Source organism: Oceanospirillum sediminis, from assembly GCF_014164585.1.
GTDB lineage: Bacteria > Pseudomonadota > Gammaproteobacteria > Pseudomonadales > Halomonadaceae > Oceanospirillum > Oceanospirillum sediminis.
Map to the genome: position 1 here is coordinate 1 of NZ_JACJFM010000009.1, position 57,671 is coordinate 57,671.

General features: G+C 45.9%; 44 protein-coding genes and 2 pseudogenes. 24 read left to right on the plus strand and 22 right to left on the minus strand.

The window, feature by feature from the left end; all coding sequences use genetic code 11:
* Positions 1-481 (minus strand): transposase (locus tag H4O21_RS08920; RefSeq protein WP_182808516.1); only part of this gene is annotated, 481 nt, incomplete at its 3' end.
* Positions 482-768: 287 nt separating this feature from the next.
* On the opposite strand from H4O21_RS08920, the gene H4O21_RS08925 reads away from it, so the two are divergent.
* Positions 769-1,515: a hypothetical protein gene (locus tag H4O21_RS08925; protein ID WP_220495586.1), complete on the plus strand. Its 747-nt coding sequence runs from the start codon at positions 769-771 to the stop codon at positions 1,513-1,515.
* A 39-nt stretch (positions 1,516-1,554) separates the two neighbouring features.
* Here H4O21_RS08925 and H4O21_RS08930 read toward each other — a convergent pair whose 3' ends face one another.
* The 6 genes from H4O21_RS08930 to H4O21_RS08955 form a co-directional block, all read right to left on the minus strand.
* Entirely contained in the window at positions 1,555-2,457 is a 903-nt protein-coding gene (locus tag H4O21_RS08930; RefSeq protein ID WP_182808517.1) for a diguanylate cyclase domain-containing protein, read from the minus strand.
* A 1-nt stretch (position 2,458) separates the two neighbouring features.
* Positions 2,459-7,324 carry a cache domain-containing protein gene (locus H4O21_RS08935; protein ID WP_182808518.1) on the minus strand — a complete coding sequence of 1,622 codons (4,866 nt, stop codon included), beginning with the start codon at positions 7,322-7,324 and terminating at the stop codon, positions 2,459-2,461.
* A 91-nt stretch (positions 7,325-7,415) separates the two neighbouring features.
* Positions 7,416-10,394 carry an EAL domain-containing protein gene (locus H4O21_RS08940; RefSeq protein ID WP_182808519.1) on the minus strand — a complete coding sequence of 993 codons (2,979 nt, stop codon included), beginning with the start codon at positions 10,392-10,394 and terminating at the stop codon, positions 7,416-7,418.
* A 289-nt stretch (positions 10,395-10,683) separates the two neighbouring features.
* Positions 10,684-12,240: a methyl-accepting chemotaxis protein gene (locus H4O21_RS08945; protein ID WP_182808520.1), complete on the minus strand. Its 1,557-nt coding sequence runs from the start codon at positions 12,238-12,240 to the stop codon at positions 10,684-10,686.
* Positions 12,241-12,633: 393 nt separating this feature from the next.
* Positions 12,634-12,837 carry a hypothetical protein gene (locus tag H4O21_RS08950; RefSeq protein WP_182808521.1) on the minus strand — a complete coding sequence of 68 codons (204 nt, stop codon included), beginning with the start codon at positions 12,835-12,837 and terminating at the stop codon, positions 12,634-12,636.
* A gap of 130 nt (positions 12,838-12,967) precedes the next feature.
* On the minus strand, positions 12,968-14,323 hold the full coding sequence (locus H4O21_RS08955) for a class II 3-deoxy-7-phosphoheptulonate synthase (protein WP_182808522.1): 1,356 nt from the start codon (positions 14,321-14,323) through the stop codon (positions 12,968-12,970).
* Positions 14,324-14,710: 387 nt separating this feature from the next.
* Between H4O21_RS08955 and H4O21_RS08960 the strand changes: the two genes are divergently transcribed.
* A complete protein-coding gene (locus H4O21_RS08960) occupies positions 14,711-15,322 on the plus strand; it encodes a Yip1 family protein (protein WP_182808523.1) in 612 nt (203 codons plus the stop codon).
* A gap of 117 nt (positions 15,323-15,439) precedes the next feature.
* Here the strand turns inward: H4O21_RS08960 and H4O21_RS08965 are convergent, their stop codons facing one another.
* Together H4O21_RS08965 and H4O21_RS08970 are read right to left on the minus strand one after the other, a co-directional pair.
* Positions 15,440-16,540 (minus strand): CobW family GTP-binding protein, encoded by a 1,101-nt coding sequence (locus tag H4O21_RS08965; protein WP_182808524.1) that lies wholly within the window; start codon positions 16,538-16,540, stop codon positions 15,440-15,442.
* 78 nt (positions 16,541-16,618) lie between these two features.
* Positions 16,619-17,884, minus strand: a complete 1,266-nt coding sequence (locus H4O21_RS08970) for a 5-oxoprolinase subunit C family protein (RefSeq protein WP_182808525.1) — start codon at positions 17,882-17,884, stop codon at positions 16,619-16,621.
* A gap of 274 nt (positions 17,885-18,158) precedes the next feature.
* On the opposite strand from H4O21_RS08970, the gene H4O21_RS08975 reads away from it, so the two are divergent.
* Positions 18,159-19,307 (plus strand): asparaginase, encoded by a 1,149-nt coding sequence (locus H4O21_RS08975; protein WP_182808526.1) that lies wholly within the window; start codon positions 18,159-18,161, stop codon positions 19,305-19,307.
* 141 nt (positions 19,308-19,448) lie between these two features.
* Positions 19,449-20,219, plus strand: coding sequence for a nitroreductase family protein (locus tag H4O21_RS08980; RefSeq protein WP_255487229.1), 771 nt, complete (start codon positions 19,449-19,451; stop codon positions 20,217-20,219).
* 51 nt (positions 20,220-20,270) lie between these two features.
* On the opposite strand, the gene H4O21_RS08985 is transcribed toward H4O21_RS08980, so the two are convergent.
* Together H4O21_RS08985 and H4O21_RS08990 are read right to left on the minus strand one after the other, a co-directional pair.
* Positions 20,271-20,828 carry a MarR family winged helix-turn-helix transcriptional regulator gene (locus H4O21_RS08985; protein WP_220495587.1) on the minus strand — a complete coding sequence of 186 codons (558 nt, stop codon included), beginning with the start codon at positions 20,826-20,828 and terminating at the stop codon, positions 20,271-20,273.
* Positions 20,829-21,006: 178 nt separating this feature from the next.
* The gene (locus tag H4O21_RS08990; RefSeq protein WP_182808528.1) at positions 21,007-21,747 is read right to left on the minus strand and encodes a glutamine amidotransferase-related protein; all 741 of its coding nucleotides are present in this window, start codon (positions 21,745-21,747) and stop codon (positions 21,007-21,009) included.
* Between the two features lie 582 nt (positions 21,748-22,329).
* On the opposite strand from H4O21_RS08990, the gene H4O21_RS08995 reads away from it, so the two are divergent.
* Positions 22,330-23,847 (plus strand): M10 family metallopeptidase, encoded by a 1,518-nt coding sequence (locus H4O21_RS08995; RefSeq protein ID WP_182808529.1) that lies wholly within the window; start codon positions 22,330-22,332, stop codon positions 23,845-23,847.
* Positions 23,848-23,921: 74 nt separating this feature from the next.
* Here H4O21_RS08995 and H4O21_RS09000 read toward each other — a convergent pair whose 3' ends face one another.
* The 3 genes from H4O21_RS09000 to H4O21_RS09010 all read right to left on the minus strand — a co-directional run bounded on the left by H4O21_RS09000 (position 23,922) and on the right by H4O21_RS09010 (position 27,302).
* Positions 23,922-24,596 (minus strand): 7-cyano-7-deazaguanine/7-aminomethyl-7-deazaguanine transporter, encoded by a 675-nt coding sequence (locus tag H4O21_RS09000; protein ID WP_182808530.1) that lies wholly within the window; start codon positions 24,594-24,596, stop codon positions 23,922-23,924.
* A 140-nt stretch (positions 24,597-24,736) separates the two neighbouring features.
* Positions 24,737-25,996, minus strand: coding sequence for a cyclic di-GMP phosphodiesterase (locus tag H4O21_RS09005; RefSeq protein ID WP_182808531.1), 1,260 nt, complete (start codon positions 25,994-25,996; stop codon positions 24,737-24,739).
* 34 nt (positions 25,997-26,030) lie between these two features.
* Positions 26,031-27,302 carry an EAL and HDOD domain-containing protein gene (locus H4O21_RS09010; protein WP_182808532.1) on the minus strand — a complete coding sequence of 424 codons (1,272 nt, stop codon included), beginning with the start codon at positions 27,300-27,302 and terminating at the stop codon, positions 26,031-26,033.
* 365 nt (positions 27,303-27,667) lie between these two features.
* Here H4O21_RS09010 and H4O21_RS27080 point away from each other — a divergent pair.
* The 3 genes and pseudogenes from H4O21_RS27080 to H4O21_RS27090 all read left to right on the plus strand — a co-directional run.
* A pseudogene (locus H4O21_RS27080) lies at positions 27,668-27,934 on the plus strand (PAS domain S-box protein); the annotation flags it as partial.
* Between the two features lie 900 nt (positions 27,935-28,834).
* A pseudogene (locus H4O21_RS27085) lies at positions 28,835-29,164 on the plus strand (methyl-accepting chemotaxis protein); the annotation flags it as partial.
* A 132-nt stretch (positions 29,165-29,296) separates the two neighbouring features.
* On the plus strand, positions 29,297-29,650 hold the full coding sequence (locus H4O21_RS27090) for a CZB domain-containing protein (RefSeq protein ID WP_370463921.1): 354 nt from the start codon (positions 29,297-29,299) through the stop codon (positions 29,648-29,650).
* Between the two features lie 102 nt (positions 29,651-29,752).
* On the opposite strand, the gene H4O21_RS09020 is transcribed toward H4O21_RS27090, so the two are convergent.
* From H4O21_RS09020 to nosP, 4 genes are all read right to left on the minus strand, one after another.
* On the minus strand, positions 29,753-30,244 hold the full coding sequence (locus H4O21_RS09020) for a GNAT family N-acetyltransferase (protein WP_182808534.1): 492 nt from the start codon (positions 30,242-30,244) through the stop codon (positions 29,753-29,755).
* Between the two features lie 267 nt (positions 30,245-30,511).
* A complete protein-coding gene (locus tag H4O21_RS09025) occupies positions 30,512-31,153 on the minus strand; it encodes a transglutaminase-like domain-containing protein (protein ID WP_182808535.1) in 642 nt (213 codons plus the stop codon).
* A 109-nt stretch (positions 31,154-31,262) separates the two neighbouring features.
* Positions 31,263-33,890 (minus strand): hybrid sensor histidine kinase/response regulator, encoded by a 2,628-nt coding sequence (locus tag H4O21_RS09030; RefSeq protein WP_182808536.1) that lies wholly within the window; start codon positions 33,888-33,890, stop codon positions 31,263-31,265.
* A gap of 31 nt (positions 33,891-33,921) precedes the next feature.
* Entirely contained in the window at positions 33,922-35,268 is a 1,347-nt protein-coding gene (gene nosP, locus H4O21_RS09035) for a nitric oxide-sensing protein NosP (protein WP_220495588.1), read from the minus strand.
* Between the two features lie 232 nt (positions 35,269-35,500).
* Here nosP and pqqA point away from each other — a divergent pair, with 232 nt between their 5' ends.
* The 7 genes from pqqA to H4O21_RS09070 all read left to right on the plus strand — a co-directional run bounded on the left by pqqA (position 35,501) and on the right by H4O21_RS09070 (position 43,170).
* Positions 35,501-35,572 (plus strand): pyrroloquinoline quinone precursor peptide PqqA, encoded by a 72-nt coding sequence (gene pqqA, locus H4O21_RS26280; protein ID WP_084623842.1) that lies wholly within the window; start codon positions 35,501-35,503, stop codon positions 35,570-35,572.
* A gap of 200 nt (positions 35,573-35,772) precedes the next feature.
* Complete coding sequence (gene pqqB, locus H4O21_RS09045; RefSeq protein WP_182808537.1) at positions 35,773-36,702, plus strand: pyrroloquinoline quinone biosynthesis protein PqqB; 930 nt, start codon at positions 35,773-35,775, stop codon at positions 36,700-36,702.
* 51 nt (positions 36,703-36,753) lie between these two features.
* Positions 36,754-37,521 (plus strand): pyrroloquinoline-quinone synthase PqqC, encoded by a 768-nt coding sequence (gene pqqC / locus H4O21_RS09050; protein WP_182808538.1) that lies wholly within the window; start codon positions 36,754-36,756, stop codon positions 37,519-37,521.
* Between the two features lie 131 nt (positions 37,522-37,652).
* Positions 37,653-37,955 (plus strand): pyrroloquinoline quinone biosynthesis peptide chaperone PqqD, encoded by a 303-nt coding sequence (gene pqqD / locus H4O21_RS09055; protein ID WP_182808539.1) that lies wholly within the window; start codon positions 37,653-37,655, stop codon positions 37,953-37,955.
* The gene (gene pqqE, locus H4O21_RS09060; RefSeq protein WP_182808540.1) at positions 37,927-39,078 is read left to right on the plus strand and encodes a pyrroloquinoline quinone biosynthesis protein PqqE; all 1,152 of its coding nucleotides are present in this window, start codon (positions 37,927-37,929) and stop codon (positions 39,076-39,078) included. Before pqqD ends, pqqE begins: the two co-directional genes overlap by 29 nt.
* A 128-nt stretch (positions 39,079-39,206) precedes the next feature.
* A complete protein-coding gene (locus tag H4O21_RS09065) occupies positions 39,207-41,294 on the plus strand; it encodes a S9 family peptidase (RefSeq protein ID WP_182808541.1) in 2,088 nt (695 codons plus the stop codon).
* A 31-nt stretch (positions 41,295-41,325) separates the two neighbouring features.
* Complete coding sequence (locus H4O21_RS09070) at positions 41,326-43,170, plus strand: insulinase family protein (protein WP_182808542.1); 1,845 nt, start codon at positions 41,326-41,328, stop codon at positions 43,168-43,170.
* Positions 43,171-43,235: 65 nt separating this feature from the next.
* On the opposite strand, the gene H4O21_RS09075 is transcribed toward H4O21_RS09070, so the two are convergent.
* Both H4O21_RS09075 and tusA read right to left on the minus strand, forming a co-directional pair.
* Positions 43,236-43,574, minus strand: coding sequence for a DOPA 4,5-dioxygenase family protein (locus H4O21_RS09075; protein WP_182808543.1), 339 nt, complete (start codon positions 43,572-43,574; stop codon positions 43,236-43,238).
* Positions 43,575-43,665: 91 nt separating this feature from the next.
* Entirely contained in the window at positions 43,666-43,908 is a 243-nt protein-coding gene (gene tusA, locus H4O21_RS09080) for a sulfurtransferase TusA (protein WP_182808544.1), read from the minus strand.
* Between the two features lie 285 nt (positions 43,909-44,193).
* On the opposite strand from tusA, the gene H4O21_RS09085 reads away from it, so the two are divergent.
* The gene (locus H4O21_RS09085) at positions 44,194-44,478 is read left to right on the plus strand and encodes an antibiotic biosynthesis monooxygenase family protein (protein ID WP_182808545.1); all 285 of its coding nucleotides are present in this window, start codon (positions 44,194-44,196) and stop codon (positions 44,476-44,478) included.
* Positions 44,479-44,577: 99 nt separating this feature from the next.
* On the opposite strand, the gene H4O21_RS09090 is transcribed toward H4O21_RS09085, so the two are convergent.
* On the minus strand, positions 44,578-45,039 hold the full coding sequence (locus H4O21_RS09090) for a MarR family winged helix-turn-helix transcriptional regulator (protein ID WP_182808546.1): 462 nt from the start codon (positions 45,037-45,039) through the stop codon (positions 44,578-44,580).
* A 480-nt stretch (positions 45,040-45,519) separates the two neighbouring features.
* Here H4O21_RS09090 and H4O21_RS09095 point away from each other — a divergent pair, with 480 nt between their 5' ends.
* From H4O21_RS09095 to H4O21_RS09135, 8 genes are all read left to right on the plus strand, one after another.
* On the plus strand, positions 45,520-46,536 hold the full coding sequence (locus H4O21_RS09095) for a fumarylacetoacetate hydrolase family protein (protein WP_182808547.1): 1,017 nt from the start codon (positions 45,520-45,522) through the stop codon (positions 46,534-46,536).
* Positions 46,537-46,553: 17 nt separating this feature from the next.
* Complete coding sequence (gene maiA, locus H4O21_RS09100) at positions 46,554-47,192, plus strand: maleylacetoacetate isomerase (RefSeq protein WP_182808548.1); 639 nt, start codon at positions 46,554-46,556, stop codon at positions 47,190-47,192.
* A 188-nt stretch (positions 47,193-47,380) separates the two neighbouring features.
* Complete coding sequence (locus H4O21_RS09105) at positions 47,381-49,321, plus strand: acetoacetate--CoA ligase (protein WP_182808549.1); 1,941 nt, start codon at positions 47,381-47,383, stop codon at positions 49,319-49,321.
* Between the two features lie 85 nt (positions 49,322-49,406).
* Entirely contained in the window at positions 49,407-49,724 is a 318-nt protein-coding gene (locus H4O21_RS09110; RefSeq protein ID WP_182808550.1) for a hypothetical protein, read from the plus strand.
* A 740-nt stretch (positions 49,725-50,464) separates the two neighbouring features.
* Positions 50,465-53,719, plus strand: a complete 3,255-nt coding sequence (locus H4O21_RS25445; protein WP_220495589.1) for an FAD-binding and (Fe-S)-binding domain-containing protein — start codon at positions 50,465-50,467, stop codon at positions 53,717-53,719.
* Between the two features lie 135 nt (positions 53,720-53,854).
* Positions 53,855-54,592, plus strand: a complete 738-nt coding sequence (locus tag H4O21_RS09125) for a substrate-binding periplasmic protein (protein ID WP_182808551.1) — start codon at positions 53,855-53,857, stop codon at positions 54,590-54,592.
* 15 nt (positions 54,593-54,607) lie between these two features.
* A complete protein-coding gene (locus H4O21_RS09130) occupies positions 54,608-55,366 on the plus strand; it encodes a substrate-binding periplasmic protein (RefSeq protein WP_182808552.1) in 759 nt (252 codons plus the stop codon).
* 5 nt (positions 55,367-55,371) lie between these two features.
* Positions 55,372-56,712, plus strand: coding sequence for a diguanylate cyclase (locus H4O21_RS09135; RefSeq protein ID WP_182808553.1), 1,341 nt, complete (start codon positions 55,372-55,374; stop codon positions 56,710-56,712).
* A gap of 69 nt (positions 56,713-56,781) precedes the next feature.
* Here H4O21_RS09135 and H4O21_RS09140 read toward each other — a convergent pair whose 3' ends face one another.
* Complete coding sequence (locus tag H4O21_RS09140; protein WP_182808554.1) at positions 56,782-57,585, minus strand: ABC transporter substrate-binding protein; 804 nt, start codon at positions 57,583-57,585, stop codon at positions 56,782-56,784.
* Between the last annotated feature and the right edge of the window lie 86 nt (positions 57,586-57,671).

A 57,671-nucleotide genomic window follows, 5' to 3' on the forward strand; every position in this document is an offset into this window, starting at 1 on the left:
TTATGGCCAGTTTACTGTCCGTAGGATATGTGATGGCTTTTTCCTGAACCGTTGTATCCACTAAAACAACAGGCTCTTCTGCAGCTTCACCATGTAAGGCGACCGAAAGAGCAAACAGTCGGTTAACCCCTTCTTTTCCCAATCGCTGACGAAACTTGACCAGCTCCGTACTGTGACAGGGAGGTGTTGTTTGAAAGTGGGTTTCACCACAAAACGCCTGGTAGTAAGGATTCATTTGCCACTGTTCAACAATGGCTTCATCACTCAGGTCATACAGCTGCTTGAGCATCAGAAGGCCAGTCATCAAACGAATCGGTTTAGCTTTACGTCCGATGGCGCTGTAAAGAGGTGAGAATTCCAGTTCCAGCGCCTGCCAGTCAATAGCACGACTTAAGGCGAGTAAAGGGTGAGTATCATCAAGCTGATTGATGATATCGAAAAAGCTGAATTGGGCAGAATCAGAAGGGCTTTTAGTCAGCATATCGGAGCCATTTTCGACCAGAAACTGAAGACACAGCTTACCGCTCCTGGTCGAAATGATCCATGCCTGAATAGCTAATTTGTTTTAAAAACAGTCTATTAAGGGCTTTTCAGGGCTGACTATGTACTATTTTTCTCTGGTTAACTTTTATCCGGATAGCGGGTGCCGAAGATGCTTCACCTTCTGAACCGGCTACCAGCAGCTGGCGTGTCGCCGTTATCGACCGATTTTATGAGCCTGTTATCGATGATCAGCAGGAGCAGGAAAGGCAACGCGTACTGTATGGCTTGCTTGATCTTGATAATGATGAGTTACCCGAACCCTATTATCACGGGGATCTGGTACAGATGATTGCCAGCCACCCCAGCTTTATTTTTCTGCGTTACCCGATAAGAGATTCATCTCAGCCCCTGAAGGCGATCCTCACTCAGTTAGCACGTATTAAGACGGGGTTTGCCCGTTTTCCTGTCGATGCTCTTATTCTGTCCTGGGAATCATCGACCTTAATCAGTGCATTTGAAAAGCCCCTGAAGCGAGAGAATGTTAAACATTATAAAGCGCTGATCCGGGAATGGGGGCACTCACATTCTGTCTGGTATTACAGCCGTCAGATTATCCATAACATTGAGTGGCTGACAGAGAGAGGCGTCAGGGTATTTACCATTGCAGGTAATGGCGGTTCAGGCATGGTGAATACGTTTTCATTTGCCAGCGGGGTGATCACTGTTGGCGCTTCGGAACCAGAGTTATCTCACTTTATTGCCAATAATGTATTTGTAGATCACTTTGCCAATGCAGTATACGAACCCATAAGAGTGGATAACAATCAAGGGCAACCCAGAGGCTATGATCTTAATAACGATGCCTGTATAGATATACCCGTTAACAGACTAAGCAGTTACTACTCTTCAGATGTGCAATTAAGCAGGAAACCCTGGCCTATTCTGAAAGGATCCTCTTTTGCTGCTCCGGCAGCAATGAAGGCCAGCTTTATTAAGCACAGTCAGATTTGCCAGTCTGATGACTCTGCCTGAGTTAAATGTCTGATTGAAAAACAGAGAGCCACGACTCTGTTAGCTGATCAGTACAGATTTGTTTCTACCGCCGTGTTTAGCTCTGTACAGGGCTTTATCGGCTCTTTCTACCAGGGTTTCTGTCGTATCTCCGGGGTGATAGCCTGCAATGCCCAGACTGACAGAAACTCGTCCAGATACAGCAGAGGCTTTATGGGGAATATTCAGATCGTAGATAAACTGTCTGTGCTTTTCTGCAATATTAATAGCCTGTTCACTGGTCGTCCCCGGAAGGACCAGTGCAAACTCTTCACCACCAAATCTAGCGACAAGATGCGTCAGGCCTTCTGAACACTTATCCAGCGCTGTTGCTACCTGACGTAAGCACTTATCCCCGCTATTGTGGCCATAGTTATCGTTATAATCCTTGAAACTGTCTATATCCAGCATAACCAGCGATAAGGGAGACAGGTTTTGTTCACTCAGTTTCATTTCATGGTTCAGATAATCATCAAAGTAGCGCCGATTCGCGATGCCTGTTAATGGATCTGTCAGGTTGAGATGTTGCAGCATATCCCTTTGTCTTTTCAGCTCAATGTGATTGGCCACTCTGGCTTTGACAATAGCGGGACTGAAAGGCTTGGTGATATAGTCAACGGCGCCCATTTCCAAGCCTCGGGTTTCTTCTTCTACCGTACCTTTGACAGTAATAAAAATAATCGGGATATGCCGGGTTGATTCATCTTCCTTTAAACGACGACACACTTCATAGCCATCAATATCAGGCATAATAACATCAAGCAGGATCAGATCCGGGGCTTGTTCCGCATGGGCCCGTTTCAGCGCCTGCTCTCCACTTTTAGCAACAACAATGTCGTATTCATCTTCCATCAGAGCTGCAAGCACTGTGATATTCAGACGTTCATCATCAACAATGAGTACTTTTCCTCCATTGCGTTTCATATTACGAATCTCCGAATTCTGATTTAAAGTCATTTTCTAACACGTTCAGCGCTTCTTCTGCATCATCGAACTCAAACTCATCAAGCAAGGACTGAACATTTCCCACTTTGTCTGCAAAGGATTCAGGCATCAGCTCCTTAAGCTCTGATGCTTTCTGAGCCGCCTGGAAACTGCCATCTGTAATAAAACGTTTCAGTTCTAACAGACAGCGGGCTATTTTTTCCTGTTCAGCCGTCTCAAGCCGACAAACCATGCTATGCGCTGTCACTGAAGACGTTGCCTGTTGAATCGCTGTTTCAATTGAACCGGTATTGTATTCACTCAAGTCAGATATGGCTCGGGCAGGTGTATTTCTGTTAAACCGGATAACCTCCTCCTGCAGAGCTTTCATTCTTAATCCGAGAACAACACCAGCATCCTGAGGATCTTCATTTTCCTTAAGGCACATTTCATATCTTGCAGCTGCCTCAGAAACAGCCATTGCCCCCAGATTAGCTGCAGCCCCCTTAACAGTATGAGCCAGTGAAGTACCGGCTTTTTTATCATCGCTCTGATAGTATTCACTCAGGTCAGACAAACAGTCGCTATAGGTAGCAATAAACTCTGTCAGCAGTTTCCGGTAGATCTTTTTATTTCCGGCAACCCGAGCGACACCTGAAGCGGTATCCAGGGTATCAGGCACATCCTTCTCTGTGTCAAAGTCCATAAAAGGTATAAAGCCTGAGTTTTCAGGCAAAGGGGTTTCAGGCTTCAGCCAGCGCAAAAGAGTCTGATACAGATGGGTCGGATTAATAGGCTTGGCAATATGGTCATTCATGCCCACTCTGAGACAATGTTCTTTTTCTGCATTAAGTGCGTGAGCTGTCATGGCAATAACAGGCAGCTCTCTGGGAGTCAGGCGCTCCCGGATCTTTTCAGTCGCATGATAACCATCCAGAACGGGCATCTGGATATCCATCAATACAATACGGAACATCCTGGTTTCAACAAGATGTACAGCATCCAGTCCATTATCAGCAACTGTCACATTAACACCTTGCTGTTCAAGTAATTCACGGGCAATTTGCTGGTTAATCTTGTTATCCTCTACCAACAGAATATTGATGCCATCCAGCTCTGCTGTATCCATCAGAATAGTTTCTGAACCACCTTCTCTGCCCGGACTGAAATTCGGATCCAAAGCTTTCAACATACTCCTGCGTAACAGAGACGGACTGACAGGTTTAACCAACACAGCCGAGAAGCTGTCCAGAGAGGCCTGTTCTTCCAGCTCATGTTTACCCCGGCCCGTTACCATTATGATCGATGGCAAAGGAGAGGTCGGAGCCAGCTGGCTGATATTCTGACTGCTGGTAATACCATCCATTCCGGGCATAATCCAATCCATGAGCACCAGATCATAAGCATCATTTGCTGAGCAGGCCTGCTTCACTTTTTCATAAGCTTCCAGGCCTGTTTCGGCCGTATCAATACGCATTTGATAGCTTTCAGCTACAGCAGAAAGCATATGTCGTGATGTTGAGTTATCATCAGCAATCAGCACACGTTTACCAGCCAGTTGACTGACCTCTTTAATATATCCGGGCTGACTTTCAGGGGATTTAAATGGCAGGGTAATAAAAAACTGAGTCCCGGCATTGACCTGGCTTTTAACTTCGATACGGCCTTTCATCATTTCGATTAACTGTCTGGTAATAGCAAGCCCAAGCCCCGTACCACCAAAACGACGTGTAGTGGTTGAATCAGCCTGAGAGAAAGGCTGGAACAGCTTATCTATCACTAACTGGCTCATACCGATACCGGTATCGGACACAGAAAAGCGTAGCTGGTAGCGGGAGCCACCAACTTTCTGGCTTTCTATCAGCAGGGTTATTTCTCCTTTTTCCGTAAACTTAACGGCATTACTGGCAATATTCAGCAGTATCTGGCCAAGCCGGAGAGGGTCGCCCACAAGCTGATCCGGTACTTCAGGTCCGTACATAATAAATATTTCCAGCCCCTTTTCTTCAGCACGGATGCGTATCAGATCACTAAGGTGCTCCAGCACATCTTCCAGAGAAAACTCTGTCTCTTCTATTTGCAGATACCCGGCCTCAATTTTGGAAAAATCCAGAATATCGTTAATCACGCCCAGCAAACTGTCCGAAGCTCGTTCTATTTTCTTAAGGTAATCTGCTTGCTGTGGCGTCAGGCTGGTACGCAGGGTCAGATGAGCAAACCCAGTGATAGCATTCAGAGGTGTGCGTATTTCATGGCTCATGTTGGCCAGAAAGCCTGATTTGGCCTGAGTAGCCTGAATCGCTTCATCACGGGCCTTTTGCAGGGCCTCTTCATTTTCTTTCTGATGGGAAATATCAACAATCCAGTACAGAATGCACTCTTCATCCTGCCAGGTCATTTTTTCTATGGTAATCAGACACCAGAGATGACTGCCATCTTTACGTTTCAGCTCAGCAGACCGGGTTGAAACGCGACCATTTTTGTTAAACTCTTCAAGAAACTCTTGCTGGTCTTCCGGGTTAACCCAGCTCTCGGAGCTGGTTTTACCTTTCCAGTCATCCTGACTGTAACCAAGAAGCCGGGCACATTGCTCATTGGAATAGATAATCACGCCATCACTGATACGGGATAACCCTACACCAACAGGGCTTGATTCAAGGATATTTTTGAGCCGCTTTTCACTATTTCTGATCAGAGACTGTTCCTGAAGCGCTTTTTCTTGTCGGGCCAGAGTTTTCTGAGCCTGCAGGCGTTCGATCTCTGTAGCAGCCCTGACTGCAAAAATCTTCATCAGGGAAACGATTCGGGAAGGGTCTGATACCGGAGATGATGACATGGCTATCAGAATCCCGATAGGCTTACCTTCAGAGGAGCGCAGAGGTATACCCACATAACCGCTGGCATCAAATGTTTTTAACGTTTCATCGGCCGGGAATATCTTGCCAACGTCTTTCTCAAAGATCGTCGTACCTGAAGTGATCACCTGCTCTGAAGGAGTATGATTCAACTCATAACAGATGTTATGTGCCAGATGCCCATGAGAAGCAATTGCCAGAGACTGGATCTGTCTGCCCGACCTGGAACGAAGCTTTCCGGCAATAACATATTCTGTATTCAGATATTCAGCCAGAACAGTGACCAGCTTTTCGAAGAAATCCTGCCCGGTTTCATAAGAGATACCTTCTGCCAGCACTCTGAGCAGATTCTCATATTCTTTTCTGGCAGAGATATCTGATATGCGATGTATCTGAATATGTTTATTATGGCTGCTGATAATATGGTGCGTAACGCCACCCCAGAAGCGTGAACCGTTTTTTCGTTTCAGCATAATTTCTGAAAGGTGCTGGTTTCTTTCCGATGCAGGCGACAGAGAAACTTGTGGAATAAGCTGCCCCAGTGTCATAAGCCTTAACTCTTCAGTACTATAGCCAAATAACCTTTCAGCAGCAGGGTTAGCATCAAGAATTCTCTGATCATGGTGAATAATCACTGCTTCTGATGAAATATCCTGAAACTGGTTTAATCTGTCCTTACTTTCCTCCAGCTCTGCTGTACGTTGCTGTACTTTGAATTCCAGCTCATCTCTGACAGAACGCAGGGCAACTTCAGCTGAATACATTTTAGCCCGGTCACGATTCATATCATTGGCGGCATTGGCCAGCACTTCCAGTTCCTGATACTCCAGCCCCCGACTATCAATCTCTACCGGAGCAGTTTTAGCTTCTTCAAAAAAACGTTCGAGCCTCTCGATACCAGATTGCATATTCAGAAACAACTGACGGGATAATATCCAGGACATCGCCAACCCGATTAACAGAATAACCAGACTGATCAGGCTTTGAAGCAGCAGCTCTTCTCTGAAACTATCCTTTTTTTGCGCAAGTAAGAGATCAATCTTATCCAGTTCAGCGCTGGCACCCAGAACCCATTGCCAATCGGACAGCTTCTTTATGTAGGAGATACGGGTAGGCATCATACCTGTCGAGGTTTCTTTCCATGCGTGAAAGATATATTCGTTGTCATCCTGGCCTGTAGCAGGAGGGGCTGAAGTATCAGCAGATGATGTTTTACCCCAGGACGTATCAGGCTGAATCATGATATTACCCTGACTAAGAATAGCCCGCCCCATATAGGTATTCAGAAACAGAGAACCATTATTGCCAAAACGGACTTTCGCCAGCCGCGATACAATTTCTGACTGAATACTGGATGTGAATTCGTCAAGATACTCCCCTGTACCTATGTACCACCCCAGTTCAGACAGACTCTTGATATAGGCTATTTTAGGAAACAGATCGCCGGATTCATCAGGTTTTAGCCAGTTATAAAACTGATAGCCTTCATCAGCCTGACGCATAATAGTGATGGCTTCCTGCACAATAACGCGACCATCGGGTGTTCTCAGGCTAAATCCACTACGACCTTCTAAATGAGGTGTCAGGCCATGAGCCTGAATAATGCCGTCCATAGAAACAGCAAAAACATACCCCTTTCCCTTATTGTAATTGAAAGAGCGTATCGTTTGTTTTATAAGATCAATACGTTCTGATTCCGATATACTGTCTGGCGCGTTGTTCAGAGTATCAGTAATAATACTGTGAATATTAATGATCTGTTCTTTTAGTCTGTCTTTCAGGCGTTGCTCTGTGGATGACTTCATATAAAAGATAAAGTCTTCTGCTTTCTCAACCTCACGTTTTAACAGATCTTTCTGTTCATTAAGATAGTTTTCCTGTATTCGTCCAATTTGCTTACTGAATACTGTGTATTTTTCGTTAAACCAAAGAAAAACGACCAGGCCAACGCAAAGCGTGGAAATCATTACCGTATTGCGAATAACTGTCTGACTGAGTGTTCTGGCTGCCATGGTATGTCCCACAGGCTTATCTCTTTATATTTCAAAGTAGGTGCCAGGGGTATGAAAATCCAGATTAGTGCTTTAATTCATATTATGAAAGCTATGTCTCCATATCACCCAGAGCGGCATACTGATCATCCAGCATCATGGTCGTATCTGACAGTGTCATAGCTTTATAAAATAACCAGCCCTGTAATATATCGCAGTTATTTTCGACCAGAATCTTACACTGCTCCTCGGTTTCAACACCTTCTGCGACCACTGTCATTCCCAACTCATGAGCCATCGCAATAGTCGCGGCTACCAGTTTGCGGTCAGCCTCCACCGAAGGCAGATCACTGATAAACTCACGATCTATTTTCAGAGTATCGAATTGATATTTACGCAAATAACTCAGAGAGGAGTAACCCGTACCAAAGTCATCCATAGCCAGAGTAACGCCCAGAGATTCCAGCCAGCGCAGTTGCTCTTCAATCATAGGGTAATCGGATAACAGTAATCCCTCTGTAATCTCAAATTCGATATTTTTGCTGTGTAAACCATAGTTAAGAATCAGAGACTCTATAGCAGGAATAAGGTCTTCCGAGCGAAACTGAACCGGAGATAAATTAACTGCGATAGAAAACTCCATCTGGTAACGCTCTTGCCAGTATTTAAGCGCTGCCAGAGATTCTTTCATCACAAACAGACCTATCTCTTCAATCAGACCATTCTTTTCAGCAATAGGGATAAACTCCGCTGGAGAAACCATGCCTATGTCCTTATTGTTCCAGCGTAAAAGAGCTTCAAAGCTGACAATTTTTCGCAGCTTTGATTCCACTTTGGGCTGGAAATAAACTTCAAACTCATGGTTATTCAGCGCTTCATACATGTAACGCTCAAGCTCAAGCTTACGAGAGACATTGCGAATCAGGCTATCGGTATAAAAGGCATATCTTTCATGACTCTGCTTCTTGGCATAGTGAGTTGCCGTATCAGCATATTTCAGCAACAGCTCAGCTGTATCACCATCATTCGGGTATAAAGAGATTCCCAGGCTAACTTGCAGCGAAACCGACTGATCAGCCGTATCAAATTTATGATGAGTGCAGGCAATAATACGTTCAGCCAGCACGACGGAATCTTCAATGTCGAACAGTGTCTGCATAACAAGAAACTGATTCCCTCCCAGACGTCCAACGGTGATATCTTTTTCACTCAAAGTCATTTTTAACCGACTGGAAAACGTCTTCAGTATCATATCGCCGGCTTTATGGCCAAAAGCTTCATTGACCTTTTTGAAATCATTAATATCAACGGATAGCAGCGCAACTTTTCTCTGCTGCCGTCGAGCATCATCAATTAATCGGGATAAACGATCCAGAATAAGAAAACGGTTAGGCAGGTCTGTTAACTGGTCATAACTGGCGGAGTATTCCAACTGCGCAGTGCGTATGCGAACCTTTCGATTCAGCATAATATTCCACAACAGAACAGCACCGACTACTATTGTGCAGGCAATAAAAATATTCCATAACGAGCTGTAATCAACGGTTGGACTGTACTCAACCGACAACCATTTTTCCGAGATGATTTTGCGTTGTCTCGGGCTGATGGAATCCAGCCCCTTCTGAAGTATGGAGGTCAATTCCGGCCAATCCTTTCTTACAGCAAAATGCAGACTCTGGACCTCTGTTGAAACTGGCGCTGCAATCTTCAGATTGGTTAAATTAAGTTTGCGAATCCAGTAGGTTACCGAAGCGACATTACCAATAAAGCTGTCAACTTCGCCACCTGAAACCGCCATCAGAGATTCCTGCAAAGAACTATAGACCACAGGATCTATATCAGATTGCTCAGTAATATATCCGTAGTGTGAACTATCAGCCTGCACTGCAACCTGTAAAGTGTGCAGATCCTGTAATCCGGCAATGAAAGGGGCGTCATCACGGGTGACAATAACACGGTGAAAATTAAGATAGGGCTGAGTAAATGACAGATACTGCTGCCTCTGTTCAGTAATACCTACGGCTGGTAATACATCTATTGCACCTTTTTCGGCATTGCGAATCACATCTTCCCAGCTAAGCCCTCTGACAATCTGCATATTCAGGTTCAGACGTTGATTGAGCAACCTGACATAGTCCGACACCATCCCCTGATAGCGATCTTCATCCAGGTATTCAAAAGGGGCAAATTCCGGATCGATGCCAAGACGAATCGTTTGATACTGTTTAATCCATTGTTGTTCTGAGTCTGTCAGCTTAATTTCTACCAGATTCTCCATATAGTCGACTGGTAGCCATTTATCTCGCAGCTGTTGTAATTGCGCTTCTGAAACAGAATCCAGCGCCTTATTCAGGATCGATGCCAATTCAGGCCAGTCACGCCTGACCGCAAAGCTCTCATTTGCACTATGTCGATCATAAACAGCAGCATACTTCAGGTTGGTTAACAGATATTTATTACGAATAAAATGGCCAGCTCCCAGAAAGGTAATTGCACCATCGGCATCACCCAGAGAAACAGCATTAAGAGCATCCTGCATAGTATCAACGTAAACAGGCCTGATTGTCGGAAACTCTTTTACTATCTTTTGTTCGTACTGATAGCCTTTGACTAATGCAATGGTTTTCCCACTGACATCCTGCTTTCGGGTGATACGATGATCTTCTTCACGGGTAATCACAACCAGAGATTTATAAATATAGGGTCTGGTGAACGTAAACCATTGCAGCCTGTCACTCTGTGCGACCATTGTCGCAACAACATCCAGCTGTTTATCCTGAGCAGCACGATAAAGGGCGGACCATTCATTTTCTGGGGCAATATTAAAGCGGATACCTGTTTTATCGCTGATCAGCCTCACCAGATCAACAGCGAAGCCTTCCAGTTCTCCCTGATCATTTTTAAAACTATAAGGAGGAAAAAAGCCATCGTAGGCCAGTGTAATATCAGGATGCTCTTCCAGCCAGCGCCGTTCAGCTTCTGTAAGCTCTAATGGTGCAGCAATTGCTGAATGGGCCAGGGCCAGTAGCAGAAACAGACAGATCAATCCGGATACAAGTGAGGGATTTTTCCACGAAAGAGAAGTTCTCATTGAGCCCGTCCATATTTACCAGCGTCAGATGCATGACATCACCAGATACCTGATGGTCTGTCCATTTTTTCTGCCAGCCTTATATCAGAATTCAGATAAAACTGACTGGCATAACCTGAAGCTACAATAAATCGGATCACTTTTTCCATTACAGTTTGTTGCAGATTTGCCTGACAACATATTGCAGGTCAGATGAAATAACTGCAGATCGTTTTTTAGTCTCTGTTATATAGCAGGATAATACGGGTTGTACGATAGCCAAAAACATGACTGCGACTAACAGCTGGAGTTACCCGGCAATACTTTGCAGAATGACTCTGACGTTATCAGAAAGTGCCGCAGAAGCTTTACTGGTCTGTTCAGCAGCCAGAGTTGCAGCTTCAGTAGCATTATTGACTGTTTGCAGGTTGTTCCTGACATTTTCTGCAGCCATACTTTGCTCGGTTGCCGCTTTTGCAATAGCTTCGCTCATAGTATTAATCGATTCCATACAGGCTTCAATTTCGGCCAGAGTATTGCCTGCAACTTCTCCCTGAACAACACTTTGTTCTGCAATCGTGCGGCTGGAGCGCATCACCTGAGCGACTTCCTCTGTTCTTCGGCTTAGCTTTTGCAAAATATGCTGAATCTCTTCTGTAGAAGCCTGGGTTCGCTCTGCCAGCTGGCGTACTTCATCTGCTACAACAGCAAAGCCCCGTCCTTGTTCTCCGGCCCTGGCAGCTTCAATGGCCGCATTCAGCGCCAGCAGATTTGTCTGAGCAGCAATGTCATTAATCAGTGTTACGGTGTGATGAATATCCTTGCTGACACCGGCCAGATGCTCAACCTGAGCAGACGTTGTCTGCACCTGTTCAGAAAGCTGCTGGATAGATTCAATTGTTCCATTGACAATTGCCCGGCCCTGTCGTGCATTCTGTAATGCAGATGCAATTGCATCAGAAGTGTTTCTGGACTGGAGAGCAACTTCATCAATGGCTACCGACATCTGGGAGATGGCAGAAGAAATATGCCGGACTTCATCTCCTTGCTGAGAAACAGCGTGAGATGCCTGATCAGCAATCTCCTGTGTCGTTTGCCCCAGAGAAGATAGCTCGTTAGCAGAGTAGAGTATTCTGGTACGAATTGCCGTTTCATTCGCTTCTCTCATGATTGTTGCGTGAGCTAAACGACCGGCTTCTGCCGCTGACCCGGAATACATCTCAGCCAGCAGAGCGCTGTCTTCTTTACGCGTCATGTGCTTTACAGCGACTCTCAGAGGAGATAACAATGCCCAGCATATACCTGCGCCAATCAAGCCGGAAACCCCAGAAGCCATGAGCGTATAAACAGGCTCCAGATCAGTAAAGTAACGGAGTAAAGCAGAGGTCATTGCGGTCAGACCAATCACCCCGGATGCCACCAGAGTTGCTGACAGATCATATCGGGAAATTCTTTTGCGTCCCTGATTTACCCGCTGATAAATCTCTTCCGCTCGTTTAATCTGGGATTGTTCAGGGTGAACACGAACAGATTGAAAGCCAATGACCTGAGAGGCCTCGACAATAGGAGTAACAAAGGCATTAACCCAATAATAGTCTCCGTTCTTAGATCTATTTTTTACCACACCCATCCACGGCTTTCCCTGCTTCAGGGTTGACCACATATCTTTAAATACGGCAGGAGGTACATCAGGATGTCGAACGATGTTATGCATCTCTCCCATCAGCTCTTCTCGACTGAACCCGGAAATTTTAACAAAATCATCATTCGCATAAGTGATTCTACCCTTCAGGTCTGTGGTAGAAACCAGAGGAACGCCATCTGGAAAATGTCTTTCAACGCCAGTGACAGGCAGGTTTTTCTTCATATCTGACATCCCTGTACTATCTTTGTTATTTTCTGAATAAAGACTTCAAAAGTCGCAAATGGCTCAAATTAAGGAGAGAAACGGAGCAAATATCAACGCATGCATTCTATACTGTTGAGCGTTTACTTTACTGACCTGCGTCAATTGCAGAAAAAAACAAAACAGATAAAACCCGATCAACTTACAAAGCAGTGGATAAACGGTAAGGGAATCCTGATACCGGGTGATAAGCATGCAGATTGTTTATTTGACAACGACAAAATATGATTTTACAAATGTTTCCAGCAGCAAACTGATAAGCCCGTTTGTAATTACCGTGCTCTTGAATTCAGAGTTGCTTGATTTATTGTAAAGAACAATACTCGCTAATTTTTTTTCATACAATAGTCAAAATTAATCCCCGCCCCCATCACCTCCACCGTCGTTGTCACTACCACCGCCGAAGCCATCATTGTCACTATTGTTTTCCACATTCCTGAACCGGGGTTTTCTCTTCCCAATCCGGCCTGACTGACGTTTTGATTTGTTACTGAATCTCTGCTTCAGCCCCAGGCCAATAATTAAAATAAAAGCCAGAACAACAATTACTTCCATCATGTCACCCATTGTTTATCTGATCTGAATACTTCTGTCTGGCCGCTGAGAAATAACTGAAAACAGATTTTGTCAGCGGCACAGAAGCTATGATCTGAGGCTAATCTTTTACAGGGCCTCAGGTCAGTTTATTTCAGTTTCTCAGTTCTTTAAGTGTATCTGCGACCAAAAAAGCTAATTCAAGTGACTGATCTGCATTCAGACGCGGATCACAGAAAGTATGATAGCGATCTCCCAGATCCTGCTCGGTAATCTGGAAACGACCACCGATACACTCCGTCACATTACGTCCGGTCATCTCCAGATGTACGCCACCGGCAATCGATCCTTCCGCTTTATGAATAGCGAAGAAATGACGCATTTCCTGTAGTACCGCATGTACATCACGGGTTTTAAAGCCGGTAGAAGCCTTGATCGTATTACCGTGCATAGGGTCACTGCTCCAGACCACAGAGCGTCCTTCACTTTGTACCTTGCTAACCAGAGCGGGCATATGCTGCTGGATCTTATCCGCCCCCATACGTACGATCACATTCATACGACCGGGCTTATTATCCGGATTGATGCGATCCAACAGACGAATCAGATCATCAGGGTCTGTTGTCGGACCGGCTTTAACTCCAATAGGGTTATTAACGCCACGACAGTATTCAACATGAGCACCATCCAGCTGACGGGTACGATCGCCAATCCACAGCATATGAGCTGAGCAACCAAACCAGTCTCCGGTCAGGCTATCCTGGCGGGTCAGAGCTTGCTCATAAGGCAGCAACAGAGCTTCGTGAGCCGTGTAAAAACGCGTTTCATTAATGCCAGGAGAACTTGCCGGAGTAATACCGCAGGCATTCATGAAGGCCAGAGTCTCATCAATACGCTCGGCCAGATCATGATAACGCTCAAGCGCCGGGCTTTTTTCAACAAAGTCCCGGTTCCACTGGTGTACCTGATGCAAATCCGCCATACCACCGCGGGAGAAAGCTCTGAGCAGATTCAGGGTTGATGCTGCCTGATTGTAGGCTTTAATCATACGCTCAGGATCAGGTATACGTGCTTCTGCAGTGAAAGCGTTGTCATTAATAATATCGCCCCGATAAGACGGCAGGGTCACACCATCTATGGTTTCGGTATCCGAGGAGCGAGGTTTCGCAAATTGTCCGGCCATACGCCCGACTTTAACCACAGGGCTCTGACCGGCAAAGGTCAGAACAACAGCCATCTGCAGCAATACCATAAAGGTGTCTCTGATATGGTTGGCTGAAAACTCATCAAAGCTCTCGGCACAATCACCGCCCTGCAGTAAAAAAGCACGCCCCTGGGCAACTTCGGCCAGCTCAGCCTGCAGCTGTCGGGCTTCGCCTGCAAAAACCAGCGGAGGCAGTGCCGTCAGCTGACCTTCAACTCTTTCCAGTACCTGCTGATCCGGATAGGTTGGCATTTGCAGGGCGTTTTTTTCTCTCCAGGATGCCGGGGTCCAGATTGTATTACTCATAGCTTGTCCATTTTTTTCATTTTGAATCACCCGAAAAAAGGTGATTACTTCATTGGGTAGGAAGAACAGATAAGGTTCTGATAATTCTGATTAATTCTTCTGACATTACTATGTCAGCCAGCTCAGTGGAACCCTGAAAATCATTCTTTTCATGAAAAGCAGAATAAATTCCTTATCTCAGACAGGTTTCACTGGATTAAAAGAAAGAAAAAACAGAACTGGAGATATTGGCAAAGGTGATCCACCCTTAAAGTCATGCCGTATCGGCTTTTAATGTGCTGTTGAATCATGATTCAGGGTGCTTTGTCTTTACTGTGATGCACGTATCGAAAGGCAGAAAGACAATAAGCATCAACAACAATAAGACCTGTCCTGGAGGTGATGATTATGTTGCTCAGCCATATTCCAGGGATGTTTACTCATCCCGACACTGAGTGGGAGTTGATCAGGGAAGAACACAGTAGCCCAATGAAAATTTACTGGACCTATATCAGCATTCTGGCTGCCATTGGACCTGTGTGTGCTTTTATCTCGACAACACAATTTGGTTGGCGAGTCGGTGATGGCGAACTGACTCGCCTGACAGTAACCAGTGCTCTGCAATTAAATATTCTGACGTATATTGCTATTGTCGCTGGTGTATTCGGCCTTGGCTGGATGATTGACTGGATGTCCCGCACTTATGGTAGCGGACATGATCATCATGCGGCGAATGGCATCGCATTAGCAGCATACTCCTGTACTCCGCTGTTTCTGGCAGGCTTTGCATCTCTTTATCCGGTACCCTGGGTTAATATGCTGGTCTATCTTGCTGCCGCGGCCTATTCAGGCTACCTGATTTATGATGGTTTGCCTCATGTGCTGAAAATTGAAGAAGACAGGGCTTTTTTCTTCTGCGGGGCGATTCTGTCAGTAGCTCTGGTGTATCTGGTTACGACCCGAGTCGGAACCGTTATTATCTGGAATATGGGCTTCACGCCTCAATTCGTTTATGGATGACAAATACCTGTTCTCTCCGAACCAGAGGCTTTAAGCCTCTGGTTGTATCTTTCTTTGACGTCCGACCTCAGCCTGAGAAAAAATATAGCCCGTTCAGCTTTATTTTATCCATAAGCACTATTTCAGCAGGCACTGTATCAGATCGGATTCCAGTGTTTCAGTATCAAACTGTCCAGTGCTGATTAGCTCAAAACGGGAATCACGACGATAAGCAATAGGGTAAAGATCCCTTTCAGTACCTGTCCGATTATAAAACCGCCACTGATCACCTGTTCTGAAAACACCTTTCAGACGGGTTAACCCCGGAATCCTGTCAAGTAAGGCGAGAAGCTTATCCTGATCAAATTCATCATCTCTGTGGAACAGCCATCCGGTGGTATAAAAACCATCTCCCTGCCCTGACAGGCACACTGGCTGCCCCGGTTGAACCTGCTTTAATGCTTCCGCAGCAAAATCTGGATTCTGATCAGGATGATTATGACCATCGTGGTCATGGTCATGGTCATGGTCATGGTCATGGTCATGGTCATGGTCATGGTCATGGTCATGCAGATGTTGTTCGCCAGGGGTATTATGTTTCAGCCACTGACCATCATATTCTCCATTTCTTCCCCATGATAGGAGATCAGGACTGAAAATCCCCTGTTTTGCCTGGCAAACAAATTGTTTTGGAGGAAACATATTGTTAGCTGCGTGTTCAAAACGGGCAACCTGCTGCTCGCTTGCCAGATCGGCCTTATTGATTACCAGAATATCTGACAGACTGAGTTGATCCTGAAAAATATCATTCTCTACAGTCCGCTGGTCTTCCAGAGACCGGGGGTCAACCAGACAGATCACTGCTTTGACATCCAGTGCTTCAGCAAACGTCTCACTGGTCAGGGTATCCAGAATACCCGCAGGATGTCCTATACCTGTCGGTTCAATGATAATACGATCCGGTTTATGGACTCGAATCAGTTTAACAAGAGTGGCTGATAGCACCACGCCTAAACTGCAACAGATACAGCCTCCGGGCAGTTCCTGTACCTGCACTTCAGATCCGGATTGATCTGAAGGGTAGGCAGCCTGATCAATACCAATCTGCCCAAACTCATTAACGATAACAACCCATTTCTCGGTTTCAGGTTTATTTTCCAACAAATGACGAATAGCCGTTGTTTTTCCAACGCCCAGGAAACCTGTAATCAGATGCACAGGTATTTTCTGAAATTTCAAATCCTGACTCCATTAACGAAGAAAATTGTTACTTTATAACATTATATTAACATAATCTCCGAAAGCACGAAGGGCAGATTATTTAAAGTAACGATAAAAACGTTTCAGCTGTAACTGAGCTTCATACAGACTGATAACCCGGAAGCTTAATGTCGTCTTTGGTTGCCTTTGTGCCAGCAGGCCAAGATCAGGCGGATAAACGTAACCAATAACAGGACGATCGGTCAGGCGTTGTCGATCCTGCATCAGAATAACCGGCTGACAGTCATCATCCAGCTGAATACGCCCCACTTCAGCCCCTTGTAATGGCGCAACAGGGTAAAGTGATTTCAGCTGACAACCATTCAGAGTCGTTGCTGATGTATCACTGTCTGGTCGGATCTCCCAACACTGATTAAAGAACAAATCCAGCTGATCAGGAGTAAAATGTCCAGCCTGTTCAGCCAGAATCACTCTCAGCACCAGAGGTTCGCCATAATCAGGAATATAACTGTTGCTTACCCGTTTACCAATCAGCCCTTGCAATGCTTTATCTATTCGATGTTCCTGTTCCGAACACGCCAGAAGATCACCAAATCTCAGCGTTTTCGCAAGAGGAATACCAGCATTATTATCTGAAGGTTCGCAGACCATGCCAGTTGATCCGGCCTGCACAGAAAAGCCACCTTTAACAGCCAGATAAGCACGGGTCCCATTTTTCGGATAACCAAACTCAATCCGATCTCCTGCTCTGACAGGCAGAATTTCCCACCCCGGAGCAGGCTGATCATTGATCATCAGGCTAAGATCCGCTCCGGTGACAGCAATCAGAGTATCAACCTGACTTTGTAATTTCAGGCCACCAAAACAGACTTCTACCGCACCGGCATTCCAGCGATTCTGCAACAAATGGTTTGCCCAGTAGTATGCGTGTTCATCGGCAGCCCCTCCAGAAGAACTACCGTTGCTTCGGGCCCCGGTGATCCCCGTATTCTGAAAGCGGGACATCAGACCAGGGTGAATAACATGAAACCCCTGCTCCTGACCAACGGTACATTGAGTCTTCTTATCTTTCGGTACGAAAGTCTCAGATACAGGCTTTCTCTCTGTAACACTCTGCTTCAGCAGCTCAGGCAGGCGCTGCATAAGGCTCGCACTGCACGTCTGTAAAAGATCAAAACAGATTAATAATGACCGTTCTGCCTGAATAACTTCAGTAATCTCTGCAACATTCTGCTCAAGCCATACTGCGATGTCTTCCAGGATGCCAGTTTCAGAGCATTGAAACTCTCCATCGCACAGCTTAAGTATCAGGCTATCTGCTGAAGCTGCCTGAACAGAAAAAGCATGTTTTAAATCACGCATTTGTCGTTTCCCATCTATCAGGAGAGATCTGTCTGTATTCCTGTACTTTGTCTCTCGCAGGGTCTTTATTCTGAAGACCAGCCCTATCCGGATGAAATAGGCTTTTCATTATTCTTTTGTCATACTAAAGGATAATTCCTGATGGCGATATTCACGATTCAGCGAACATCTGTCGCATTCAGGATAATGCTTGTCATTCCATTCTATTTAGAGTCACCCGTAACGACAAGCCTTTGATTAAACAACCATAAATACCAATATACGGAATCCTGCTATGTACCATGATATATACTCTCAGATACAGTCCATTGATACCCTGAGCTTCAACACTTTAGCAGTATCAACCGGTACGAATATTACTCAGAACGACACTGAACAATCGAATCAGAGCCGTGTAGCAATGATTTACACCGGTGGAACCATCGGTATGAAATCGACAGAGAAAGGGCTGGCTCCTGCCGGAAATATGGCTAATCGCCTGGCAGATAAACTCTTTTCTCTACCAGAAGCACGCAAACTATGCCTGCCGGATTTTGATCTTCTGACACTGAAAACCCTGATTGACAGCTCCAATGCTCTGCCGGAAGACTGGTATAAACTGGCGGGGCTGATCTGGCAGCTCAAAGATAGTTATCAGGGGTTCATCCTTCTTCATGGTACAGATACTCTGGCTTACACGGCTTCAGCTCTGAGCTTTCTGACCTGCGGGCTGGGCAAACCCGTTATCGTCACTGGCTCTCAATACCCTCTTGAATATGAAAACTCGGATGCCCCTGATAATACAGAAGCGGCATTGCGCCTGGCCCGTGAGGAAACGATACAGGAAACCCTGGTGACATTTGGTGGAAAAGTTCTGCGGGGGAATCGTTGCACTAAAACCAGCACTTTCAGTCATCAGGGTTTTAGCTCTCCGAATGCGCCTGAGATAGGACATTGGAAGGAAGGCGCATTCAAAATTAATCAGGCGTTATTATCCCCGGTTTCTGAGTCAGAACATAATTTATGTGGTCAGATTTTACAGGCTGCTCAGACAGATTCTCCTCTGGTCAGCGTTATCAAACTCTATCCGGGCATACGTGCAGAAATGTTACAGCCATTGCTGAGCTACCCGGTTAAAGCTGCTGTTCTGGAGACCTATGGCAGCGGAAATATACCGGATCAGAATGAGGCTTTGCTCGAGCTGCTGCATCAGGCATCAGAAGCAGGTATTGCTATTATTAATCGTAGCCAGTGCCCTGAAGGTCCGGTTAGTACCAGTTATGCAGCAGGCTCCGCATTAACAGAGGCCGGGGTCATTGCCGGACATGATATTACCTGTGAAGCCGCATTTACAAAACTACACTGTCTGATTCAGGCTGGCCTCAGCGGGGATCAGTTGAAACATGAATTTTCACGTAATTTATGCGGTGAAATGAGCCTTTAATACAGGTTTCGTTTTGCTTTCCAGACCTGTGAAACAAGCCCTCCGACTCTGCTGAGGGCTTGATCTTTTTTCCTCTGCCATATGTTCTCTGTCCTTACTTCTGGTCAACCAACCTCTATGCTGCTCAGCATAGACACAGATATGTATTTTCTGACCTTTGAGCAAAATATTGCAATTACAACAACAAAGATTTTTAATACCCTTGCATGGAATAACGAAAATAAAGGTCGTGCTACTATGACAAATAATGCATTAACTCCTCTGGCAGATTTTACTGAATACCCTGTTGAAACGATGGTTCAACGTTCAGAAGACTTCTACCAGCAAATCAAACGACGCCATAGTGTTCGTCAATTCTCAAATCGTCCGGTAGATAAACGTATCATCGAAAACTGTATTCGATCAGCAGGAACAGCGCCTAGCGGAGCCAATCATCAACCCTGGCATTTTGTGGCAATCAGTGACCCTGATGTTAAAAAAGAAGTGCGGGAAAAAGCAGAAATAGAAGAAAGGCAGTTTTATGCCGGACGTGCAGGTGAGGAGTGGCTGAATGCCCTCAAACCTCTGGGAACCGATGACCAGAAGCCTTTTCTGGAAACAGCCCCCTGGTTGATTGCTATTTTTGCTCAATCAACCGGAGGTATTGAAGCCGGAGATAATAGAAAGAATTACTATGTGCGCGAGTCTGTTGGCATTGCAACAGGCATTCTGATTGACGCCCTTCATAATGCGGGCCTGGCGACACTGACTCATACTCCGAAACCCATGAAGTTTCTGAATGAAATCTGTAAAAGAGACGCCAGTGAAAAGCCTTATATTCTGATGGTTGTGGGCTATCCTAGTGAAGATGCTACTATTCCGGTCCATGCAACCAGAAAAAAATCTTTGCAGGATATATCAACTTTTCTATAAGACAAATGTCAGTTCTGCTCTGCTGCAAAAGCAGAATGATGTGACAAAAAGTTATGTCACTATCTTCTTATGACTTTTTTTGCGCCAGCGGATCAACTCTTTCTGATCCGCTGGAATATCCCCTTCTTTTTCTCGCCAGTTTTCTGCCTGATCTGCCAGAATAGCTTCGGCCCGGTCCTCTAACAATGCCAGCATACGCTTCATTTCAGCCAGTTCCTGTTCTGTCAGTATTTCTGTTAATCGTTCTGAACGCTGATCAATACCGATACTGATTTGTTCATATAAGGCTTTGCCCGCACCAGTCAGAACCAGCATTTTAACCCGGCGACTGCTAGGCGATGCTTCAAAATCAAGATATCCCTTTTTATGCAAAACAGATACGGCACGACTTACCGTATAAGAATCTACCCGTGTCTGATAAGCAATATCTGCTGAAGAGATTGGCATATAAGAGCCTACATTTAACAGAACCCTTAGCTCTCTTGGCCCCAAATCGGCAGCAGTCCTGATATTAATATCCCTGTCCAGCATTAATAAATTACTGATGACAGCCATGCGAAATGGCAGGTGCTCATATAAATCTAACGGATCTGAAAGACGGCTAGTCAATCTGAAAGCCTGTTTTCGCGAAGACGTATCTGTCATTGAACAATTACCTGAGCCTGTTTAAAAGGGCAGAAGACAGAAAAACCTGGATAACCAGATAAAAATGCTGATCAGAGGTGTCTGGATGATACCTGCTTATTCTGATAAGCAGGCATTCTGCCTTGTATTTTATAGCGGCACATCAATTCGTATCTTTATTAGCAACATAGTTATCAGCGGCCACTTGCAGGAAATGAGCAATCCACTGCGCTAATAAAACAGAATCTGTCGGTTCATCCAGCGATTCCAATGCCTGTCCGCACAATACCTTTGGAAAAGCAATGCCCAACTCTTCTGTCAATAACGCATGCTCATAATCCCGATTAAATTCCGGGTGTCCCTGGAAGGAGATAATGTGCTGACCATAGGCTAACGCCGCATTCTGACAAAAGTCTGATGATGCAACCCGGCGTGCAGCTGGTGGACAAACAATAACCTGATCCTGATGCAATGCATTAATCGCAAATGAATCCGGGGCGCTATCTGGTAATAAAGACTTATCTGTCAGCTCGTAACGCTGAACGCCCAGAGACCAGCCTCCGGAAAACTGTTCGACCCGACCACCAAGAGCTTCTGCAATAATCTGGTGCCCAAAACAGATCCCGGCCAGAGGCTTTCCGGCCTCATTCAATTTAACAATCAGCTGCTTCAGCGGAGCAATCCACGGCAGATCATCATATACACCATTCACAGAGCCAGTAATCAGCCAGGCATCACATTCATCAGTATCACAAGGGAAGCTTTCTTCTGCGATCTGATATACCTGATAACTAAAACGTTGTTCCGAGTGATCAAACAAACGCATAAACATATCGGCAAAAGTGCCATGCTGCTCCTGAAGCGCGGAGGGCCCTTTATCAGCAGCGAGAATACCCAGTTTCATTATCAGATTTCAACCAACTTATCATTCATTACATATCCGGACAGCAGCTGCTGAATACCCCATAATCGGAGAGTCAATACTGTCATATAAAAGCTTGTGCCCGGATGCTTATCAGCGTCAAAAAGATGACATTATTGCATTAAACTAAGATCTTTACCTGGCAAGACTGTAACCATTTGATACCAGACACTGAAAGCATTCTGTAATCATTATGATTCGAATGCTTTTACAGACCGCTCTACCGTTACATCAGCGATATAGACGATTTTAAAAAGCTGTACTGCCACTTACAACACTGGCAATAATATAAACAACATTATTTTTCAGACTATTGATCATGAAATGATCAGTAATGCCGGAGGTATTGATACTATTGATGCCTGATCCGCAATCCGGGTTAGCACAATACCTTCTGATTCCCTCGTAGAACCAGGCAGGCCTTACTGATTTTTTAGTATCGATAGTCCAGTAAAATCTGGTATATCAATCAGATCAGATGCTGATAAACTTAAAATCGCATAAAACATACCTGACTACTCTTGAAGACTGTCTGCATCCTCATCAAACCTAAGGAATTAGAAAATGTCTACAGCCGAACATTTAGCTCAACTGGGTGTAACGATTGAACAGGCCCGAGACTTTATTATCAGCAATGTCAGCCAGCCATCTGTGATCTATAACATATCTGTACAAAATAATATAACAGCACAAATGCTGGCTGAAATTTATGGTGGCGTAACAGAAGGCGATGTTGTTGCCTTCTTTAATATCAGTGGTCTGGATGGCAGCGCCCTGACTGAAGATTCGGGTAATACCGGTGGAGATAATCTGCTCGCGACAGCACAGTCACGCTCGGTAACCGATTCAGATTATGGCTCTTTGCCAACGACGGGTGACAGTCCGGCAGTCGAATCAGGCTCATACTGGGAATCGACCAATCTGACTTACTCTTTCAACAATGCAGAACCCGCAGATTATGCTGATGAAGGACTGACAGGCTTTATTGCTTTTCCTGAAGCAGCAAAAGTACCCACTCGGGCATCATTTGAAGATATTGAAACCTTTTCTAATCTGAAATTCACCGAAGTTGCTGATGAGGGTGATATTCGGCTGAATGCTGTACAGCAGGAAGGAAATACCGATGGTTATGCATATTTCCCGGATGGGACTTCACTGGGTGGGGATGTATTCCTGAACAATGCCTATACCACAACAGATCAGTATCAGGCGGGAAGCTCAAACTACTTTACAGTTGTTCATGAACTTGGCCATGCTCTTGGCCTGGAACACACCTTCGAAGGGGATGCCAGCCTGCCGGCAGATATTGAAAACGTGACTCACTCTGTCATGTCTTATACCGACCACCAGACACATACTCTGAGCTTTATTATCGAAGACGGTTCCATTTATTCGAATTATGTCGATAATCACTACAACACTGATTATGCCTATTATGACGTCATAGGCCTTCAGGCAGCTTATGGCGCTAATACCAGCCATAATACTGGTAATAATACTTATACTGTTAACTTTGACAGCACCAGTCATGACGTAATCTGGGATGCGGGTGGTACTGATACTATTGACGCATCTTCAGCGACCGGTGAAAGCCATATTGACTTGCGTGCAGAACACTTCTCATCCATTGACATTCGGGATGCCATTACCCAGGCTGCTGATACTATTACAGAAATGGGTATCACAGACAGTAACTATATCACCTTTATCCAGGAGCAGTATCAGGATATGGCGTCTACTGGTATTTTGTTTACCGGTGAGAAAAATCTGGCAATCAGCAAAGGAGTCTGGATTGAGAATGTTATTTCCGGGGCGGCTAATGACCAGATTCAGGATAATGCTGTTGATAACATCATCACAACAGGGGCTGGCGATGATGTAATTTCTTTGACAGAAGGCGGGTTTGATACCGTTAATGCTGGAAGTGGAAATGACCGGGTTAGCTTTGATGTCAGTTCCGACTCTGTACAGACAGAACAGCAATCTGATGGCAGCTATCTGGTTGTAGGCAGTGATTTTGCCGCTCAGCTGACCGGTGTTGAAACTCTGGAATTCACAGATACTTTTATGACACTTGCATGATTAATACGCGATTAATAGTGATATATTAATAAAAAGGAGGGGCTTCCCTCCTTTTTAATGCGTTTTATCTGACTTCAGACAGTAGCTTTACCAGGTTCCTGTTCAGAGCCTGATGAAAAAGTAATCCGATTCGCCAGCCAGTTCAGTAATACACCGTACATAGGGACAAATAAACCAAGACTAATCAATAGCTTAAAACCATAGTCGACCAGAGCGATCTCAACCCAGTGCTCTGCCATAAAAGCATCCGGGCTCTGGTAAAATGCGATGCCAAAAAAAGCCAGAGTATCCAGTGCATTCCCCAGTACTGTCGACATTGCCGGTGCAAGCCACCATGGGCCTGATGTGCGTAAACGGTTAAAGACATGTACATCAAGAATTTGCCCCAGCAGATACGCCATAAAACTGGCTATAGCGATGCGGGCAACAAACAAATTGAACTCTCCCAACCCGGATATCCCCTGGAACTGCCCTTCGTAGAAGAGTACAGATAACAGATAAGATAAAGCCAGAGCAGGAATCATTACCCTGAAAATAATCTGGCGGGCCACAGCAGCCCCATAAATTCTTACCGTCAGGTCTGTAGCAAGAAAAATAAACGGGAAAGTAAAGGCTCCCCATGTGGTATGAAAACCAGCAAGAGTAAAGGGTAACTGAACCAGATAGTTGCTCGAAGCAATAATAATAAGATGAAAAGAAACCAGAATAGCCAGAGCATTACGCTGCTGGACAGCAGAAAAAGAAGACATAAATTGCCAGACCTTTTTGTTACCTGGGGTAAGGGAACCCAGAAATGGATTGATAGCCGACGTTACAGTCGCCTTGCAGGCGCAGGATTATAACGGCAAAGCCAGTTCAATCTCAAACATCCTTGTTCAGCTAAAATTAATCAGACCTCAGGCAATTCGAATTCATCCAGCTCATTAGTCTCAACTGTGCGCATAATTTTCAGATGGGCCAGAGCCGGCATCATCAGATCCATTTCAGGCTGACTGGTTAGCATACTCTGATCATGGCCAAGCAGAATGCGTATAACCGGGCGAGTCCTGTTATCAGGATTAATTGCTGTCACAACAGCAATTTGTCCTCCTTCCAGTTCAACCACACAACCAGGAGGATAAACTCCCAGAGCCTGAATAAACTGTTCAACCAGCTCCGCATCAAATAGTTTAGAGCGCCAGCTGTACAATTTTGCTAAAGCTTTTGTTGGGCTGGAAGTTTCACAGAAGAAGCGCTCCCGTGTCATCGCTTCATAGGTTGTGGTAAGCCCCAGAATACGAGCAAAGAAAGGGATACGGTCTCCTTTCAGCCCCTGAGGATAACCGGAACCATCATATCGTTCATGATGGCCGCCAATCATCTCCCTCAGCTCTGGAATGGCTGAAAAATCTTCATGTAAGCCAACAAAGCTTACGCCATCCACCACATGCTGTTCAATAATAGCTCGCTGTGATTTATTTAATGGCCCCGGATGATGCATCAGATTGTCCGGAACTTTCAGCATGCCAATATCATGCAGCAGAGCACCTAACCCCAGTACACGTATGCTGCGTTTATCCAGTTTCAGGTGTTTTGCCAGTATCATGGTCAGAATACAGACATTGACGGATTTTTCTGCCAGCGTTTGTTCTTTTTCTTTAAGCCGCGATAATAGAAGTAATGAACCTGAATCCTCCAACACGTCACTGGTCAGAGTAGTGACAGACTCTTTCAACTTATCACTATCAATAGCATTCCCGTTCCTGATATCAGCAAATACATTTTTAACATCTTCAACTGAAACTGAAATATGGTTCTCTAAGCTTTTTAACTTCATCCTTGCGGGCAGAACCTCTTCCGTACTTTCCTGTCTGGCTTCCGGGGCATTGCCATCTAAAGACTTTTTCGTCTGTCCTTTACCGCTGAAACCCGGTTTTACAGCACTTTGGCCTTCGTCGCTATAACGTTTTCTCAGGTGATTAGTAGAAGATAATGCAGACTCATTCAGGTCAATGACAATGGTTTTACAGTACTCCTCCAGCAAGCGCAGATCTTTTTCATTGCTAATGGTAAATGCATTACGCCAGAAAGGGGACTTCAGCCAGCTGATATCCAGCTCAACTACTCTCATTCCGACACGAGCTTCTTTAACTTCGATTTCTTTACGCATACTGTCAGATTTTTAAGCCTGCAGGCCTTCCCGACTAAGAGTCTTCCTCTAATGAATAAATAAGGCGGTCACTCCATTTTATCGCCTCTTCATAATGTCTTTGAATGCTGATCTCTGGTGCTGCACACTCAGCGCAGGCGCTACATCCCTGACGACTGTATTGCTCAGCGCAACGAGCCATATCCAGATAATTCAGATCAGTTTCTTCATTATGAGCCTGATGAGGATTATTTTCCTGAACAAACAATCGCTTAATATCATCTGATAACTTTAATTCTGCTATTAACTGAGACGTAGAACAAGATAAAACCATAGAAATGGCTAAAAAAGTCCCTACAAGAAACCCCTTATCGCCATCCAGGCCTTCTTTTTCCTCAGCCATAAACTCAGACATCGCTGCAACCATAAAGACTCTCGCGATCACAGCATCGGTACATTCTGCCATCCGGGTAACCGACATCAGCATAATAAAAGCTTTAAGGCGAACCAACCCGATCATCAGAATAGCCTGGCGAACAGAGCCTATCTGAGTATCTTTTTTCAGGCATAAATTTGACACATAACGCATCAACCGATAGTACAGCCATGGGTCTGATTTAATCAGCTCTTCTAACTCTGACACTTCAACCGCTGGATCACACAAACGATTAATCAGAGAGATTAATTGTAATTCAGAAGATAAAAAAGTTTTGCCGGTTACCTTCTCTGGCATAGCAAAATAATATCCCTGAAACAGTTCAAAGCCAGCTTCCATGCACCACCGGTACTGCTCTTCACTTTCAACCTTTTCGGCCAGTAGTTTGACAGGGTAGCGATTCAGTTCAGGCAGTACCTGCCCGATTTCTCCTCGGGTCGTATTCATTACATCGATTTTTACAATATCGGCCAGAGGTAAAAAAGCTTTGGTCATTTCATCAAAAGCATAATCATCAAGAGCAATACGATACCCCTTCTTTTTAAGCTCTGATACTCTGGCGAGGTTACGAGATGTTGCAGGAATGGTTTCCAGTAATTCAATTACCACCCTGTCTTCAGGCAAAGCCCAGTCTTCAACCCACTCCAGAGCCTGCTCTGATAAATTGATAAACAACCATTTATCGGTATCAGATAAGGTATCCCCTTTTTCCATTAAACTAGAAACCAGTACCTGAGCTGTTGCCATAACGGGCTGTTCAATAAGTGCCGAAGTACTGTTTTTATGACTTCGGTACAGCAATTCGTATGCTATTACATTCCGTTCACTATCCAGAATGGGTTGCCGCGCAAAGACGTATTCTCCGACCAACTCCTGTCGCTCATATATCATCAGGAACTCCTTTTCTGATTTTCATTGGCGCACATAAAATCCATAGCAGATACATCATAAAGTAATAATTCTATTTTTACCTTCGTCTTATTCCATAGCAATGCCTGGAACAGGCATTGCCCAAAAAACAGTCAATATTATGATATATATCAAATAACACCTGGTTATTTATTCATCCATTGTAAACACTTGAAACCGGAATTATTTACAATAAAATATATAAGCTTTTGCTTTTTAAAGAATTTTATCATTCTGACACATGTGATCAATATGCTGCAGCTATCACAGTCTATCAGGAGCCAGCAATGACCAACTCAGGTAATAAGCCTTTTAAAACTCCGGAGCCCGGAGAAACTATGGTTTCAATGACAGATAAGGAAGGGCGCATTACCTATATCAACAGAGTCTTTATGCGTGTTTCTGGCTACTCAGAAAACCAGCTTGTCGGAAACAGTCATAATGTTGTTCGCCATACAGAAATGCCAGCCTGTATCTGGCATGGGGTATGGCAGCGTTTAAAACAAAACGATGAAGCCTTTGTTCTGGTTAAAAATAAAGCACAGGATGGTAAAACACTCTGGCTGTTTTCTGTCATCTATCCCATCATGGATGCCCGAAATAACAAAGAGGGCTACTATGCCGTGCATTATCCTGCACCGGATGCCATGGTAAAACTGATAGAACCGATTTATCAGCAGGTCCTGAAAGCAGAACAGCAGGATTATCAACGAGGCATTGCCTGTCTGGAAAAATTGATTCAACAAGCAGGGCATCAAAGTTATAGCGAATATTTGCAAAAAGCACACTTTAATACAGCTGAGGGTATTGCAAAGCAACAAAGCCAGTATGAATCCACTTACGCCAGAACCACCTCTCAGGAGAGCGCTTTCTGGCCATTTCTTCGCTCACAGATTCGTATCACTCAGATTGGTCATGTCTTTCTGGCTGTCGCTGTCACCGCAATCAGTACGTTTTACTATGATGCGGCACACTGGTTATGGCTTTATCCCGTTATTGTTATCCTGCTACTGCTGGCGCAACACAGAGCAACATCCAGAGCATTTAACGTGTTGCACCGGATTCACAGAACAGTCAAACGCTCAAAACTGGGAGAGTTACACCACAGAGTGAATGATGTTGCCGGGCTGGGTGAAGTCGGGCAGGTGGCCTGGGAGATGAATGAGCTGCTTGATCAGATGCAGAGTTTTTACCTCGAGGCCGACAGCGCTTTTCAGGATACACTGGAAGGAGAAACTCATCGATATGCTCTGACAACCGGAGTATCAGGACTTCCGGCCAGGTCTCTGCACCAGCTGAATCATGGATTAGATGCTATCAGAGAGGTCAATAAAATCAGCTCTCGCAATGAACTCATGTCAGAGCTTAATCAGATTAATGTGAATCGTCTGGTACCGAACCTGGCGACAATTCAGACTGATTTGACTAACGTTATAGATGAGATCAGGGTCGCATTGGATACTGCTACGACCAATCAAAGCGATGTCAGAGACAGTGAAGACATTATTGCAAAAATGCTGAAGCAACTGGCAGTAATCTCCGGAGTTCTGGGGAATATTCAAGGGTTGGTTGAACGACTGGACGATGATGGCCAGCAGGTTATCCAGGCACTCAGCCTGATTTCTGACATTTCAGAACAAACCAATCTGCTGGCACTGAATGCTTCCATTGAAGCCGCAAGAGCTGGAGAACATGGCCGTGGGTTTGCAGTAGTGGCTGATGAAGTCAGAACCCTGGCTGGACGCTCCAAAGATGCAGCAGACACCATCAGCCGTATTATTGAAAGTTTCAGTCAGCGTTCTAAGCAGATGAAATCGGCTTCAGAACAGGCCGGACAGGAAGCGGCTGTACTGAATCAGAATATTGATGGTCTTCATAAGACATTTGGTAAACTGGCCTTATCTGCAACAGATACCCACAGCCGTTTAGCTCTGGCCAGTGATAAAAACTTCACTGTTCTGGCCAAGGTCGATCACATTGTTTACAAACAAAGAACTTACCTTGGTATTCAGGACCTGGAAAAACACCAGTCAGAGGTTCAGTCAATCCAGGTTGATCACCACAATTGTCGACTGGGGCGCTGGTATGAAGAAGGCGTTGGCTATCAGCAGTTCAGTCACCTGAAAAGCTTTAAAGAGCTGGAAAAACCTCATGCTGCCGTTCATAAGTGTGCACGATATGCTGTCGACCTGTCAGCAAATGACTGGCAGAACAATAAACAAATTCGTCAGGAAATCATTGCAGCGATTGAACGGGCCGAGTCAGCCAGCGATCAGGTGATGCATTTGCTGGATAAGATGGTGGATGAAAAACACCTGAATGCCAGTTAATCTACCGGAAATGAATAAACTCTGACCTGTATTCACCAGTGACAAACCGGTGAATACCGGGCGTTTTTTATGCATAGCGATTATTGCCAGAAGAGTGCTGGCTCAGTCAGTTTCTACCAGCACTTTATACATAATATAGCTATCCACATACCCCAGCTGTCCATGCTGATAAGCATCGGGAATCGTGCCTATAATCTGAAACCCCATGTTCTGCCATAGTCTGACGGCTATATCATTGGTCGATACAACCGCATTAAACTGCATTGCTCTGAATCCCAGTTCTGCGGCTATTGCTTGTGAATGCAGGCATAGCTGAGAGGCTATGCCCTTCCCTCTGCTCGCTTCACTGACCATATAACCGCAGTTGCATATATGACTACCAGGCCCCATAGCATTGGCCTTGATGTAATAGGATCCCAGAATCTTCCCGCTTTCTTCATAGACAAAAGTTTTAATCGGCATTTCACACCACAGTTGCCAACCTTCTTCAAAGTTCATATCCGGATCAAATGCATAGGTCTCCCGGGCTTTGACAATGGTGTGAAAAACAGGCCAGAACGCTTCAAAGTCTGGTTTTGTCATTTCTCGAATCATACTATTTCTCTTTAATCCATAACCTTTTTTGATGCCGTAAGCAATCGCTCCGCTCTCATGAACCAGAGAATATATTCAAACGTTTAATAGTGAAATCAGTATTATGCCGGAGGACGCAGATTCATTGTTATGAGAAGCAATCTGCTATGCCTATCAAAAACTCAACAATCTACATCTGATTTGAAGTTCCGGGCCTGAATATCCTTTGATTACCATGTCATTAGCGGGATGGCGGATCAATACAGCAAACAGTCAATATAAGCAGGATCATAACCTGTTTACTGAAGCCACGGGCATGCCCATTAATGCCGGAGAATCCGGTGCTGCAGAACAACTTCTCATTCCGGCCCGAAAGTGAATATCGGGCAAACTCTGGTACAGATCTTTAACGTGGCCGGCATTCACCAGAGCTTCAACGACGCACTCAAGAGGGTTTGGCCATATACCTGTAATACAGGTTTCTTCTGGGAAAGAAAAACTCTCATCAGGCGGATTAAATCGTGTTTTATCTCCTGAATTGCCACCTCTGGCATCCAGACGAACCCAGCCAGAATGTGCCAGATATACGGCATTGATACCATGTAAACGAAATTGAGTCGCGCCCCATTCATTAGGTACCCGCTGATAACTGAACCCGGCAGGAATGCCATTAGCCCTTAGCAGAGCAGCAAACAGGTGGCTCTTGGCAAAACAGCAGCCATGTTTGTTCCGCAATACCTCAGAAGCTTTCAATACCACAGTCTCTTTCTGGTACTCCCAGCTATGGCGAATTTCGTCTCTGACCCACTCAAAACTTCTGCGAACCAAAGAGATAGGATCATCATCACCTTTCGCCAGATAACTGGCCAGCGCTAATACTTCCGGGTGATCCCAGTTAATAATAAGTGTTGATCGCAGAAAAGGACTCATAGCAGCAACTCTTAGCTGATAATTATACTTACCAGCTTGCCGTGATGAGATGACAAATCATTGAAAAACAGATGAAAGCTTAATGAATCGTAAAAAAAGTGACAACCTGTCAGGTATCCAGCAAACTGGACATCACCATTCTCAGTTTCATCGGTTTAACTGGTTTATTAATTAACTTGTATTGAATCGATTCTATCAGAGCATTCAATTCTCTGGAGTAGTTTGCGGTAATCATCAACACGGGCACCGGGGGCGATAATTGCTGATTCAGTACCCTGGCAACATCCAGACCTGTTTCGTCATTATCCAGATGATAATCGACCAGCAGTAAGTCAGGCCGGAAGCCATCCTCAATCAGCACCAGAGCTTCCTGGCCATTCATGGCTGTCATGACATCCATACCCCAGCCGTCCAGCAAGCGCTCCATACCCGAACAGATTGCCGGATCATTATCCAGCACCAGTACCGGTCTGTTTGTCAGGGGATCAGAGGACAGATCATTACGTACCGAAATCTCCGACGATAAGGCTACATTATCAGCCACAGGCACATCCACAGAGAATACAGAGCCTTTGCCTGGCACAGAACGAACGGAAATAGCGTGATTCAGTACTCGAGCCATTTTATCGACAATAGCAAGCCCAAGCCCCAGACCACGGTCATCGATAGCCGGGCTTCTTTTCAATCGGCTGAACTCCCGGAAAATTTCGCTTTGCTTTTCAGCTTCAATACCCTCACCGGTATCCCAGACTTCAATGCGCAGTACATCGCCACGTCGACGTGTCGCCAGCAGGATCTGCCCCCCCTGTTGAGTGTAACGACAGGCATTGGATAAGAAATTACGCAGGATGCGACCCAGTAACTGGGAGTCAGTTCGAATAGCCTGTGAATGAACCCGAGAGCGGAATGCCTGATTCTGGCTCTGACAGATCTCACGATATTCATTAATCAGGTTGTTCAGCAGGTCTCCTACAGAAAAAATATTAAGCTCAGGCTCAACGACCCCCGCATCCAGTTTAGAAATATCCACCAGCGCTCCGAGCAGGGCTTCTACATCATTCAGAGACGCTTCTGTGGAGTTCACCAACTGCCGTGCAGGTGCAGACAATGTCATATCGGACAGCGCACTGTTAAACAGTCTGGCAGCGTTCATTGGCTGCAACAGGTCATGACTGATAGCTGCCAGGAACTTTGTTTTCGACAGGTTAGCTTCTTCTGCCTGTTTTTTAGCTTCCATAAGATGCTGCTGGGTATTTTTCCTTTCACGAATTTCCTGTAACAGTTGTTCATTCAGGGAGGTCAGCGCTGCAGTACGCTCCTGGACTCTTTGCTCCAGCAGTATGTTAGCGTTTTTCAGCGCTACAGCTGTCAGGCGGCGTTCTGTAATATCCTGAGTCAGTACAAAAAAGCCTGTGGTTTGCCCGTCCGAATCGACCTGCGGCACATAGGATTTATGCACAAATCGAGCTTCACCATCATTGTTAGCCTCTTCCAGTTCAAAACTGACAGTATCTCCCTCCAGAACCTGATCAATATAGGTCTGCAGCCTGGCCAGCTGCTCTTTCGAATACACCTGGTCAATCGGGCAACCCTGCAGTTCGTCCTTGTTCATGCCCACCCACTCCTGGTAGGCGCGGTTGGTGAATTCAAAGGCCAGCTCAGAGTTCACATAACCAATCATTGCTGGCAGAGCATCGGTAATCAGACGCATTTTCTGCTCGCCTTCCCTCAGGGCTCTGGCATAAAGGCTGCGCTCTGTAACATCTGTAAAGGTAATAACGCAGCCACCTTCCTGACGAGCGACCTGGCGTAGCTCCAGAATGGACTGATCTGGCATCAGTAACTCTACCGGGGTCATCAGTTCACCCGCCCCCTTATCAGAGTTGCAACGTTCAAGTCCGGGCCAGACCGGTAAGCCGGCAGATGAACAGAACAGATCAATAAAATCCTTACATCCTGCCAGGTCTTTTTCAGTGAGCCCGGCCAGCTGATAAAGGCGACTGTTCCATACCTCAGGTGTACCGCAGTCACTGATCAGAACAACACCCTGCGACAGGTTCTCCAGAGTGCTCTGTAAAATTCGTGATTTTTCTGCCAGAGCTTCTTCTCTCCTGGCTGTCTCAATCGCTTTCAGCTGTGTGATATCGGTATACAGAACCGTGAGATCGCCGTTATCGGTCTCACGCTGATTAACCTGAATCCAACGGCCATCCCTCAGACGAATGACCTGACCATACGCTTGCTGGTACAGTGCCAGCTCATCTTCCGAAGCTACGTTATGCAACAGGGAGCCTCTGGCAAAGTCATTAATGGCGGACTGACTCATACCTGGCTGGATATGATAGCCATACTCCTCCAGGATCTCCCGATACCGGCTGTTACTCAGTACCAGACGGCGCTGAGAGTCAAACAGGACAAAGGCATCATTCATACCCTCAATCGCATCCATCAGACGATGATGCAGGGTTTCAATCTCAATATGAGCCCGCTTCAGAGCCTGATTGCTGTCTCTGAGTTCTGCAAGAGCCTGATTCAGAGCGGCTGTTCTCTCTCTGACCTGCTCAGCCAGTAAAGCTGAGTTTTCAAATGCAGCATAAGCCCGCCCTCCCATTTCAGGAGCAGCTTCAACCCGATCAATCAGGGCTGCATTAATCTTTCTGAGTTTCTGGTTCTCCTGCTGAAGCTCCGCCAGCTTTTGCTCCAGTGCCCGGTTTTGCTCTGCTACCTGTTCAGCCATCTGATGTTAAGCCCCTGTCTTATGGACTGCCCTACTGATAAAATGTACTGCCAGAGGCCGGTTTAAATGATTTATTACCTATGGCAATGCCAGTAAAAGTCGCATTCAGATGAATACCATTCACATGCTCACCATACGTATGAAAACCAATTAACGGATACCCGGACAGCAATTCAGATACTTCTTGCAGCTGTTTCTTTTCCTTCAGCTCTAGCAGACGAAAAATACAATCAAACCCGAGAATCAACTGTTGCTCTCCCAGCTGAGCCTCAATCTGATCCAGCAGCGTTTCCAGCCCATCGGCAATATCCAGATGATGGTTTTTTCGCAGTACAATACCCCGCTCAACCGCACAATAAAAACTCAGGCTACCATCATCGTTAACTCGCCTGACCGCCCGGACAAAGCCTTCTCCGGCAATACGGACACTCAGGGTGTGGCAGGCAAAAAGCGCAGGAGATAACTGATCTACGGGTACACCAACGGCTCTGGCATAGGCTTCTGCAGCGGGTTCAGCATTCAGCTCTTTAACGCAACGATGCTCACTGTCAACATCAGTGACAACCAGAATCTCATCGGTTTCTTCAACATGCTTCTGGGAAAATACCATAAAGGGGTAATCAGTATTGATCAGCATAAGCACCGCTGCATTCTGATAACAACGGCCTTTATAGGACACACGGGTCTGGGCAAAATCAAGATCATCACCGGCAGAACCTCCCAGTAACGGGATACTGCCAAAAGCGGCATTCAGTGTATTCAGTACAATTTCTTCATGTTCTGACATGCCATCCAGTAAGGCCAGCACAAATGTATTGCCTTTAACCGGTGCTTTCTGATTCAGCTGACATCGCTGCATCATATTGCTCATCAGTTGTTGTGCGGCAGAAAAATCAAAACTGTCCATCTCTTCAATCAGGGCTGTTTCGATGGTAAATCCCTCTCTTGAGAAACCCACAGCACAGACACTGCCCTGCATATAGCCTAAAGGAGTAATCTCTCCGGCTGTACTGCATCCCATGATGATTTGATCAGGGAAAGCCTGCTGCAAACGTTCAGATATCTGATCAATATCCTGCTGCGCGGAACAGAAGAACAATACCCAGCCAAGATCAGCCAGATTCAGCTGCTCTGTCAGTTCTCGAGCGCACTGTTCGGGGTCTCTGGCATCAGAAACCGCTGTATATACCGCAACAGACCCGGATTCCGATATATCAGATTCTGATTGTTCACATCGAGATACATTGGCGCTTGTAACAGCGTCTGCCAGCATATTATTCACTCCCCGGCTGTCACTGCGAATCGAGTGGGTATCATCATCAGGATTCGGAACAGTTACAGATTGGCCATACAGAGCTGTTTTTATAGTCTTTGTCACACCTGTTCACCATACCTCTCATTGTGCAGATCAGCCCTACCAGAGGACAGACACTTCTGCCAATTTTAAAGCCACCTTTTTACTACGACTATAAGCGGTTAGATATAAGTCCGAAGTACTATATTGCGACAACCGCCTCCCTACCTAAGATTGTCTGAGCCAATCGGCACACAATACAACAACAACTCTGATCTGAGTGTAAAGTAGCAGATCATCACAGAGGTACTGAATTATGTGGAAAAAACCAAGTTATAAAGACCTGCGTATTGGCTTCGAAGTAACTATGTACTTCAGCCACCGCTAACAGTGGGCCTGTGAAGGCCCCGGAAGCGCCTGAGTCATAGGCGCTTCTCTGATTTCTGACAGATCATCTCAGATAACGAATACCCGAAAGAATACAGATAACAATAAGAAGAGTTAAGGCTATTTGCCGGGCTCTGCACAGTTCAGGCACTGCTGCCGGAGACCGGAATTATAGCGACGCTTCCTGCCCGGAGTCAGCATATGCACATCAGAGTATTAGGTTCAGCCGCCGGAGGTGGTTTTCCTCAGTGGAACTGCAACTGCCCTAACTGCAGTGGTATTCGACAGGGGACAATCAAAGCCACGCCACGTACTCAGTCCTCTATTACGGTCAGTGCCGACGGCGAAAACTGGCTGCTGTTTAATACCTCTCCTGATATTCGTGCTCAGCTGGAGTCATTTACTCCTCTGCAACCCGCACGCTCTGTCAGGGATACCGGCATCTCCGCCATCATGCTGATCGACAGCCAGATTGATCATAGTACCGGACTACTGATGCTCAGAGAAGGCTGTCCTCACACTGTGTATTGCACCGACATGGTTTTTCAGGATTTAAGTAAAGGTTTTCCTATTTTTCCTATGCTTGAAGCATGGAATGGTGGCCTGAAGCGTCGGCCGATCCCTCTGTACGCAGAACCTTTTCATCTGCCTGAAGTCCCCGGATTGCGTTTGCAGGCCGTTTCTCTGAGCAGTAAGGCCCCCCCTTATTCGCCACACCGGCATGACCCTCACCCAGGGGACAATATCGGTCTTCTGATTACTGATACCAATACCGGTGGCAAGCTGTTTTATGCTCCGGGGCTGGGTGAAATCGAAGAACACCTTTTGCCTCTGATTGATCAGGCGGATTGTCTGCTGGTAGACGGTACTCTGTGGCAGGATGACGAGCTGATCGAGCTGATGGGCGCAGATAAACGGGGCAGCGACATTGGCCATCTGCCTCAGATGGGAGATCCGGAACAGGGTATTCCGGGCATGATCGATTTCCTGTCTCAGTATCCGGATAAAGAACGTGTACTTATTCATATCAACAATACCAATCCGATTCTGGTCGAAGATTCACCTGAGAGAGGGGTCCTGGATCAGGCCGGTATCAAGGTCGCATATGATGGTATGGACATTCATCTCTGATGCTATCTGACTAATAACAGTGATTAAAACAACAACAAATGGAGCCGAGAAATGAGCCAGCAAGAAGCCACTGAACTGATGCCCTGGAGCCGGGAAGAGTTTGAAACTCTGTTGAGAGCCAAGGGCGACCTGTATCATATTCATCACCCTTATCATGTCGCTATGCATGAAGGGAAATGCACTGAAGAGCAGATTCGGGCCTGGGTTGCTAACCGCTTCTATTATCAGGTCAGCATTCCGATTAAAGACGCTGCTATTATGGCTAATTGCCATGAGCAGGAGGTTCGCCGCCACTGGATTCAGCGCATTATTGATCACGATGGTCGCGAAGGGTCTGAAGGCGGTATTGAGGCCTGGCTCAGACTGGGAGAAGCGGTCGGTTTAACACGAGAAGAGCTGCAGGATCATCGCCATGTGCTACCGGGTGTCCGTTTTGCTGTTGATGCCTATGTTAATTTTGCAGGTAAAGCCACCTGGCAAGAAGCAGCCTGCTCTTCGCTGACAGAGATGTTTGCCCCGACAATCCATCAGTCCCGACTGGATACCTGGCCGGATAATTACCCGTGGATTGACCAGGACGGTTTACAGTATTTCCGTAACCGCCTGAGTGAAGCCCGCAGAGATGTAGTACACGGTATTCAGATCACTCTGGATCACTTTAAAACCCGTGAGCAGCAAGAACGCGCACTGAACATTCTGCAGTTCAAACTGGATGTGCTATGGAGTCTGCTGGACAGCCTGTCGATGGCTCATGAACTGAACAGACCACCGTTCCACACAGTCACAGATCAGGCGACCTGGCATAACCGCCTGGTTTAATTCAGGTCCCGGACAGCAGATTCATTAACTATGGGGCGATACTGAGTCCACACGGTTATGTCTGCTGTCTTTGCTTCCCAATTACCAGAAGGCTCTGAAGAGTCTCGATTAAGAATAATGAGGTCATGACAATGACTCAGACAGTTTCACCAGAACACGTTTTGCTTTCACAGGTGCCGATGATCAATCGTCTGTTCCGTTTTCAGTGGGAACCCGCTTCTGAGTGCCATGTACTGCTGTATCCGGAAGGTATGGTCAGGCTGAATGAAAGCGCAGGCGCTATTCTGACCCATGTTGATGGTCAGAGCAGCGTCAACGCGATTATCAGCAAGCTTCAGCAGGAATTCCCGGAAGGCGGCGAAGACCTGATTCAGGATGTCATTGATTTTTTCACCGAGGCCCACAATGAACTGCACTGGATCGAGTTTACCTGAAACACCAGAAACAGGTCAGCCTCTCTGGTTACTGGCTGAGCTGACTTATCGTTGTCCTTTACAATGTCCTTATTGTTCTAACCCTCTGAATTATGATCAACAGAAGCAGGAACTGAGTACTGAGCAGTGGATAGAGGTTTTTCGCCAGGCCCGAGCCTTGGGAGCAGCCCAGCTTGGATTCTCCGGAGGAGAACCCCTGCTCCGGGATGATCTGGAAGAGCTGATCAGAGCAGCCAGAGAACTGGGGTATTACACCAACCTGATTACGTCAGGCATGGGGCTGACATTCGAACGCATGCAGGCCTTTAAAGACGCGGGTCTTGACCACATTCAGGTCAGCTTTCAGGCCAGTGATGCTGAGCTTAATGACTATTTGTCCGGTAACAAACGTTCGTTCCGGGAAAAGCTGGAAGTCGCCCGAACGGTTAAAGCTCTGGGTTATCCTATGGTATTTAACTGTGTGATCCATCGTCAGAATATTGAACAGATCGATAAGATTATTGAACTGTCGATTGAGCTGGAATCGGACTATGTCGAGCTGGCGACCTCTCAGTATTATGGCTGGGCTCTGAAAAATCGCGACCACCTGCTGCCATCTGAAGCACAGCTAAAAACCGCCGAGGCCACGACTAATCGCTATAGGGAACAGATCAAAGGCAAAAAACGGACACAGCTGATTTTTGTTGTACCAGATTATTATGAAGAGCGCCCCAAGGGTTGTATGAACGGCTGGGGGAATCTGTTTCTGACCATTACGCCGGATGGTACTGCTCTGCCCTGCCATAGCGCCAGGGAGTTACCCATCGAATTTCCTAATGTGCTGAACGACAGTATTGAATCAATCTGGTATCGCTCCACCGGTTTTAACCTCTTTCGTGGCTATGAATGGATGAAGGAGCCTTGCCGCTCCTGCGATGAAAAAGAGAAAGACTTTGGAGGTTGCCGCTGCCAGGCTTTTTTACTGACCGGAGATGCCAATAACGCTGATCCTGTTTGTGCTAAGTCGCCTAATCATCACCTGATTACTGATGCCAGAAACAATGCAGAACAGAATAATCCCGCTAATAGTGAAATGATTTACCGTAACCGTAAAAACTCACAGCGTCTGATTGCCACGGGCTGAGACTGATCATATAGCCTTGTGACGTTAATCCGGCGAAGGATTGCTGGATACGGGTGACAAGCGACCGGGTCGTTATAACCCATCATTTTGGTAAACCAGCACCAGCCAACAAAAATTCAGGTACTTTTTTGAATAACACCGATATTTCTCTGATAAGCCCTGAACAGGTTGTTCGGGGACAAGCCCAGTTAAGTTTCCCTCTGCTGACACAGGAAGGTCAGTTCTGGCTGCAACATCATGCTGAAGAAAACCCATTAACCGATCTGATCTGGATACCGGATTCGGGGCATGGTCAAGAGGCAATGACACTTCTTCCTGAGGGTTATGGTGTCCGGTCAAAAGTGCATGAGTACGGCGGTATGCCCTACACTCTGGCAGAGAATCAGTTGTTCTGGGTTGATGAGCACTCACAACAGATTCTGACCGCTTTTTTGTCTGACTCCCCAACTACTCTGAAAGCCAGCGTTATTAAGCCGCTGACACAGCAGAAAAACGCACGCTATGGTGAGCCGGTGCTTCATCCTTGTGCTCCGTGGTTAATCGCCATTGAAGAATTACACCCTGAGCCAGATGATCTGACCGGACAGGTATCTGCAGACGTTATTAACCAACTGGTCGCAATACATATCAACACCGGTCGCAGGCAAGTACTCGTTACCGGTGCTGACTTTTATTCCAGCCCTCGCTTTAGTCCGGACGGTAACCAGTTGATCTGGATAGAGTGGAATCATCCTGATCAGCCCTGGACCAGCACTCGCTTGAAAGGTATTCAATGGCAAGAAGATCTGTCTGCAGTTCCCTGGCAGTCTGAACAGTTGATGGCCATCTTCCCATCATACCACCAGACCTCAGCCGTCCAGCAACCCGGATTTACTGATCAGGGTGAGATTCTGTTTATCAGTGATCATGAAGGGTTCTGGAATTTGTATCTTTGTCAGAGCAAATATGGGCGTAGAGGAAAAAGTGAAAGTGAGGCAGAAAATACAGATACAGCGGCTCTGGTATCATCCTTACCGGTCAATCTTTACCCGGTACAGGCTGACTGTGCCTCTGCTCCCTGGCAGTTTGGCAATAGTCATTACCAATTACTGAGCCGGTGTACAAAGAAACAAAATGACAAGCCAGCATCATCTGAATATCGCCTTTATATCTGCGTCTGTCGGCAAGGGCTCTGGCAACTGGATAAGCGGATATGGTCTGAAGGCCTGACGGGACCTTCAGTAACAGAGCAGAACTGTCTGCCCGAATTCAGCAGTATTTCATTTTTATCATCTGCCAGCTGCGCCATGGAAGCCGGTGAAAGAATAAAACTGAGCTTTCTGGCAGCATCCCCGGCTATATCTCCTTCTGTAGTGATGCTGTCGGATCACAATGCCCGGATATCTTTCGAATATCAGAGAAGAGGAACAGAGCTGGATTCAGTGGTATATCCGGAACGGGTACGATTGAAGCTGCCTGAGCATTCGGTATATGGCTTGTTTTACCCATGCCTGAATAACCCAACGGCTCCTTTGATGATCAATGTTCACGGCGGCCCAACCTCCTGTGCCTTTCCAGGGCTTCAGCCACAGATACAGTTCTGGTGTCAGCAGGGTTTCAGTGTGCTGGATCTGAATCACAGGGGCAGTACAGGTTTTGGCAGAGCGTACAGAGAACAGCTTAAGCATCAATGGGGAGAAGCGGACCTGGAAGACGCCCGCCTGATGGCCCATTATCTGGCCAGTCAGGGTAAAATTGATGGCGATAACGTCGTCATCAGGGGCCAGAGTGCCGGTGGCTACTGTGCATTGAGAGCGGCAACTCTTGGGTATTTTACAGCGGCTGTCAGTTTGTATGGTATCAGTGATCTGAAGCTGCTGGCGCAAAGTACTCACAAGTTTGAATCTCATTATCTGCACTGGCTGATTGGCCACCCGGAACATCATAGTATGCGCTATCAGTTCCGCTCGCCTCTTCTCAGCCTGAGAGAGGAAAAACAGTTACCTGATTTATTGTTGTTTCAGGGGAAAAAGGATCGAATTGTACCGATTGATCAGATGACACGTTTTGCCCAGCTTTACCGGGCGCTGGGATACCAGTGTGAAACTTTTGTCTACGAAGACGAAGCCCACGGTTTCCGGCAATATGGTAACCGGTTACACCAGCTTCAAACTGAGCTGTTTTTTTATCAGTCCAGAGGCATCCTGCCCGATGCTAAGAAGAAAAAATGTACTTAATCACAGAACATACTGAGAACCGGGTTTATCTATGCATTCTCCATTCGCACCGTTTCCTCTGGCTGTAAAATCCTCCTGCGATGATAACTTCCGCATGGTCGTCACCTTCCATTGCGGCAGTGCGAATGAGCCGGAAAGCTGGCCTGGATTGGCTCATTTGCTGGAGCATAGTTTATTTCTGGGCAGCAAAGGTTCAGATGGCACTGAGCATAAACCAGGCAGTATTCAGGCTGAATTTATAAGAATGGGCGGACATATCAATGCCAGTACTCAACTGTACCATACCAGCTATATGCTGGAGTGCCCTGCAGATCAATGGCAAAGAGCCTGTCGATTACTGGCCTGTTTACTCTTTAACCCGGAATTACCATCTTCGCGAATTATTGCAGAGCTGGAAATCATAGAAGCAGAGTACAAAGCTCGCTGTAGTGATGCCAGGCAGCAGATACAGGCAATCCTGCAGGAAACCTTGATACCTGATTCTGATTTCAGCCGGTTCTGTGCCGGTAATAAGAAAAGTCTGGCTCATAATGATGCTGAACTTATTCGTCAGATCACCGCTTTTTATCAGCAGTATTATCAACTGGATAATATGAGTGTTTATCTGGAACACCCTGACAGCGATAATTCCAATGAATTTACCGCTGACATTAGTCGCTGTTTTTTGTCTGCCCGGCATTCAACAGAAGTCTGCGAAATAGCAGATGGAAACCGGTATAAAGTTTCACCTGTTGCAGGCCAGACGGATGAAGGCATAAAACGGGAAAACTCTTCTGCTCAACCTGCCTGCTTCCCGGCAAAGTACTTGTATGCTCGTATTATCGATACGGGATATGAGTGGTGTTGGTTATTACCGGTTTCTCTGCTACCGGCTTTTGATCATCTGCAGCTTCCTGAACAATTTCAGAGCAGAGTTCGAATGATTTCATCACAGCATTTGCTTGCTGCCATCTGGTATCAGCCTCCGGATGACAGCAATGCAGTGATTAGTAAACAAGAAATGCTGAAAGCCAGACAACAGCTTGGTCAATGTTTCAGTCTGGAATACCAGAACTCAGAAGCGAAACAAAGTATTACAGCCGGGCAAAACGGCATACCAGATGCTCCAGCGATCAGGCAGACAGTTCAACAAAGTATTTATCATCATTATCTAAGTGGCGTGACAAATACAGAGCTTCTGATGCCTTCTCTTCTGCGCTATCTGAATAAGCCGGAGCAGATTACTCTGATCTGCCATCCTGAATATCCGGGTGAACATCAAACCCGCTATTTCAGAGCGGCTTATTCAGAAAGCATTGCTCAGATAGCTCCCCCTGAAACCAATCAGTCTGGCTTGCATTCCAGAACCGAACACCTGATGCCCTATCGACGCCTGATGTCTGAATTGCAACAAGGTGTCCTTTTGAATGAGGCCGTAAGCATTGATTGTCAGGATAATTATAATCAGGCAGCATTACTCTGGCTGACCCCCTCAAAAAGCTCAGCTACATCAATGTCCAGTGCATCGGAGTCAGATATACCGGCAAGAAAAAAGCAGGCCCATTTCGTTGCCTGGAGCATGCAACAACAGGCTTATCGGACCCTGAGGCTGGAAAAAAGACTGGGATATATCGTTCATAGCAGTTATCTGGAGGTCGAAAAACAACCCGGTGTTTTGCTATTAGTGCAGTCAGAGTGCAGCCATTCCGGGGAGCTTATTCTTGCTCAGTTGCATCAGTTTATACAGGATAACAATCGGATCAACACAGGTGCCTTACCTGCTTTATGGGAAAGAGACTGGACAAAACAGATACAGAGATATGAGCTTGCAGAAACGCCTCTGCCAGAACAGATTGATCTGACTGACTGGCCTTCAATTGCTCTTTACAGTCGATGATGATGTCGGGAAGCCGTATATATTTTCGACAAAAATACTGATTCAGCTATTTATTGAAGTCATTTTTATTGATCGAAACCGGACAGGTCCAGAGACTGGCTTTCTCCCAACCAGACAACATACTCAGTGTGGTCAATCAGATCATTCCCGGTAACCGCATGCATGAAAACCGTTAATCCATTCCGGTTAGACATCAGCCAGGGCTGAATTTCAGCAAGTTGCATCGGATTAAAACGCAATAAACAACTCCAGCCTGGATGAGGACCTACTCGCTTCTGGTGAACCCTGCCCATAGAAATACCAAACAGATCTCTGGCCTGCTCGCACAACGCAACAGCCTGGGTGAGTGTTTGCTTATTAAAGTAAACATGGGCATGGTATTCATATATAACGGGGTTATTCATTATGACAGTCTCCATATCTGAAACGGCCTTGCATCGACATACACATCCATTGATCCTGCTATTACAAGGCTGATTCAGTCGTTAAGTGTAATTAGTCCGTATTCTTCTCAATGAAATAGACATAAACATCTCCATCTTGTTGCTGATCAAGCAAAGGGAATCCCAGAAATTGACAGAATTTTGGGATATCACGCGTGGTAGAAGGGTCCGTGGCAATGACTTTTAGCACATCACCTTTTTCCATTTCGCGAACTTTACCATGTAACATCATGACGGGTTCAGGACACATTAAACCGCTTGTATCCAGCTCATGAGTAAAAGTGATATCAGACATCTGCTCTCTCATTAAAATTCGGGTGATAGCGTTTATGAATTCAGTCAGCACGACTCAGAAAACTTATAAAACATAAATAGTTTAACAGACTGACCAGCCTCAGAAAATTTCATTATTCTACTTGCTAAATACCCCTGAGTTACACCAATATTAAATAATGAAGGGAAAAGAAAGCCGGGCCTCAGGATAAGTCGTTTCCAGGGCCGTAAACAAAATAATAAAAGCCTCTGATGACAAGGATTGCCGTTTAAAGAGACCGATATTTTATGACATAAGGAGAAAACCATGATTAAGGTTATGATCGAACGCGTCATTATTCCCGGACTGGAAGAAGAATATGAAAATTTTTCCCGGCGCATACTGCAACAGGCTATGCATACACCAGGTTATATTTCAGGTGAGTCACTGAAAGATGCCGCTCACCCTAACCACAGATTTATCTTTACCCGCTGGCAAAATGAAACGGCATGGCTAAAATGGAAAAAATCAGCAGAGCGCCAGGATATTTCAGCTAACATGGCTGCTATGCTGGCTTATGAGGAAAAAGTCACTGTGCTTGAGCATCTATAATCCATATAGTCCGACAAAGGTTATGTCGTGGCTCTCAGCTCTGACAGATTAGTTCAGGGCTGAGCACAGAATGAAAATTATCTGACTATAATTGTCCGCCTAAAGATCATCACTAAGCTTAATTTGCTGATCCAGTTTGTTCAGTAAATTATGTAAATCCCGGTACTCCTGGCCACTCAGAGAGCCAACAAGCTCCCCTTCCCATTCCAGAGCTTTGGGCACAATCGCGTTGTACAGTTCTATGCCTTCGTTTGTCAAGCTAAGATGACTCACCCTGTGATCCTGCTCATCTTTCTCACGCAGCAGATAACCTTGTTTTTCCAGCTTCTGCACAGCCCTGGATACTTTAGCTTTATCCATTCTGGTTCGCTGACTGATATCAGAAGAGGTCATGCAGGGCTTTTGCCCGAGCATTGCCAGTATTCTCCATTCGGAAATGGATATCCCGAACTCAGAAGAATAGATCATTGATAAGGAATGGCTGATTCTTTCTGCCAGCTGATTAAAACGATAGGGCAGAAACTGCTCAAGCTTCAGGGAAGCATTTATTTTTTCGTTCATTGTAGGTTGCAATCTCAATAATCACTTCTGTTTACTCAGGCGTGATTCCCGAATCAAATCAGGCAGAAGCTATAGTAATAGAATATCTCCTGTTTGAAGGCTGTTAAGAACAGAAGGTTGTCAGAAAAATGCTTAAATCTTTTCAGTCAAAGATCAACGCAGGTCAGCATACTCTGATTCAGTTGCTTATCAATCCGCCCCAGGAAACTAATTTTATTTAAAACTATCCCAAAATGACAAAGAAATCTATTTCTGCTGTAAAAGTAGCGATTTTTTTGGATAAAAATCTTTACATCATGAACTGATAAAGCCATGCATAAAAACAGTGAAGAGGCTTGCACATAGATCAAACTATTCTTATGATAGTTTCAAGTGAAACAATATACAGATCTTTAAGATCTGACAGACAACAGAACAATATCAGATGCAATCAGCTGTACTGTCGGCTGGCTGTCTGAATTTTGCAGAAGGATAGATATTATGAAACTGGCTACATTGAATCAGGGGCGCGACGGAAAACTGGTTGTTGTGTCACGGGATCTGAAACATGCTGTAATTGTGACCGATATTGCTCCTACTCTGCAGAATGCTCTGGATAACTGGAGTGAAGCAGAACCTCAATTGAAGGCCGTTTATGAGCAGCTGAATCAGGGTGAACTTGAAAACACTCTGCCTTTTGAACAGGATAAAGTGGCTTCTCCACTGCCGCGAGCCTACCAGTGGGCAGATGGCAGTGCTTACGTCAATCACGTTGAGCTGGTACGTAAAGCCCGTAATGCACAAATGCCGCCAAGCTTCTGGACTGATCCTCTGATTTATCAGGGTGGCTCTGATACCTTCCTGGCACCACAGGATAATATCAGCATGGCAGATGAAAGCTGGGGCATTGATTTTGAAGGCGAAATTGCCGTTATTACTGATGATGTTGCGATGGGAGCCAGCCCTGAGCAGTCGGCTGATAAAATTCGTCTGATCATGCTGGTAAATGATGTTTCTCTGCGTGGTCTGATCCCTGCTGAACTGGCGAAAGGCTTTGGTTTCTTCCAGTCCAAACCGTCCAGTGCCTTCTCTCCGGTTGCTATTACACCTGATGAGCTGGGGGATAAATGGGAAGATGGCAGAGTCCACCTGCCTCTGTTAGTGACTCTGAATGGTGAAGCATTCGGCAAAGCAAATGCCGGAGTTGATATGACATTTAACTTCCCACAGCTTGTATCTCATGTTGCTAAAACCCGTGCACTGGGTGCTGGTGCGATTATTGGTTCAGGTACCGTATCGAACAAACAGGATACGGAACACGGCTCTGCGATTAAAGACGGTGGTGTGGGTTATTCTTGTCTGGCAGAGGTGCGCATGATTGAAACAATCAATAACGGTCAGCCGAGTACACCGTTTATGAAATTCGGAGATACTGTTCGCATCGAAATGAACGATGATGAAGGTAATAGCATCTTTGGTGTTATTGAACAGACAGTAGAACAGTACGAAGGCGCTTAATTGACGGAGCATCAGATATGCAGCTGTTTGATTACTTTCGTTCATCCGCCTCCTATCGGGTACGTATTGCCCTTAACCTGAAGGGTATCGACTGCGAGCAGATTGGTGTCAATCTGCTTAAGGGCGAGCATAAAGGTGATGAGCATCTGAGCAGAAACCCACAGGGTTTTGTACCTGCACTGGCGTTGGATTCAGGGGAGGTTCTGACTCAATCACTGGCGATAATAGAATATCTGGAGGAGGTATATCCGGATCGACCTGTCTTGCCCACTGATGCAGCAGAACGTGCCAGAGTACGAAGCCTGGCGCAACTGATCGCCTGTGATATCCATCCGGTCGATAACTTGCGGGTGCTGAAATACCTGACCGGTGAACTGGGTATCAGTGAAGAGCAGAAAACACGCTGGTATCAGCACTGGATCGAGGAAGGTTTTGCTGCTCTGGAGTCCCGGCTATCAGACGCTGCGACCGGACAATTCTGCCACGGTGATACGCCAACGCTGGCTGATATATGTCTTGCGCCTCAGGTGTTTAATGCTCAGCGCTTTAATGTTGATTTAACGCCATTCCCGCATATCATGGCGGTATATCAACATGCTGAAGCGCTGGACGCCTTCAGGCTGGCTCGCCCTGAAAATCAGCCTGACGCAAACTAACCTCAAAAGCGCTGTTACTTATGACAGCGCTTTTCTTTATCTGCTTTATATCTGATTTCTCTTCTCAGTCGGGATCAGTAAAACAAAAACTCAGCCTTAATATCTTCCCTGAAATGATCATGCTTTCGGGATGTGACATTGCCTGTCTTGTATAAAAGCATCAGAGGCTTAAGTAAGAGAGAATAATAATGAATAGTACACCACTCTGGACACCCACCGCAGAGCAGATTCAGGCCAGTCTGACCTGGCGGTTTATTCAGCATGTTAATACAAAATTTGATCAGCAAATTACAGATTTTGAGCAGCTATGGCAATGGTCTGTCACTAACAATACGCTTTTCTGGCCTGAAGTCTGGCATTTTACCGGCCTGAAAGGCGAGATGGGACAGACGGTTGTGGACAACCCGGAACAGCCAGAGCATTCCCGCTGGTTTACCGACAGTAAAGTTAATTATGCAGAAAACCTGTTACGTAAACGCTCTGATGATGACGCCATCGTCTTCCAGATGGAAAACGGCCCTCGCCAGACCCTGAGCTGGAATGAGGTCTATCATCAGGTTTCACAACTTCAACAACATTTAAAATCGCTGGGTGTCCGTCAGGGAGATCGCGTGGCAGGCTTTATGCCTAATATTCCTGCCACCGTCATTGCGATGCTGGCTGCGACCTCTCTGGGAGCTATCTGGACATCCACATCACCTGATTTTGGTGAAGCCAGTGTTATAGAGCGTTTCGGGCAATCAGAGCCCAGAGTGCTGATTGCAGCCAATGGCTATCGCTACAATGGCAAAACACATAGCGTCATGGATAAAGTGGATGCCATCAGCCGACAGATTCCATCTATTGAACATACCCTGCTGTTCCCGTTAATTGATGATATCGAAATACCTGCCGAGCAGAATATGTCTCAACTGATGGATCAGTATCTCCCTGGAGAAATCGAATTTACCCGGATAGGGTTCAATGAGCCCCTGTTTATTCTTTACTCTTCTGGTACAACGGGTAAGCCTAAATGTATCACCCATCGGGTAGGCGGTATTCTGATTCAGCACCTTAAGGAGCACCAGCTGCATAGCAATATTAAACCGGGTGACAGAGTATTTTATTTCACGACCTGTGGCTGGATGATGTGGAACTGGCTGGTCACTGCTATGGCCAGTGAAGCGACTCTGATGCTGTATGAAGGTTCACCTTTCTATCCAGATGGCAACGTGCTCTGGGATTATGCTGAACAGGAAAAGTTCACTCTGTTTGGCACATCCGCTAAATATATCGATGCGCTGAAAAAGCAGGGAATTATACCAGCAGAAACTCACAAGCTGGATAAGTTGAATACCCTGTGCTCAACCGGTTCTGTACTGGCACCTGAAAGCTATGATTACGTGTATCAGTCGATTAAGCAGGATTTGTTGTTGGCCTCTATCTCAGGGGGAACGGATATCTGCTCTTGTTTTGTGCTGGGCAACCCTGTGAGCCCTGTCTATAAAGGGCAGTCACAGTGCAGAGGGCTTGGTCTTGATGTTCAGGTATTCAACGATGATGCACAGAGTGTCCGGCAGGAAAAAGGGGAGCTGGTGTGCTGTAATAGTTTCCCGAACCAGCCTGCTAATTTCTGGGGAGATATCAGTGGTGAAAAATACCATAATGCCTATTTCAATCGATTTGATAATACCTGGTGTCATGGCGACTGGATCGAGCTGACGGAAGAAAAAGGGATAATTATATATGGTCGTTCAGATGCTACGCTGAATCCGGGTGGTGTTCGTATCGGTACTGCTGAGATCTATCGTTATGTGGAGCAGCTTGATGAAGTTGTTGAAAGCATAGTGATTGGTCAGGAGTGGGATAATGATGTGCGTGTGGTACTGTTTGTCCGTCTGCTGGAAGGGCTAACTCTGAATGAAACTCTGATAAAAAGCATACAGGCAACAATCAGAGCTAACTGTACTCCAAGACATGTACCGGCACGTGTGCTTCAGGTCAGTGATATTCCACGAACCAAATCCGGCAAAATTGTTGAACTGGCAGTACGTGAAGTGGTGCATGGCAGGCCGGTAAAAAATACCCATGCACTGGCTAACCCTGATGCACTGGAATTATTCACTAATCGTGATGAGCTGAAAGCTTAAATCACTGAAACAGCAGAAGAGATTCTGGTATGCTCCTGTAAAATTTATTATCAGGTTATCCTGACTCTTTTACAGGAGCAATTTTATGTCCGGCCAGAAATGTCCTCTGCCTCGCCTGAAAGGTATCACCGCTAACGGAGAAGAAATTGAGCTTCCGGAACTGGCTGAAATTCAGCTGGAATGGGAAGAAGGCCTCCCGGCGAGCCTGCTGATTAACCCGGAACACCTGCAAGGTCCGTCATTAACACTGGAAGTAGGCAGTGGAGAAGATGAATACGGTGCACTGACAGAATATGGTGTTATCGCTTTGCGTCCCGGTGCCAGTAATATGGTGGATATCAACATTGAGACGCAGCCCGTTGATGATGAAGATCCGGGTTGTGGTGATGACTGTAGCTGCTGAGAATATTTGCTTTAGCAGATAAACTCTGCTTTTTAGCTAAAAAAGGGGGGAAGGCAAGCTTCCCCCAAGGTTGATGAGTGTGACGATAGAGTCGTCAGATCAATTTGCAGTTACGCAAGATTGGCAAAGAGTAAGATACTGTCGATTCAAAAAGGTTCACTATTAATCTCAGAATATTTTCTGACTCAGCTGGCGTCATTTCATCTGAAAATAGTACTTTATCCCCAGATGCCCCTCTGACTGTAAGAATGCTTTTCCAGATCACTAAAAAATATGACAGTTTGACACTTTTTTTATGACTCACCTCTTGATTAATCTTATATTTCAGGTTAGACAGGTGACATTTAAAAATACAAAATACTGTTTTATAAGAACTTTTCTTTTAAATTACGAAAAAGATACAATAAATATCTATTTACATACCCGGAAAAACTTACCCACAGTAGCTGTGGATAACATTGAGGATAAATTGAGGAAACAAGGCTAAAGAAAAGATTTTCAGATATCTGAACTCAAATTGTTCATTTTTTAGACAGCGACATCCAGACCATCATAGTGCTAATAGAAATTTCAAATACCACCAATACCAAAGTCGCATACTCTGATCTGATAACAGTTCATAGGGATACTGACTAACTGCTCATAACAGGCTAGAATCTCCGGTTTACTTATACTAAGGCCAGAATCAGTAAAAGCTGAATACTGGCCAGTGGTTATCTCTGTACAGGCACCCCGGTAGCATGATCACACAACTGACGGCACAACATCTGACAGCTCATCCCTCAACAGGACAGGGTACTCTTAAACAGGAGTACCTGAATTTTATCGAAACCCTGAAAGCCCGTGGCTTTAAAGGCGATCTTAACCCCGACTACGCCAACCGTATCGTGTTATCCACGGATAACTCCATTTATCAGGTATTGCCTCAGGGCGTGTTGTATCCGAAAAATACCGATGATCTGGTACTAATCGCCCAGCTGAGTAATGAAGATAGCTTTAAGGGCATCGTACTCAGTCCACGAGGTGGCGGTACCGGTACTAATGGTCAGTCCCTGACCGATGGTCTGGTGGTTGATATCTCCCGTCATATGAATGCGATCCTGGAAATAAACGCCGAAGAGCGCTGGGTCCGGGTGCAAACCGGTGTTGTGAAGGATCAGCTGAATAAAGCACTGAAGCCTTATGGCCTGTTCTTTGCCCCGGAGCTATCTACCAGTAACCGGGCGACCATTGGCGGTATGATCAATACCGATGCCAGTGGTCAGGGATCTGTGCTATACGGTAAAACCCGGGACCATGTACTGGAACTGAATGCCGTTTTTCTGGATGGTCAGCAATGGCTGTCAAAACCGGTCAGCGATGAAGAGCTGGAGACACTGAAACAGCGGGATGATCGCATTGGCGAAGCGTACCGGGTGGCTGATCAGATCTTCACTCAGCAGCAGGAGCTGATTGAAGCAAAATTTCCAAAGCTGAATCGCTGTCTGACCGGTTATGATCTGGCCCATATCCGCGATGAAAATGATCAGTTCAACCTGAACGCCCTGTTGTGTGGGGCCGAAGGCAGTCTGGCCTTTATATCTGAAGCCAAACTGAATGTCCTGCCAATTCCGGAATATTCGGCGCTGGTGAATATTCAGTATGCCAGTTTTAATGATGCTCTGAGAGATGCCAAAGACCTGATGGAATGGGATCCGACCTCCATTGAGACGGTCGATTCCAAAGTCCTGAACCTGGCTATGCAGGATATTATCTGGGACACGGTCAATGACTACTTCCCTGAAGGGCGTGATGACAAGGTTATTGCGGGTATTAACCTGGTGGAATACACCGGTGACAATGAAGATGAGCTGAATGCTAAGCTGGATCGTCTGACCGCCCATCTGGATCAGATCGCTCAATCTGAGCTGGCTGGTAATGGAAAAAGTTTTGCCTATACCATTGCTCGCGGCAACGGTGAGATTGGTAAAATCTGGGCGATGCGAAAAAAAGCCGTGGGACTTCTGGGCAACGCTAAAGGGGAAGAGCGTCCAATTCCGTTTGTCGAAGATACCGCAGTACCACCGGAAAATCTGGCTGACTTTATTATGGAGTTCCGGGCACTGCTGGACAGCTACGATCTGCCATACGGCATGTTCGGTCATGTTGACGCCGGTGTACTGCACGTGCGCCCGGCTATTGATATGAAAGATCCGGCTCAGGAAACCATGATACGCACCATTACCGATGGTGTTGTAGCCCTGACACAGAAATATCACGGCCTGCTCTGGGGAGAACACGGTAAAGGTGTGCGTTCAGAATACGCCCCGGAGTTCTTTGGTGAACTCTACCCTTATATTCAGCAGGTCAAAGCAGCATTTGACCCCGGAAATCAGCTGAACCCAGGCAAAATCGCCTCTCCGGCAACACCTTCAGCAAGCTCAGCTCCTGCCCCTGCCCCTGTTTCAGCGTCTTCTGACTCTGAGGTGCAGGCCGCTGACAACGAGGTCAGCCCTGAAGCACCGACAATACCGATCACTGAATCCGGGCTGCAAAAAGATGAACAGCTACTGAAGATTGATGAGGTGCCTACCCGAGGACAATATGACCGTCAGATCAAAGCGCCGGTCAGAGATACCTTTAATGCGGCCATGTACTGCAACGGCAATGGTGCCTGTTATAACTTTGATCCGAATGACGCTATGTGCCCCTCCTGGAAAGCGACACGGGAACGGACTCAGTCACCGAAAGGCCGTTCCTCCCTGATCCGGGAATGGCTGCGCCTGCAGGAACAGGCCGGTACCGACCTGAATCAGGAAATTCAGCACGTCAGAAACAGCAGCTTTGCCGGCAGTTTCATACCACGTCTGAAAAACACCCTGCAAAAACGCCGGGCGATGCAGGCCGGACCTGAGCAGGTTAACCCTGACGATTACGACTTTAACCACGAAGTATATCAGGCGATGGCAGGATGTCTGGCCTGTAAATCCTGTGTTGGTCAGTGTCCGATTAAAGTCAATGTGCCTGAGTTCAGGTCAAAATTCCTGGAGCTGTATCACGGTCGCTACCTGCGTCCGCTGAAGGACTATTTTGTGGGTACTCTGGAATATGTCATTCCGACCCTGGCCCGGGTACCTGCCATCTATAACCTGCCGATGAAAACCGGTGTGGTAAAAGCCCTGCTGAAAAATTATGCTGGCATGGTCGACAGCCCGCTGATCTGCAAAGAGAATCTGTCCCGGGAACTGGCCAGTTATAGCGTGGTAATGGCGACACCTGAAGTACTGAACCGCCTGTCTGATCAGGAAAAGCAGCGCAGCATTGTGATTGTTCAGGATGCCTTTACCAGTTTCTTTGAAACCCGTCTGGTACTGGATATATTCAATCTGCTGACCCGGCTGGGCTTCCGGGTCTACCTGGCACCTTTCCGTCCGAACGGAAAACCACTGCATGTCCACGGTATGATGAACAGTTTTGAAAAAGCGGCAAGCAGCAATGCCCGCCAGCTTAAGCAACTGGAACAGACAGGTGTAGCACTGGCTGGCATTGATCCATCCATGACGCTTACATACCGCCAGGAATATGCTAAATCCTTGCCAGAAGATGAACTGCCACAGGTTCAGCTGATTCAGGAATGGCTGGGGCAGCACAGTGATTACCTGGCCGCTCTGGATCTGAATCTGCCTGAAGAAGAGATCTTTTTGCTGGCACACTGCACCGAGAAAACCAATGCAGCCCCCTCCATTAAACAGTGGCAGCAGATTTATCAGGCACTGGGCCTCAAACTGACCATTCAGGCCACAGGCTGCTGCGGTATGTCCGGTACTTTCGGCCATGAAACCGCTAATGTGGATACGTCAAAAACCATCTATCGCCAGAGCTGGTCTGATGTCGTAAACGACAACAGTAAACAGGGTCGACTGGTGGCAACAGGTTATTCCTGCCGCAGCCAGGTTAAAAGAATTGATGGACAGCAACTGCCGCATCCATTGCAACTTATTCTTAGTAAAATATAATGTACAGCAATAAGAGGCAGGGATCCTCTGCCTCTTTTAGTCAAATTCAGGCTGGAAATACTTAAAGCCAGGATAGCTCACCAGACAGCTTTGGTGATTTTTTATTTAAAGGATACCTATGTTCAGGAGGACACGTTGAAGAAAGCTTTTCTGTCTGCTTTGTTAGTGATAACAGGTATGTTTGCTAATCAGATTCAGGCCCAGACATTTAAGGTCGGGGTGCTGGCTGCTCAGGTTATGGGGTTCAGAGATGGGAAAAACGCTCTGAAAGGCTTTGAAGTTGAGCTGGCGCAGGAAATTTGTAAACAAATCAACATTTCATGTGAAATAAGATTACAATCGTTATCAGAAAACCTGAGAGATATAAAAGAAGGCGATCTGAGTTTTATCCTGTCATCTGTACTGATAACGGAAGAACGGCAAAAACAATTTCTTTTTTCACAGCATTATATGCGTTCAGCATCTGTGTATATTGGTTTGCCATCACAACCCGAACACAGAAAGCTGAAGATTGCTGTCGTTCGACACTCTATGCAGGAAGCATATCTCCGACAAAAAAAAGCTGATACAGTAAATACAATTATATTTGATGACATTACGGACACATACGTCGCATTAAAAAAAGGCGAAGTTGATCAAATCCTGGGGCCTGCAGTTATACAGCTGGCTTTTATATCAGAGCACCAGGGAGACGAGTTTGAGCTATTAGGTGAACCACTCAGAGAACATAATCTGGGTGGAAAAGTGGCTGTAGTTCTGCCAAAGGGAAGTGAAAGGCTACAGGAAGATGTTAACCATGCGTTAACTCAGATCCTTACAAATGGCAGTTATAATCTGCTCAATAATAAATATTTCCCTTTCAGTGTATACTGACTTGAGAGCAACGCTATGCAAAAACTTCGTGTACTGATTTGTTCGCTACTGATATCTTTCAGTTTTAGTCTCCATGCGACCGATTATTATCGCATTGGTGTAACCACATCCTTTCAGCCTTTTAATTATCAGGATAAGGAAGGAAAGTTTACAGGATTTAACATTGATATAGCAAAACAGCTTTGCTCAGAAATGAGAGCTGAGTGTGAGTTTGTTGCGATGAAATTCCCGGAAATTATACCGGCTCTGGAAAAGGGAGAGATTGATTTCTCACCCAGTAACTTCCTGTATACGGCTGAACGTGCACGAAAAGTCAATTTCAGCATTAAATACTATCGTTCTACAACCAGTCTGATTGGTAGTGTAAAAGATGCTCTGGAAGATCCTGAAAATTTGCTGACAGATAAAGCGAAAATAGTTGCAGTACAAAAAGATTCTGTTCAGCATCGTTTCCTGATCAAACATGGCTCGGTGAATATACAGGCTATTCCTTCCATTGGTACAGGCCTGAAGCTGCTCAGAGAAAATAAGGTAGATTACCTGATTGCCCCTACGCTGTTCACACTTCACTATTTACAGAAGCCAGAAAATCATAATCTTGATTTCATCGGTGAGCCAATCGATGGTAAAGAGTTATCCGGTACAGTACATATTGCAATCAGTAAAAAGCAGCCTGAACTGAAACATGAAATGGATCAGGCTATCACAAGGATGGTGGATAATGGTCATCTAAGAGCGATTATCAACCAGTATTTTCCGTTTGATGTCTATTAACTTTTATGACTGAAAAGTACCCCAGTATTAAACAGCTTCTGGGACGGCTGGCAACCTTGCTTGCTGTGTCTTTTGCTCTGCTGTTCACTGCTATTTTTGCTTTAAGCAATCATGCCGCTAAACTCGCTGAAAAAAGCGAGCAGGAGCTGTTGCCCAGTATTCATGAGCACCAGAGAGCTGCTTTGAATCTGGAAAGACTAGAGCGCATGGGAGACCTGGTGGCATACGGCGGAGATATATCGTTGATCAGGAAGAATGCATTGTCAGCACAGGTTCTGGCGTTTCAACCTTCTTTTGATTTTAATGAAGCGACTCGTCGCTCCGTCAGGAAGTCCTATTTGCTGATTAAGCAGCTGCGTGTCAGCCGCCAGCGCCTTTTACTGATGCAGAAAACAGATTCAGAGAATCCCGAAATAAAACAGTTACTGGATCTGGAAGATAAGCTCCAGATGCAATGGCATGAAGAAAAGCAGGGTATGTTTGAGCTACAGAATCAGATTATCAGTGCAGCTACCCGCCTGCAAACAGAAAGTCTTCAGCAAATATCCCTGACTCAGAAGCAAATCCTGATTGTAGGCGGGTGTGGAGTAACAGCATTGTTAATTGTTCTGGCCTCCATTGGCTGGCAGATGGTGAAGCACCTGATTCGTCCTATCAGTCATGCCAGCCATGCCATGCTGGCTATTGAGTCAGGCCAGGAATATCAACTGGAAAAGACGCGGTATGAAGAAACATCACTGATCTATCATGCTGTAGATCGGCTTTCTACTACCGTCCAGACACTACATGACCTGGCCACTACAGATGAAATGACACAGTGTTATAACAGGCGTCATTTTGTTAACCTGGCCAGTGAGATGCTGGATCAAGCGCAGGAAAATGACCAGCCCTTATCGATTGTAATGCTGGATATTGATCATTTTAAGAAAGTTAACGACCAGTATGGGCATGCCACAGGGGATACTACGCTAAAATATTTTGCACTCTGGCTAAAAGAAAATCTGCCTGATAATGGTCATGCCGGACGCTTAGGTGGTGAAGAGTTTGCTTTACTTCTCCCCGGTCTCAGTGAGTCAGAGGCGACGGATTTATCAGAAACAATACGTAAGAGCATTGCCAGCCAATCCCAGGACTGCGCGGATATCCCAGGCATAACAGTCAGCATGGGAGTAAAAGGCAGAGTTGGAAAACAGGATGCTATTGATGGATTACTTTCTAAAGCAGATAAGGCACTTTATCTGGCTAAAGCCTGTGGCCGGAATCAGGTTATCTCATACAGTACTCTGAAATCAGATCAGGTGGTGACAGATGATTATCGGCGCTCACCGGTTAGCAGCGTTAGCTGAGTCTGCCTGTGAGTGGAGATGACAACTTTAGTTTTACAGGGTTGTTTCAACCTGTTTGTGGCAGCTCTGTTATTCTTTCCAGCTAACTTGCTCAGAAATATCAGTTGGTAACTTAATATTCCAGCGCCTTAACTCTGAGCGTGAGAAGATATATTCACCTCGTGAAGGTGTTCTGATCAAAGGCATGACAAACTTTTTATTTGCCAGGAACTGATTAACAATTGTGGCCGCTTCCTCTCCTTGTACCTCTCCTGACATTACCAGTCCTCCAATGGCCATTCCTTTTTCAATGCCATAGTGCCAGAGTGAAAATACAGGGATTTCAGAGTGCTTTCCGGTCCACTCTCCAACTACACTCACATCGACAGGCTGATTGTTTTCGTCTGTCATGCGTGCATAATTGCCTATCATGATTAAATCATAGCCCTGCATATGGGCCTCTTTTATACGAGACTTCCATTCAGAAAACTGACTGGTTAGCACAACATCTGCCTCAACCCAGCCAATCTTATTATGTTTCTGATTATGGAATGAGGTTTCAAGAATAGCTTCAGACGTAGCACCACCATCCATCAATAGCAGCACTTTTCTTACATCCGGGTTTACCCTCATCAGACTGGTGACGGCTATTTTAACAGGCGGCCTCTCCAGAACCCCCGACACTCGATCATCCAGGTTCAGGTAATAACGCGGATTAGAATTAATGCCCAGAAATACAATTGGAAAACCTGCAGCCCAGGCTCCTGGGCCAACATATTTCAGAGCGTTGTCATCAGCGAGAACAACAACTCCGGGCTTTTTCTTCTTTATTTGTGAAAGGGCCAGATCAGCCTGAAGGATGAATTCACTTTTCGGAAGCCTTTTGGTATCCATCTGAAAGTCTTCCAGACTATCTGTTGTCAATGCCCTTTTAAAGGCCTGGAAATAAGTCTGAAGCCATGGATAATCGTAGTGATAGC

Bases quoted from the DNA above. Each gene is read 5' to 3' on its own strand.
- H4O21_RS08930 (WP_182808517.1), bottom strand. From the start codon at position 2,457: ATGAAACGCAATGGAGGAAAAGTACTCATTGTTGATGATGAACGTCTG.
- H4O21_RS08935 (WP_182808518.1), bottom strand. From the start codon at position 7,324: ATGGCAGCCAGAACACTCAGTCAGACAGTTATTCGCAATACGGTAATG.
- H4O21_RS08940 (WP_182808519.1), bottom strand. From the start codon at position 10,394: ATGAGAACTTCTCTTTCGTGGAAAAATCCCTCACTTGTATCCGGATTG.
- H4O21_RS08945 (WP_182808520.1), bottom strand. From the start codon at position 12,240: ATGAAGAAAAACCTGCCTGTCACTGGCGTTGAAAGACATTTTCCAGAT.
- H4O21_RS08950 (WP_182808521.1), bottom strand. From the start codon at position 12,837: ATGATGGAAGTAATTGTTGTTCTGGCTTTTATTTTAATTATTGGCCTG.
- H4O21_RS08955 (WP_182808522.1), bottom strand. From the start codon at position 14,323: ATGAGTAATACAATCTGGACCCCGGCATCCTGGAGAGAAAAAAACGCC.
- H4O21_RS08960 (WP_182808523.1), top strand. From the start codon at position 14,711: ATGTTGCTCAGCCATATTCCAGGGATGTTTACTCATCCCGACACTGAG.
- H4O21_RS08970 (WP_182808525.1), bottom strand. From the start codon at position 17,884: ATGCGTGATTTAAAACATGCTTTTTCTGTTCAGGCAGCTTCAGCAGAT.
- H4O21_RS08975 (WP_182808526.1), top strand. From the start codon at position 18,159: ATGTACCATGATATATACTCTCAGATACAGTCCATTGATACCCTGAGC.
- H4O21_RS08980 (WP_255487229.1), top strand. From the start codon at position 19,449: ATGTATTTTCTGACCTTTGAGCAAAATATTGCAATTACAACAACAAAG.
- H4O21_RS08990 (WP_182808528.1), bottom strand. From the start codon at position 21,747: ATGAAACTGGGTATTCTCGCTGCTGATAAAGGGCCCTCCGCGCTTCAG.
- H4O21_RS08995 (WP_182808529.1), top strand. From the start codon at position 22,330: ATGTCTACAGCCGAACATTTAGCTCAACTGGGTGTAACGATTGAACAG.
- H4O21_RS09000 (WP_182808530.1), bottom strand. From the start codon at position 24,596: ATGTCTTCTTTTTCTGCTGTCCAGCAGCGTAATGCTCTGGCTATTCTG.
- H4O21_RS09005 (WP_182808531.1), bottom strand. From the start codon at position 25,996: ATGCGTAAAGAAATCGAAGTTAAAGAAGCTCGTGTCGGAATGAGAGTA.
- H4O21_RS09010 (WP_182808532.1), bottom strand. From the start codon at position 27,302: ATGATATATGAGCGACAGGAGTTGGTCGGAGAATACGTCTTTGCGCGG.
- H4O21_RS09020 (WP_182808534.1), bottom strand. From the start codon at position 30,244: ATGATTCGAGAAATGACAAAACCAGACTTTGAAGCGTTCTGGCCTGTT.
- H4O21_RS09025 (WP_182808535.1), bottom strand. From the start codon at position 31,153: ATGAGTCCTTTTCTGCGATCAACACTTATTATTAACTGGGATCACCCG.
- H4O21_RS09030 (WP_182808536.1), bottom strand. From the start codon at position 33,890: ATGGCTGAACAGGTAGCAGAGCAAAACCGGGCACTGGAGCAAAAGCTG.
- pqqB (WP_182808537.1), top strand. From the start codon at position 35,773: ATGCACATCAGAGTATTAGGTTCAGCCGCCGGAGGTGGTTTTCCTCAG.
- pqqC (WP_182808538.1), top strand. From the start codon at position 36,754: ATGAGCCAGCAAGAAGCCACTGAACTGATGCCCTGGAGCCGGGAAGAG.
- pqqD (WP_182808539.1), top strand. From the start codon at position 37,653: ATGACTCAGACAGTTTCACCAGAACACGTTTTGCTTTCACAGGTGCCG.
- pqqE (WP_182808540.1), top strand. From the start codon at position 37,927: ATGAACTGCACTGGATCGAGTTTACCTGAAACACCAGAAACAGGTCAG.
- H4O21_RS09070 (WP_182808542.1), top strand. From the start codon at position 41,326: ATGCATTCTCCATTCGCACCGTTTCCTCTGGCTGTAAAATCCTCCTGC.
- H4O21_RS09075 (WP_182808543.1), bottom strand. From the start codon at position 43,574: ATGAATAACCCCGTTATATATGAATACCATGCCCATGTTTACTTTAAT.
- tusA (WP_182808544.1), bottom strand. From the start codon at position 43,908: ATGTCTGATATCACTTTTACTCATGAGCTGGATACAAGCGGTTTAATG.
- H4O21_RS09085 (WP_182808545.1), top strand. From the start codon at position 44,194: ATGATTAAGGTTATGATCGAACGCGTCATTATTCCCGGACTGGAAGAA.
- H4O21_RS09090 (WP_182808546.1), bottom strand. From the start codon at position 45,039: ATGAACGAAAAAATAAATGCTTCCCTGAAGCTTGAGCAGTTTCTGCCC.
- H4O21_RS09095 (WP_182808547.1), top strand. From the start codon at position 45,520: ATGAAACTGGCTACATTGAATCAGGGGCGCGACGGAAAACTGGTTGTT.
- maiA (WP_182808548.1), top strand. From the start codon at position 46,554: ATGCAGCTGTTTGATTACTTTCGTTCATCCGCCTCCTATCGGGTACGT.
- H4O21_RS09105 (WP_182808549.1), top strand. From the start codon at position 47,381: ATGAATAGTACACCACTCTGGACACCCACCGCAGAGCAGATTCAGGCC.
- H4O21_RS09110 (WP_182808550.1), top strand. From the start codon at position 49,407: ATGTCCGGCCAGAAATGTCCTCTGCCTCGCCTGAAAGGTATCACCGCT.
- H4O21_RS25445 (WP_220495589.1), top strand. From the start codon at position 50,465: ATGATCACACAACTGACGGCACAACATCTGACAGCTCATCCCTCAACA.
- H4O21_RS09130 (WP_182808552.1), top strand. From the start codon at position 54,608: ATGCAAAAACTTCGTGTACTGATTTGTTCGCTACTGATATCTTTCAGT.
- H4O21_RS09135 (WP_182808553.1), top strand. From the start codon at position 55,372: ATGACTGAAAAGTACCCCAGTATTAAACAGCTTCTGGGACGGCTGGCA.
- H4O21_RS09140 (WP_182808554.1), bottom strand. From the start codon at position 57,585: ATGGATACCAAAAGGCTTCCGAAAAGTGAATTCATCCTTCAGGCTGAT.